This window comes from Streptomyces sp. NPDC049970 (genome assembly GCF_040660235.1).
Classification (GTDB): Bacteria; Actinomycetota; Actinomycetes; order Streptomycetales; family Streptomycetaceae; genus Streptomyces.
The window spans coordinates 112,341-167,998 of record NZ_JBFALP010000003.1 but is presented as its reverse complement, the minus strand read 5'-3'; the positions used below and the strand labels follow the sequence as shown (position 1 = coordinate 167,998).

General features: G+C 70.6%; 52 protein-coding genes (2 of these 52 cut by a window edge). 27 read left to right on the top strand and 25 right to left on the bottom strand.

Annotated features, from left to right (window positions below; genetic code table 11):
- Nucleotides 1-1,746: the 5' portion of a nitrate- and nitrite sensing domain-containing protein gene (locus AB0I83_RS07040; protein WP_363303885.1), read on the bottom strand. It extends 1,086 nt beyond the left edge of the window; the window shows 1,746 of its 2,832 coding nt (coding positions 1-1,746); the start codon lies at nt 1,744-1,746; its stop codon lies beyond the left edge, outside the window.
- Between the two features lie 371 nt (nt 1,747-2,117).
- On the opposite strand from AB0I83_RS07040, the gene AB0I83_RS07035 reads away from it, so the two are divergent.
- On the top strand, nt 2,118-2,903 hold the full coding sequence (locus AB0I83_RS07035) for a hypothetical protein (RefSeq protein ID WP_363303884.1): 786 nt from the start codon (nt 2,118-2,120) through the stop codon (nt 2,901-2,903).
- 89 nt (nt 2,904-2,992) lie between these two features.
- Here the strand turns inward: AB0I83_RS07035 and AB0I83_RS07030 are convergent, their stop codons facing one another.
- Nucleotides 2,993-3,439 (bottom strand): MarR family transcriptional regulator, encoded by a 447-nt coding sequence (locus AB0I83_RS07030; protein ID WP_356841380.1) that lies wholly within the window; start codon nt 3,437-3,439, stop codon nt 2,993-2,995.
- A gap of 295 nt (nt 3,440-3,734) precedes the next feature.
- On the opposite strand from AB0I83_RS07030, the gene AB0I83_RS07025 reads away from it, so the two are divergent.
- A complete protein-coding gene (locus AB0I83_RS07025; protein ID WP_363303883.1) occupies nt 3,735-4,580 on the top strand; it encodes a lysozyme in 846 nt (281 codons plus the stop codon).
- 149 nt (nt 4,581-4,729) lie between these two features.
- Here the strand turns inward: AB0I83_RS07025 and lon are convergent, their stop codons facing one another.
- Nucleotides 4,730-7,165: an endopeptidase La gene (gene lon, locus AB0I83_RS07020; protein WP_356841383.1), complete on the bottom strand. Its 2,436-nt coding sequence runs from the start codon at nt 7,163-7,165 to the stop codon at nt 4,730-4,732.
- 360 nt (nt 7,166-7,525) lie between these two features.
- On the opposite strand from lon, the gene AB0I83_RS07015 reads away from it, so the two are divergent.
- The 5 genes from AB0I83_RS07015 to AB0I83_RS06995 all read left to right on the top strand — a co-directional run bounded on the left by AB0I83_RS07015 (nt 7,526) and on the right by AB0I83_RS06995 (nt 14,593).
- Nucleotides 7,526-8,209, top strand: a complete 684-nt coding sequence (locus tag AB0I83_RS07015; protein WP_363303881.1) for a spermidine synthase — start codon at nt 7,526-7,528, stop codon at nt 8,207-8,209.
- 232 nt (nt 8,210-8,441) lie between these two features.
- Nucleotides 8,442-9,179 (top strand): response regulator transcription factor, encoded by a 738-nt coding sequence (locus tag AB0I83_RS07010; RefSeq protein WP_356534196.1) that lies wholly within the window; start codon nt 8,442-8,444, stop codon nt 9,177-9,179.
- Entirely contained in the window at nt 9,176-10,252 is a 1,077-nt protein-coding gene (locus AB0I83_RS07005) for an ATP-binding protein (protein ID WP_356534198.1), read from the top strand. The genes AB0I83_RS07010 and AB0I83_RS07005 overlap by 4 nt, the downstream gene beginning before the upstream one ends.
- Before the next feature lie 259 nt (nt 10,253-10,511).
- Nucleotides 10,512-14,318, top strand: coding sequence for a multifunctional oxoglutarate decarboxylase/oxoglutarate dehydrogenase thiamine pyrophosphate-binding subunit/dihydrolipoyllysine-residue succinyltransferase subunit (locus AB0I83_RS07000; protein ID WP_363303880.1), 3,807 nt, complete (start codon nt 10,512-10,514; stop codon nt 14,316-14,318).
- A gap of 89 nt (nt 14,319-14,407) precedes the next feature.
- On the top strand, nt 14,408-14,593 hold the full coding sequence (locus AB0I83_RS06995; RefSeq protein WP_053136981.1) for a DUF6104 family protein: 186 nt from the start codon (nt 14,408-14,410) through the stop codon (nt 14,591-14,593).
- Here AB0I83_RS06995 and AB0I83_RS06990 read toward each other — a convergent pair whose 3' ends face one another.
- On the bottom strand, nt 14,594-15,463 hold the full coding sequence (locus tag AB0I83_RS06990; RefSeq protein WP_363303879.1) for a hypothetical protein: 870 nt from the start codon (nt 15,461-15,463) through the stop codon (nt 14,594-14,596). It abuts the gene before it with no gap.
- Between the two features lie 167 nt (nt 15,464-15,630).
- On the opposite strand from AB0I83_RS06990, the gene AB0I83_RS06985 reads away from it, so the two are divergent.
- Both AB0I83_RS06985 and AB0I83_RS06980 read left to right on the top strand, forming a co-directional pair.
- Entirely contained in the window at nt 15,631-16,488 is an 858-nt protein-coding gene (locus AB0I83_RS06985) for a DUF4097 family beta strand repeat-containing protein (protein ID WP_363303878.1), read from the top strand.
- A 1-nt stretch (nt 16,489) separates the two neighbouring features.
- Nucleotides 16,490-17,473, top strand: coding sequence for a helix-turn-helix transcriptional regulator (locus AB0I83_RS06980; protein WP_363303877.1), 984 nt, complete (start codon nt 16,490-16,492; stop codon nt 17,471-17,473).
- A gap of 139 nt (nt 17,474-17,612) precedes the next feature.
- Here the strand turns inward: AB0I83_RS06980 and AB0I83_RS06975 are convergent, their stop codons facing one another.
- Both AB0I83_RS06975 and AB0I83_RS06970 read right to left on the bottom strand, forming a co-directional pair.
- Complete coding sequence (locus tag AB0I83_RS06975) at nt 17,613-18,578, bottom strand: zinc-binding dehydrogenase (protein WP_363303876.1); 966 nt, start codon at nt 18,576-18,578, stop codon at nt 17,613-17,615.
- Nucleotides 18,579-18,801: 223 nt separating this feature from the next.
- Nucleotides 18,802-20,037, bottom strand: coding sequence for an NADP-dependent malic enzyme (locus AB0I83_RS06970; protein ID WP_363303875.1), 1,236 nt, complete (start codon nt 20,035-20,037; stop codon nt 18,802-18,804).
- Nucleotides 20,038-20,558: 521 nt separating this feature from the next.
- Between AB0I83_RS06970 and AB0I83_RS06965 the strand changes: the two genes are divergently transcribed.
- The 3 genes from AB0I83_RS06965 to AB0I83_RS06955 are packed head-to-tail and all read left to right on the top strand — an operon-like array spanning nt 20,559 to nt 23,247.
- Nucleotides 20,559-21,518 (top strand): ABC transporter substrate-binding protein, encoded by a 960-nt coding sequence (locus AB0I83_RS06965; RefSeq protein ID WP_356534216.1) that lies wholly within the window; start codon nt 20,559-20,561, stop codon nt 21,516-21,518.
- Nucleotides 21,519-21,547: 29 nt separating this feature from the next.
- The gene (locus tag AB0I83_RS06960; protein ID WP_356534217.1) at nt 21,548-22,489 is read left to right on the top strand and encodes an amino acid ABC transporter permease; all 942 of its coding nucleotides are present in this window, start codon (nt 21,548-21,550) and stop codon (nt 22,487-22,489) included.
- Complete coding sequence (locus AB0I83_RS06955) at nt 22,486-23,247, top strand: amino acid ABC transporter ATP-binding protein (RefSeq protein WP_356534219.1); 762 nt, start codon at nt 22,486-22,488, stop codon at nt 23,245-23,247. The genes AB0I83_RS06960 and AB0I83_RS06955 overlap by 4 nt, the downstream gene beginning before the upstream one ends.
- Before the next feature lie 101 nt (nt 23,248-23,348).
- Here AB0I83_RS06955 and AB0I83_RS06950 read toward each other — a convergent pair whose 3' ends face one another.
- On the bottom strand, nt 23,349-24,038 hold the full coding sequence (locus AB0I83_RS06950; RefSeq protein WP_356534314.1) for a class I SAM-dependent methyltransferase: 690 nt from the start codon (nt 24,036-24,038) through the stop codon (nt 23,349-23,351).
- Between the two features lie 170 nt (nt 24,039-24,208).
- Between AB0I83_RS06950 and AB0I83_RS06945 the strand changes: the two genes are divergently transcribed.
- Nucleotides 24,209-24,838 (top strand): CGNR zinc finger domain-containing protein, encoded by a 630-nt coding sequence (locus AB0I83_RS06945; protein WP_363303874.1) that lies wholly within the window; start codon nt 24,209-24,211, stop codon nt 24,836-24,838.
- On the opposite strand, the gene sodX is transcribed toward AB0I83_RS06945, so the two are convergent.
- Nucleotides 24,742-25,179 (bottom strand): nickel-type superoxide dismutase maturation protease, encoded by a 438-nt coding sequence (sodX, locus tag AB0I83_RS06940; RefSeq protein ID WP_356534222.1) that lies wholly within the window; start codon nt 25,177-25,179, stop codon nt 24,742-24,744. The genes AB0I83_RS06945 and sodX overlap by 97 nt on opposite strands.
- Before the next feature lie 168 nt (nt 25,180-25,347).
- On the opposite strand from sodX, the gene sodN reads away from it, so the two are divergent.
- Both sodN and AB0I83_RS06930 read left to right on the top strand, forming a co-directional pair.
- The gene (gene sodN / locus AB0I83_RS06935; protein ID WP_356534223.1) at nt 25,348-25,743 is read left to right on the top strand and encodes a superoxide dismutase, Ni; all 396 of its coding nucleotides are present in this window, start codon (nt 25,348-25,350) and stop codon (nt 25,741-25,743) included.
- A 161-nt stretch (nt 25,744-25,904) separates the two neighbouring features.
- Entirely contained in the window at nt 25,905-26,372 is a 468-nt protein-coding gene (locus AB0I83_RS06930; protein ID WP_363303873.1) for an SAM-dependent methyltransferase, read from the top strand.
- Nucleotides 26,373-26,464: 92 nt separating this feature from the next.
- Here AB0I83_RS06930 and AB0I83_RS06925 read toward each other — a convergent pair whose 3' ends face one another.
- The 5 genes from AB0I83_RS06925 to AB0I83_RS06905 form a co-directional block, all read right to left on the bottom strand.
- On the bottom strand, nt 26,465-27,163 hold the full coding sequence (locus tag AB0I83_RS06925; RefSeq protein WP_363303872.1) for an alpha/beta hydrolase: 699 nt from the start codon (nt 27,161-27,163) through the stop codon (nt 26,465-26,467).
- Between the two features lie 48 nt (nt 27,164-27,211).
- Nucleotides 27,212-28,093: an NAD(P)H-binding protein gene (locus AB0I83_RS06920; RefSeq protein WP_363303871.1), complete on the bottom strand. Its 882-nt coding sequence runs from the start codon at nt 28,091-28,093 to the stop codon at nt 27,212-27,214.
- Nucleotides 28,090-28,443, bottom strand: a complete 354-nt coding sequence (locus AB0I83_RS06915; RefSeq protein WP_363303870.1) for a DUF952 domain-containing protein — start codon at nt 28,441-28,443, stop codon at nt 28,090-28,092. Before AB0I83_RS06915 ends, AB0I83_RS06920 begins: the two co-directional genes overlap by 4 nt.
- Nucleotides 28,444-28,452: 9 nt before the next feature.
- Nucleotides 28,453-29,445 carry an NAD-dependent epimerase/dehydratase family protein gene (locus AB0I83_RS06910; protein WP_363304090.1) on the bottom strand — a complete coding sequence of 331 codons (993 nt, stop codon included), beginning with the start codon at nt 29,443-29,445 and terminating at the stop codon, nt 28,453-28,455.
- Nucleotides 29,446-29,557: 112 nt separating this feature from the next.
- Nucleotides 29,558-30,511 (bottom strand): LysR family transcriptional regulator, encoded by a 954-nt coding sequence (locus tag AB0I83_RS06905; RefSeq protein WP_356841408.1) that lies wholly within the window; start codon nt 30,509-30,511, stop codon nt 29,558-29,560.
- 255 nt (nt 30,512-30,766) lie between these two features.
- On the opposite strand from AB0I83_RS06905, the gene snpA reads away from it, so the two are divergent.
- Nucleotides 30,767-31,435 (top strand): snapalysin, encoded by a 669-nt coding sequence (snpA, locus tag AB0I83_RS06900; RefSeq protein WP_363303869.1) that lies wholly within the window; start codon nt 30,767-30,769, stop codon nt 31,433-31,435.
- A 71-nt stretch (nt 31,436-31,506) separates the two neighbouring features.
- On the opposite strand, the gene AB0I83_RS06895 is transcribed toward snpA, so the two are convergent.
- The 5 genes from AB0I83_RS06895 to AB0I83_RS06875 all read right to left on the bottom strand — a co-directional run bounded on the left by AB0I83_RS06895 (nt 31,507) and on the right by AB0I83_RS06875 (nt 37,274).
- Complete coding sequence (locus tag AB0I83_RS06895) at nt 31,507-32,175, bottom strand: DUF6304 family protein (RefSeq protein ID WP_356534246.1); 669 nt, start codon at nt 32,173-32,175, stop codon at nt 31,507-31,509.
- 78 nt (nt 32,176-32,253) lie between these two features.
- Nucleotides 32,254-32,850 (bottom strand): GNAT family N-acetyltransferase, encoded by a 597-nt coding sequence (locus AB0I83_RS06890; protein ID WP_363303868.1) that lies wholly within the window; start codon nt 32,848-32,850, stop codon nt 32,254-32,256.
- 96 nt (nt 32,851-32,946) lie between these two features.
- Nucleotides 32,947-33,990, bottom strand: coding sequence for a family 2 encapsulin nanocompartment cargo protein polyprenyl transferase (locus AB0I83_RS06885; protein WP_363303867.1), 1,044 nt, complete (start codon nt 33,988-33,990; stop codon nt 32,947-32,949).
- Between the two features lie 311 nt (nt 33,991-34,301).
- Complete coding sequence (locus AB0I83_RS06880; protein ID WP_363303866.1) at nt 34,302-35,705, bottom strand: family 2B encapsulin nanocompartment shell protein; 1,404 nt, start codon at nt 35,703-35,705, stop codon at nt 34,302-34,304.
- Between the two features lie 180 nt (nt 35,706-35,885).
- Nucleotides 35,886-37,274, bottom strand: a complete 1,389-nt coding sequence (locus AB0I83_RS06875; RefSeq protein WP_356841413.1) for an FAD-linked oxidase C-terminal domain-containing protein — start codon at nt 37,272-37,274, stop codon at nt 35,886-35,888.
- Between the two features lie 219 nt (nt 37,275-37,493).
- On the opposite strand from AB0I83_RS06875, the gene AB0I83_RS06870 reads away from it, so the two are divergent.
- Together AB0I83_RS06870 and AB0I83_RS06865 are read left to right on the top strand one after the other, a co-directional pair.
- Entirely contained in the window at nt 37,494-38,084 is a 591-nt protein-coding gene (locus tag AB0I83_RS06870; RefSeq protein ID WP_363303864.1) for an N-acetylmuramoyl-L-alanine amidase, read from the top strand.
- Between the two features lie 29 nt (nt 38,085-38,113).
- Nucleotides 38,114-39,007, top strand: a complete 894-nt coding sequence (locus AB0I83_RS06865) for a pyridoxal-phosphate dependent enzyme (protein WP_363303863.1) — start codon at nt 38,114-38,116, stop codon at nt 39,005-39,007.
- Between the two features lie 46 nt (nt 39,008-39,053).
- On the opposite strand, the gene AB0I83_RS06860 is transcribed toward AB0I83_RS06865, so the two are convergent.
- Nucleotides 39,054-40,655 carry a Na+/H+ antiporter gene (locus AB0I83_RS06860; protein WP_363303862.1) on the bottom strand — a complete coding sequence of 534 codons (1,602 nt, stop codon included), beginning with the start codon at nt 40,653-40,655 and terminating at the stop codon, nt 39,054-39,056.
- A gap of 35 nt (nt 40,656-40,690) precedes the next feature.
- Between AB0I83_RS06860 and AB0I83_RS06855 the strand changes: the two genes are divergently transcribed.
- The 3 genes from AB0I83_RS06855 to AB0I83_RS06845 all read left to right on the top strand — a co-directional run bounded on the left by AB0I83_RS06855 (nt 40,691) and on the right by AB0I83_RS06845 (nt 42,563).
- The gene (locus tag AB0I83_RS06855; RefSeq protein ID WP_356534261.1) at nt 40,691-40,951 is read left to right on the top strand and encodes a UBP-type zinc finger domain-containing protein; all 261 of its coding nucleotides are present in this window, start codon (nt 40,691-40,693) and stop codon (nt 40,949-40,951) included.
- Nucleotides 40,952-41,181: 230 nt separating this feature from the next.
- Nucleotides 41,182-41,595 carry an anti-sigma regulatory factor gene (locus AB0I83_RS06850; RefSeq protein WP_003966375.1) on the top strand — a complete coding sequence of 138 codons (414 nt, stop codon included), beginning with the start codon at nt 41,182-41,184 and terminating at the stop codon, nt 41,593-41,595.
- Between the two features lie 23 nt (nt 41,596-41,618).
- Nucleotides 41,619-42,563, top strand: coding sequence for an RNA polymerase sigma factor SigF (locus AB0I83_RS06845; RefSeq protein WP_363304089.1), 945 nt, complete (start codon nt 41,619-41,621; stop codon nt 42,561-42,563).
- An 80-nt stretch (nt 42,564-42,643) separates the two neighbouring features.
- Here AB0I83_RS06845 and AB0I83_RS06840 read toward each other — a convergent pair whose 3' ends face one another.
- The gene (locus AB0I83_RS06840; protein WP_356534262.1) at nt 42,644-43,096 is read right to left on the bottom strand and encodes a hypothetical protein; all 453 of its coding nucleotides are present in this window, start codon (nt 43,094-43,096) and stop codon (nt 42,644-42,646) included.
- 175 nt (nt 43,097-43,271) lie between these two features.
- Between AB0I83_RS06840 and AB0I83_RS06835 the strand changes: the two genes are divergently transcribed.
- Entirely contained in the window at nt 43,272-44,240 is a 969-nt protein-coding gene (locus AB0I83_RS06835; protein ID WP_356534263.1) for a diacylglycerol kinase family protein, read from the top strand.
- A gap of 319 nt (nt 44,241-44,559) precedes the next feature.
- Nucleotides 44,560-44,817 carry a WhiB family transcriptional regulator gene (locus tag AB0I83_RS06830; RefSeq protein WP_003953983.1) on the top strand — a complete coding sequence of 86 codons (258 nt, stop codon included), beginning with the start codon at nt 44,560-44,562 and terminating at the stop codon, nt 44,815-44,817.
- 187 nt (nt 44,818-45,004) lie between these two features.
- On the opposite strand, the gene AB0I83_RS06825 is transcribed toward AB0I83_RS06830, so the two are convergent.
- The gene (locus AB0I83_RS06825; RefSeq protein WP_356534320.1) at nt 45,005-46,471 is read right to left on the bottom strand and encodes a PAS domain-containing sensor histidine kinase; all 1,467 of its coding nucleotides are present in this window, start codon (nt 46,469-46,471) and stop codon (nt 45,005-45,007) included.
- Between the two features lie 524 nt (nt 46,472-46,995).
- On the opposite strand from AB0I83_RS06825, the gene nagB reads away from it, so the two are divergent.
- Nucleotides 46,996-47,781 (top strand): glucosamine-6-phosphate deaminase, encoded by a 786-nt coding sequence (gene nagB / locus AB0I83_RS06820; protein WP_363303860.1) that lies wholly within the window; start codon nt 46,996-46,998, stop codon nt 47,779-47,781.
- A 111-nt stretch (nt 47,782-47,892) separates the two neighbouring features.
- Here the strand turns inward: nagB and AB0I83_RS06815 are convergent, their stop codons facing one another.
- The 4 genes from AB0I83_RS06815 to AB0I83_RS06800 all read right to left on the bottom strand — a co-directional run bounded on the left by AB0I83_RS06815 (nt 47,893) and on the right by AB0I83_RS06800 (nt 52,626).
- On the bottom strand, nt 47,893-49,422 hold the full coding sequence (locus AB0I83_RS06815) for a glycoside hydrolase family 3 protein (RefSeq protein WP_356534267.1): 1,530 nt from the start codon (nt 49,420-49,422) through the stop codon (nt 47,893-47,895).
- A 10-nt stretch (nt 49,423-49,432) separates the two neighbouring features.
- Nucleotides 49,433-50,272, bottom strand: coding sequence for a carbohydrate ABC transporter permease (locus tag AB0I83_RS06810; RefSeq protein ID WP_356534269.1), 840 nt, complete (start codon nt 50,270-50,272; stop codon nt 49,433-49,435).
- Nucleotides 50,269-51,255 (bottom strand): sugar ABC transporter permease, encoded by a 987-nt coding sequence (locus AB0I83_RS06805; protein ID WP_356534271.1) that lies wholly within the window; start codon nt 51,253-51,255, stop codon nt 50,269-50,271. The genes AB0I83_RS06810 and AB0I83_RS06805 overlap by 4 nt, the downstream gene beginning before the upstream one ends.
- An 84-nt stretch (nt 51,256-51,339) precedes the next feature.
- The gene (locus tag AB0I83_RS06800; RefSeq protein WP_356534273.1) at nt 51,340-52,626 is read right to left on the bottom strand and encodes an extracellular solute-binding protein; all 1,287 of its coding nucleotides are present in this window, start codon (nt 52,624-52,626) and stop codon (nt 51,340-51,342) included.
- Nucleotides 52,627-52,909: 283 nt separating this feature from the next.
- Between AB0I83_RS06800 and AB0I83_RS06795 the strand changes: the two genes are divergently transcribed.
- The 3 genes from AB0I83_RS06795 to mctP form a co-directional block, all read left to right on the top strand.
- Entirely contained in the window at nt 52,910-53,674 is a 765-nt protein-coding gene (locus AB0I83_RS06795; protein WP_356534322.1) for a GntR family transcriptional regulator, read from the top strand.
- Between the two features lie 177 nt (nt 53,675-53,851).
- Nucleotides 53,852-54,106, top strand: coding sequence for a DUF3311 domain-containing protein (locus AB0I83_RS06790; RefSeq protein WP_356534274.1), 255 nt, complete (start codon nt 53,852-53,854; stop codon nt 54,104-54,106).
- On the top strand, nt 54,103-55,658 hold the 5' portion of the coding sequence (gene mctP, locus AB0I83_RS06785; RefSeq protein ID WP_363303858.1) for a monocarboxylate uptake permease MctP. It continues 79 nt past the right edge of the window; 1,556 of the gene's 1,635 nt are visible here — the first part of the coding sequence; it begins with the start codon at nt 54,103-54,105; the stop codon falls past the right edge of the window. Before AB0I83_RS06790 ends, mctP begins: the two co-directional genes overlap by 4 nt.

Here is a 55,658-nt window from a genome sequence, read left to right as displayed (position 1 = left end):
GTCGTCGGCGGCGAATCCGGCGATCTGGGCGTGCGGCGGCAACGACTGGATGGTGACCCGCTCGTACCGCTCGATCTCGCTGATCGCGGCGCGCAGCACGTCGACGAGCGGGATCGGGTTCGCGTGGCCCTGGGTGTGGTCGGTGCCCGCCAGGACCAGCATGTTCTCGCTGTGGCGGCGCATGACGGTCGCCATGTGGTCCAGCTTGAAGAGGGTGGCGAGCCGCTCCGGGTCCTGTTCGCGCTCCTCCATGCCCTCGATGACGCCGAGCTGACGCTCGACGAGACCGAGGGTGCGCAGCGAGAGGTTGACGAACGTGTGGTGGACCGTGTTCTTCATCCGCTCCAGCTGGGAGCCGAGTTCGGCGACCCGCACCTGGAGTTCGGCCCGCTGGAGGGTGAGGGCCTCACGGCCGGCGACGAGTTCGCCGCGCTCGGCCTGCAGGCCTTGCAGCCGCCCGGTGACGTCGTGGTGCAGTGCGTGCAGCTTGCCGTGGAGTGTGTTGATGGACCGCACGACCTGGGCGAACTCGTCGTTGCGCCCGGTGTAGCGGACCGGTTCGGCCGTCTCGGGCTCGGCGGCGATGCGCTTGGCGCCGATGCGCAGGACGGCGAGCGGCTGGGTGAGGGTGCGGGCGACCGCGGTGGAGACGCCGACGGCGATCAGCAGGCAGCCGCCCAACAGGGCCAGACGGAGTTCGAGTGCGGTGACGTCGTCGTCGCGCAGCCCCTCCAGCCGCTCGACCTGCGCGGTCCCCAGGGCGGATTCGACGCTGCGCATCCGGTCGATCCGGGCGGAGAGCGCCGCTTCGACCTTCGCGGGGTCGGCCGCCCGGTCCGTCGCGGACAGCTCGGGGCGGTCGGTGAACCGGGTGAGGTACTTCTCGGCACCGGTGACCTGGGATCCGGTGACCGTGGAGGAGAGCCGGTCCCTCGCGGAGGGGCCGGCGGCCTGGTCGAAGTCGGCGAGGGAGCCGAGTTCGCGCACCCGGGACTGCTGGGCGGCGGCGCTCAGCTCGTCGCGCGTGCGGTCGTTCTCGCCGCCGCTCTCGTCCTGGTTCGGGACGGGCAGGCCGGTGAAGGGGTCGATCTGCGGCTCCCGCGGCTCGGTGCCTGGCACCGAGAGCGCGGCCAGGAGGAATCCCCTGGTGGCGGAGGCCTGTTCCACGGCGCCGCCCAGGGCGAGCGGGGCCCGGGTCGCGTCGGCGGCACGCGGCGGGGTCTTCTCGGCCAGTTCGTGGGCGAGGTCGTGGAGCTTGGCGACGACCTCGGAGTACGCCTGGTAGGCGTCCATCGCCGAGCCCTTGCCGGTGAGCGCGGTGCGGCGCAGCGAGGGGATCGTCGAGAGGTCACGGCGCAGTGCCGCCGGAGCGGCCTCCCGGATCTCGTCCACCTGCTGGTCGACGCGGGCCGCGAGACTCGCGGTGCCGTCCGCCTCTTCCTCGTCCCGTCCGGCCGCGATGTGGGCGACGATCCCGTCGCGCTCGTCCGCGAGGGAGTGCGCGAGGGTGATGGCCTGCTGGTTCAGCTCGGCGAGCGTGACCAGCCGCTGGGACTCGTTGAGGTCGGAGGAGGCGCCGAAGGCCGCCGGCGCACCCGCGGCTATGACGGTGACCCCCACGACGGCGACACCGGCGACGAGCCGGTTACGTACCCGCACGGTCCGCTTGGCCGCACCCGCCGCCTGAGGCATGGCCCCGGGCTCCTCGCGCGCGCTGTCCTTGCTCCGAGGCCGCTTCTTCTGCACCGGTGCTCGCAATCTTGACTCGTCCGCCCTTGAAGCAGAGGTGACGCACGGTCACCTCGGATGAGCACCCCGCCCTGGTGTGCCCCGTACGGCTTCTGACCATTCCAGCGCTTTTGAGAGGGGGCCGCGCATCAACCGCTCCGCCACTCGAACGAGTGAACAACACTCCGGAGTTGGCCAACAACTCTCCCCACCGGCGACCCGGGGCATGCCCGGGCCGCCGGGTGGAACTTCCGGCCCGGCTTTGGCAAGATGCCCACCCGCATATGCTCAGGGCATTCGTTTTCGTCACCGTCACCCCTTTGACCTGCTGGTACGAGCCAAAAGCCGGTTCGTGCAGGGTCCGTGAAGGCATCGTGCAGACTGACCCGATGCGCATCGACCTCGTCACCGAGCCCGGCAGCCCCGAACGCCCGAACGAGGACTGGGTGTCGGCCTCGGCCCCTGCGGCCGGCCAGGGCGGCACCCTCGTCCTGCTCGACGGAGTAACGCCCCCGGCGGGGGACGACGGCTGCGTGCACTCCGTCCCCTGGTTCACCGCACGCCTCGGGGGATCCCTCGTCGAACTGTCGGCTTCGCGCAGAGATCTGACGCTTTCCGAGATCCTCGCCGCGTCCATTCACCGCACCGCCGACGCCCACCGTTCGGGGTGTGACCTTTCTCACCCGCGCACGCCTCAGGCGACCGTGGTCCTGGCGCGTTGGGACGACCGACGGGTCGAGCACCTCGTGCTCTCCGACTCGGTCCTGCTCCTCGAAGCGCCCGACGGCACGGTCCGGCCGTCACTCGACGACCGTCTCGACCGGCTGCCACCTGGCACGCTCGCCTCGGAGGAGATCGCTGACGCCCGCGCGCGGAACAAGGAGGGCGGCTTCTTCACGGCCGCCGCCGATCCCGGGGTGGCGTCACGCGCGGTGACCGGCGAGACCCCGAGGGCCGGGGTGCGGGCGATGGCGGCGATGACCGACGGTGCGAGCAGATGGACCGAGATGTTCGGGGAGGGCGACTGGACCGCCGCCCTGGAGATGCTGCGCAAGGCCGGGCCGCAGGGACTGATCGGCCGCGTACGGGAACTGGAGCGGGCCGACACCGAACGCGTCCACCTGCGGCGCGGCAAGAGGCACGACGACGCGACGGCGGTCCTGGTGGAGCTGTAGCCCGCTGTCCATCGGGAGCGGTGCGCGCGCTCGCGGTCAGCCTTCCGTCCGCCCCGGTTCCTGCGGCGGCCGTTCACCGGGGCGACCGCTCAGCTCTCGGCGCGCTCGTTCAAGTGGTGCAGCAGCCGCGCCAGTTCCGCGACCTCGGCGCGGTCCCAGCCGACGAGCTTGCGGGCGTACCGCCCCCGGCGGGCGTCGCGGACCGTGCGGAAGCGCGCGAGGCCCTCGTCGGTGAGGTGGACGAGCGAGGCGCGGCCGTCCGCCGGGTCGGTCTCCCGGGCCACCAGTCCGAGGCCCTCCAGCGCCCGCAGCTGGCGGCTCATGGTCGCCTTGCCGACCCCGAAGTAGGCCGCCAGGTCGGTGGCGCGCTGCCGGCCGGCGGACTCCAGCCGTACGAGGAGCCCGTAGGCCGCCGCCTCCAGATCCGGATGGACCTCGCGCGCCATCTCTCCCGAACTGGCGCGCGCCCGGCGCAGGAAGACCGCCAACTCCCGCTCCAGCGCGAGGAACTCGTGGTCCACACCACTTCCGGCCATCGCGTCGGGCCCATCGCCGCTTCCACTCCCGTGCACGTCAGCACCCCTCACACGCTTTCCGCGAATGAAACTTTCTTCCAACTCCGGCCATCGCCGCAGCTGGGCCAGTATTTCGCAGGCGTAGACCACCGGCAGCGGCCGGACCCCCTTCCGGAGTGCGGGTCTACGTGCGTAGCTTCATGAGCGCCACGCGTGGCATGTCCACACCATGGCGCCGCATGACGCCGCACCGCAGGAGTGTCCCGCACCCGCTCCTGTGCCATGAGCTCCCCCACCGAGCCCTCGGAGGCACGCAATGCTCGTGCACAGATCCACGACCCCCGCAGCCCGCCGCCGGCACCTCGCCCCGGCCGCGGCGCTCCTCGCCGCCCTCGCGCTGCTGCTCGCCCTGCCGGGCGCGGCCGGCGCGGCAGACAGCTCAGCGTTCCCCGAACGGGGTACGGCACGGATGGGCCAGGGCGTGATCGCCCACGACGGCCAAGGCGGGAGCGGAGGCTCCACCGGCACGGCCGCGGTCCAGACCGAGGGTGTGGACGTCAGCGGGCACCAGGGCGACGTCGCCTGGCCGGCGCTGTGGAGCAGCGGCGTGAGGTGGGCCTACGTCAAGGCCACCGAGGGGACGTACTACAAGAACACGTACTTCACGCAGCAGTACACCGGCTCGTACGACGTCGGCATGATCCGGGGCACGTACCACTTCGCCACTCCGGACACGACGAGCGGCGCGGCCCAGGCCAACTACTTCGTGGACAACGGCGGCGGCTGGTCCAGGGACGGCAGGACTCTGCCCGGCGTGCTCGACATCGAGTGGAACCCCTACGGCGCGCAGTGCTACGGGAAGACCCAGGCCGGGATGGTCGGCTGGATCCGGGACTTCGTGAACACCTACAAGGCGCGCACCGGACGTGACCCGGTCATCTACACCGCGACGAGCTGGTGGAAGGACTGCACGGGCAACAACGCCGGCTTCGGCGCCACCAACCCGCTCTGGGTGGCCCGCTACAACACCACCGTCGGCGAACTCCCGGCCGGCTGGGGCTACTACACGATGTGGCAGTACACCTCCTCCGGCCCGACGGTCGGCGACCACAACCACTTCAACGGCGCCCTCGACCGTGTGGTGGCACTCGCGAACGGCTGATCCCCCGCCCGCACCACCGGGCGACCGGCGCCCGTGCCGCCCGCGTACCGAACGGCACGGCACGGCACGCGGAACGGCCCGCCCTCCTGGGAGGGCGGGCCGTCCGTACCGGCCGTGCGCGCGGTGCCACGTCCGTCACGGCATGACACCTACGCCGCGGCCGGGATCCTTGTCCCCGCAAGGGCCGAGGCCGGGGCGAGCGCGATCTCCAGCACCTGGCGGACGTCGGTCACCGGGTGGACCTCAAGGGTGTCGAGGACCTCGGCCGGGACGTCGTCCAGGTCCGCCTCGTTCCGCTTGGGGATCACAACCGTGGTGATGCCGGCCCGGTGTGCCGCGAGCAGCTTCTGCTTCAGGCCGCCGATCGGGAGCACCCGTCCGGTCAGCGACACCTCGCCCGTCATCGCCACGTCCGTCCGCACGAGCCGCCCCGAGAGCAGGGAGGCCAGCGCGGTCGTCATGGTGATACCGGCACTCGGGCCGTCCTTGGGCACCGCGCCCGCCGGGAAGTGGATGTGGGCGCCCCGGTCCTTGAGATCGGCGACCGGGAGCTCCAGCTCCGCACCGTGCGAGCGCAGGAAGCTCAGCGCGATCTGCGCGGACTCCTTCATCACGTCACCGAGCTGACCGGTGAGGGTCAGTCCGGACGCCCCGGTCTCCGGGTCGGCCAGCGACGCCTCGACGAAGAGCACGTCACCGCCCGCTCCGGTCACCGCGAGCCCGGTGGCGACACCGGGGACGGCGGTGCGCCGCTCGGCCGGGTCCTGGGCGGACTCGGGCACATGGTGCGGACGGCCGATCAGGCCCCGCAGATCCTGCTCGGCCACGGTGAAGGGGAGTTCCCGCTCACCCAGTTCGTGCTGGGCGGCGACCTTGCGGAGCAGCCTGGCGACGGACCTCTCCAGGTTCCGCACCCCGGCCTCCCGGGTGTACTCGCCCGCCAGCTTGCGCAGCGCCGACTCGTCGAGGGCGACCTCCCCCTCCTCCAGACCTGCCCGCTCCAGCTGGCGCGGGAGGAGGTGGTCGCGGGCGATGACGACCTTCTCGTCCTCGGTGTAACCATCGAGCCTGACCAGCTCCATGCGGTCGAGCAGGGCCTCGGGGATGGCTTCGAGCACGTTGGCGGTGGCGAGGAACACCACGTCGCTCAGGTCGAGTTCGACCTCCAGGTAGTGGTCGCGGAACGTGTGGTTCTGCGCCGGGTCGAGCACTTCGAGCAGCGCGGCGGCCGGGTCGCCCCGGAAGTCCGAGCCGACCTTGTCGATCTCGTCGAGCAGGATGACCGGGTTCATCGAACCGGCCTCCTTGACCGCCCGGACGATACGCCCCGGAAGCGCGCCGACGTACGTACGCCGGTGGCCCCGGATCTCCGCCTCGTCCCGGACACCGCCGAGCGCGACCCGGACGAACTTGCGTCCCATGGCGTGCGCGACGCTTTCGCCGAGGGACGTCTTGCCGACGCCTGGGGGGCCGACCAGCGCCAGCACGGCACCGCCCCGCCGGCCGCCGACCACACCGAGCCCGCGGTCGGCGCGCCGCTTGCGCACCGCGAGGTACTCGGTGATGCGCTCCTTCACGTCCTGCAGGCCCGCGTGCTCGGCGTCGAGGATCTCCTGGGCGCCCTTGATGTCGTAGGCGTCCTCGGTCCGCTCTGTCCACGGGAGTTCCAGGACGGTGTCCAGCCAGGTGCGGATCCAGGAGCCCTCGGGGCTCTGGTCGGACGCGCGCTCCAGCTTCTCGACCTCCTTGAGGGCGGCCTCCCGGACGTTCCCCGGGAGGTCGGCGGCCTCTACGCGGGCCCGGTAGTCGTCGGACTCGTCGCCTGATCCGGATTCGCCGTTGAGCTCGGAGAGTTCCTTGCGCACCGCGTCGAGCTGGCGCCTCAGCAGGAACTCGCGCTGCTGCTTGTCGACGCCGTCCTGGACGTCCTTGGCGATGGACTCCGCGACGTCCTGCTCGGCGAGGTGCTCGCCGAGCCACTGGACGGCGAGCTTCAGACGGGCGACCGGATCCACGGTCTCCAGCAGCTGGACCTTCTGGGCGGTCGTGAGGAAGGGCGAGTACCCGGAGTTGTCGGCGAGGGCGGAGATGTCCTCGATCTGCTGCACCCGGTCCACGACCTGCCAGGCGCCGCGCTTCTTGAGCCAGCTGGTGGCCAGTGCCTTGTACTCCTTGGCCAGTTCGGCGGCGGAGCCGGGCAGGGGTGCGGGTACGGTCACGTCGATCCGGGTGCCCTCCACCCACAGCGCGCTCCCGGGCCCGCTCGTCCCGGCGCCGATCCGCACACGGTCACGGGCCCGGATGAGCGCACCCGGGTCCCCGTCCGAGAGGCGTCCGACCTGTTCGACGGTGCCCAGGACGCCGGTTCCGGTGTAGTTCCCGTCGACGCGCGGCACCAGCAGCACCTCGGGCTTGCCGCCCGTGGGCCGGGCGACGGCCTGCGCGGCCTCCACCGCGGCACGCACTTCCGTGTCCGAGAGGTCGAGCGGCACCACCATTCCGGGCAGCACGACCTCGTCGTCGAGCGGCAGCACGGGCAGGTCGATCGACGTGGACACTCCGGACGCGTTGGACCCTGCAGTCATGATCTCCCCTTAGGCAGGCAAGTTGAGCTATGTGGACTCAATGCTTGTGAGCCGGTGAATGTTCCCCACGGCCTGTTCGCTCTGGGCGATCACCCCTGCGAACCTGCCCGACCTGCGGCCTCGACCTGCCGGCAGAGGGTGCGTACGAGCCACCGCCCGGCGCCCGCACCTACGGCAGCACCGTCCGAGCCTCAGCCATTCCCCTCGCCCGGACACCGGCCCGCCGGAGGCACACGCCGCGGAGCGGAGCATTCCGCACCCCGGAGGGTGAGTCGGCGGTAAACCGCTGGTCCGAGAGTCCCCGGGCCGGGAAAATGGGCGGCCCCGCACCCACCCGACGACCGGCCGGAGGCACCACCCATGCCCGTCGAAGACACACTCGCCCCCGTCGTCGTCGAGAGGCGCGAGGGGCCGTTCGGCGAAGTCGTCCTCCGCGCACGCGGCGACGACTTCGAGATCATCGCCAACGGATGCTTCCTGATGGACACCTCCGACGGGCGCTCCGAGCGCCTGCTCGTCGACGCCGCGCTCGCGGCCCTGCCCGCGGACCGGCCGGATCCGTCGGTACTGGTCGGAGGACTGGGTGTCGGCTTCTCACTGGTGCGCGCCGCGGCCGAGCCGCGGTGGGGCAGGATCGCGGTCGTCGAACGGGAGCAGGCAGTCGTGGACTGGCACCTCGACGGCCCGCTCGGCCGGATCTCCGGTGCGGCGCTCGCCGACCCCCGGACGGAGATCCTGCGCACGGGCCTCGTCACCCACCTGCGATCGACCACGGAGCGTTACGACGCGCTGTGCCTGGACATCGACAACGGGCCCGACTGGACCGTGACGGAGAGTAACGAAAACCTCTATTCGCCCACCGGTCTCGCGGCCTGCCGAGCCCGTCTGACCCCGGGCGGAGTGCTCGCCGTATGGTCCGCACAGCCGTCCCCCGGCTTCGGGGAAGCTATGCGGAATGCCGGATTCCACGCGGTAAGGACCGAAGAAGTAGCGGTTGCCCGAGGTGTACCGGACGTGGTCCATCTCGCACTCAGGCACGACTGATCCCCCGCCCGGCGCGAACGCACCGGGCCCACCACGGGTCGTACGTCGCGAGACCGGGGATCCACGCCCTTTCCGCGGGTAACACCTTCACGACGGACAACACCCTGCGTAGCCGGGAGGCCTCCTCTGCCTCTACGCTGCTGACCGGCACACGGGATCACCGACGACATCCACAAGCGATAACCGTGCCTCCGGGGGAATGGCCTCCGCGAGAACGGGCAGGGGCGGGGCGATGGAACAGACACACACCACCCAGAACGGCGTCGCGGCCACCCCCGCGGCTCAGCGCCGCGTGCTGGTGGTCGAGGACGACGCGACAATCGTCGACGCCATTTCCGCCCGGCTGCGGGCCGAGGGCTTCCTGGTGCAGACCGCACTGGACGGCCCCGCGGCGGTGGACGCGGCCGAGGCGTGGCAGCCCGACCTGATGGTGCTCGACATCATGCTTCCCGGCTTCGACGGTCTGGAGGTCTGCCGTCGCGTGCAGGCGCAGCGCCCCGTACCGGTGCTGATGCTCACCGCACGCGACGACGAGACCGACATGCTGGTCGGGCTCGGAGTCGGCGCGGACGACTACATGACCAAGCCGTTCTCCATGCGGGAACTGGCGGCTCGGGTCCACGTCCTGCTGCGCCGCGTCGAGCGGGCCGCACTGGCCGCGGTGACACCCCGCAGCGGCATCCTGCGCCTCGGCGAGCTCGAGATCGACCACGCGCAGCGCCGTGTCCGGGTGCGGGCCGACGACGTCCACCTCACCCCGACCGAGTTCGACCTGCTCGTCTGCCTGGCCAACACCCCCCGCGCGGTGCTGTCCCGTGAGCAGCTGCTGGCCGAGGTCTGGGACTGGGCGGACGCCTCCGGGACCCGCACGGTCGACAGCCACATCAAGGCCCTGCGCCGGAAGATCGGCGCCGAGCGGATCCGTACCGTGCACGGCGTCGGCTACGCCCTGGAGACTCCCGCGCCATGACCCGGCCCGGCTCCGGACTGCGGCCCTTCTCGATCAAGGCCAAGCTGGGCGCGCTGGTCGTGATCTCGGTGTTCATCACGACCGGCCTGCTGATCGTCGCTCTTCGGACCCGGACCGAATTCCGGTTCATCACGGTCTTCTCGGTGATCGCCACCCTGCTGATCACCCAGTTCGTGGCGCACGGTCTGACCGCGCCGCTGGACGAGATGCGTGCCGTGGCCCGGTCGATCTCGCACGGCGACTACACGACCCGGGTGAGCGGCGCGGGACGGCGGGACGAGCTCGGCGACCTCGCACAGACGATCAACCGCATGGCGGAGGACCTGGAGGCGGAGGACCGGCACCGCAAGGAGCTGGTGGCGAACGTCTCCCACGAACTGCGCACTCCCATCGCCGCGCTGAGAGCCGTGCTGGAGAACGTGGTGGACGGGGTGTCCGCCGCCGACCCGGAGACGATGCGTACGGCACTGAAGCAGACCGAACGCCTGGGCCGGCTGGTGGAGACGCTGCTCGACCTGTCCCGGCTGAACAACGGCGTGGTCGAACTCAGGGCTCGCCGCTTCGAGGTCTGGCCGTACCTCTCGGGCGTACTGAAGGAGGCGAATCTCGCCGCCTCGCAGCGCCGGCTCTCCTCCGGCTCCGGTAACCACTCGCGTACGGATGTCCATCTGCACCTGGACGTGTCACCGCCCGAGCTGACGGCCCACGCGGACGTGGAGCGGCTGCACCAGGTGATGGCCAATTTGATCGACAACGCCGTCAAGCACAGCCCGCCGCACGGCCGGGTCACGGTACTGGCGCGTCGCGGAGCCCATCCCGAGTCGCTCGAGCTGGAGGTCGTCGACGAGGGGCCGGGCATCCCTGAGGCGGAGCGCCACCGGGTCTTCGAGCGCTTCAACCGCGGCCAGGCGCCGGCCCCGCACGGGCCGGGCAGCGACGGCGGGACGGGACTGGGCCTGGCGATCGCCCGGTGGGCGGTGGATCTGCACGGCGGCCGGATCGGAGTGGCCGAATCCGCCCGCGGCTGCCGGATTCAGGTCACTCTTCCGGGGAACCCGCAACTACGTAGTTGACCCCGTGTTCGAAGCGGAGTGCCCCGTTCTCACCCGTGCCCGGGAAAGAGATACGGTCCAGGGGGCCACAGCACTGGCCTCGCGTACCCGAAGGGCAGCGGAACCTTGCTTGTTTCCCGCCATTTCATGCGCCGAAACCCGGCTTTCGATGTGATGTGCACGACGAAGACCGGCCCGGCCTGCACGTAACGGCTGGGGAGGCGTAGCCTTGATTTCCGCTGTCCATCACCTTGTGAAGCGGAAGAGGGCGGTTGCCGCCGTGTCGTCTCAGTCCCCCAGTAACTCGAGCATCTCGACCGATCAAGAAGCGGGCTCCGGGTCCAACCCGGCTGCCGCTTTCGGCCCTAATGAGTGGCTCGTCGACGAGATCTACCAGCAGTACCTCCAGGACCCCAGTTCGGTCGACCGCGCCTGGTGGGACTTCTTCGCCGACTACAAGCCGGGCGCGTCCGGCACGGCGGACAAGCCCGTCCCCGCACCCGCGGGAGCGGTGACCCCGGCCCCGGCCGCCACCGCTGCGAGCACCGACACCGCTCCGGCACAGGCCGCGCAGCAGGCCCCGGCCGCTCCGGCGGCCGCCCCGGCCGCTGCCGCGCCCGCGCCGAAGGCCGCGGCTCCCGCGAAGGCTCCCGCCGCCCCAGCTAAGGCCGCCCCCGCTCCCGCGGCGGCGAAGGCCGACGCGACGGCCGAGGCGCCGGCGGGCCCCGAGTACGTGACGCTGCGCGGCCCGTCGGCCGCGGTCGCGAAGAACATGAACGCCTCCCTGGAACTGCCGACGGCCACGTCCGTCCGCGCCGTCCCGGTGAAGCTGCTCTTCGACAACCGCATCGTCATCAACAACCACCTGAAGCGCGCCCGCGGCGGGAAGATCTCCTTCACGCACCTCATCGGGTACGCGATGGTGCAGGCCCTCAAGGCCATGCCGTCGATGAACAACTCCTTCGCGGTGAAGGACGGCAAGCCGACCCTGGTCAAGCCGGAGCACATCAACCTCGGCCTCGCCATCGACCTGGTGAAGCCGAACGGCGACCGCCAGCTGGTCGTCGCGGCCATCAAGAAGGCCGAGACGCTCAACTTCTTCGAGTTCTGGCAGGCCTACGAGGACATCGTCCGCCGTGCCCGCGTCGGCAAGCTCGGCATGGACGACTTCTCCGGGGTCACCGCCTCGCTGACCAACCCCGGCGGCATCGGCACCGTCCACTCGGTGCCCCGCCTGATGCCCGGACAGGGCCTCATCATGGGCGTCGGCGCGATGGACTACCCGGCCGAGTTCCAGGGCACCTCGCAGGACACCCTGAACAAGCTGGGCATCTCGAAGGTCATGACGCTGACCTCGACGTACGACCACCGGGTCATCCAGGGTGCGGCGTCCGGCGAGTTCCTGCGCGTCCTGTCCCAACTGCTGCTCGGCGAGAACGACTTCTACGACGAGATCTTCAAGGCGCTGCGCATCCCCTACGAGCCGGTCCGCTGGCTCCGGGACATCGACGCCTCGCACGACGACGACGTCACCAAGGCCGCGCGGGTCTTCGAGCTGATCCACTCCTACCGGGTCCGCGGCCACGTCATGGCCGACACCGACCCGCTGGAGTACCGCCAGCGCAAGCACCCCGACCTGGACATCACCGAGCACGGCCTCACCCTGTGGGACCTGGAGCGCGACTTCGCGGTCGGCGGTTTCGCCGGCAAGACGATGATGAAGCTCCGCGACATCCTCGGCGTGCTGCGTGAGTCGTACTGCCGCACCACCGGCATCGAGTTCATGCACATCCAGGAGCCCAAGGAGCGCAAGTGGCTCCAGGACCGGGTGGAGCGCCCGCGTCCGGCCCCGGAGCGCGAGGAGCAGCTGCGGATCCTGCGCCGCCTCAACGCCGCCGAGGCGTTCGAGACGTTCCTGCAGACCAAGTACGTCGGCCAGAAGCGGTTCTCGCTGGAGGGCGGCGAGTCCGTCATCCCGCTGCTCGACGCGGTCATCGACTCCGCCGCCGAGGCCCGCCTCGACGAGGTCGTCATCGGCATGGCCCACCGCGGCCGGCTGAACGTCCTGGCGAACATCGTCGGCAAGTCGTACGCGCAGATCTTCCGGGAGTTCGAGGGCAACCTCGACCCGCGGTCGATGCACGGCTCCGGCGACGTCAAGTACCACCTGGGCGCCGAGGGCACCTTCACCGGTCTGGACGGCGAGCAGATCAAGGTCTCGCTGGCCGCCAACCCCTCGCACCTGGAGGCGGTCGACCCGGTCCTGGAGGGCATCGCCCGCGCCAAGCAGGACATCATCAACAAGGGCGGCACGGACTTCACGGTCCTGCCCGTCGCGCTCCACGGCGACGCGGCCTTCGCGGGCCAGGGCGTCGTCGCCGAGACGCTCAACATGTCGCAGCTGCGCGGCTACCGCACCGGCGGCACCGTGCACGTGGTGATCAACAACCAGGTCGGCTTCACCGCCGCCCCGGAGTCGTCGCGCTCCTCGATGTACGCCACGGACGTGGCGCGCATGATCGAGGCGCCGATCATCCACGTCAACGGCGACGACCCGGAGGCCGTGGTCCGCGTCGCGCGGCTCGCCTTCGAGTACCGGCAGACGTTCAACAAGGACGTCGTCATCGACCTCATCTGCTACCGCCGCCGCGGTCACAACGAGGGCGACAACCCGGAGTTCACCAACCCGCAGATGTACACCCTGATCGACAAGAAGCGCTCGGTGCGCAAGCTCTACACCGAGTCCCTCATCGGTCGCGGCGACATCACGCTGGAGGAGGCCGAGCAGGCACTCCAGGACTTCCAGGGCCAGCTGGAGAAGGTGTTCGCGGAGGTCCGCGAGGCCACCTCGGCGCCGTCCCAGCCGCATGTCCCGGACGTCCAGGCCGAGTTCCCGGTCGCGGTGGGCACCGCGGTCTCCTCGGAGGTCGTGAAGCTGATCGCCGAGTCCCAGGTCAACATCCCCGACGGGATCACCGTCCACCCCCGCCTGATGCCGCAGATGCAGCGTCGCGCCGCGTCGGTGGAGAACGGCACGATCGACTGGGGCATGGGCGAGACCCTGGCCATCGGTTCACTGCTGATGGAGGGCACCCCGGTCCGGCTCGCCGGCCAGGACACCCGACGCGGCACGTTCGGCCAGCGCCACGCCGTCCTCGTCGACCAGAAGACCGGCGAGGACTACACCCCGCTGCTCTACCTCTCCGACGACCAGGCCCGTTACAACGTCTACGACTCGCTCCTCAGCGAGTACGCGGCGATGGGCTTCGAGTACGGCTACTCGCTGGCCCGCCCGGAGTCCCTGGTGATCTGGGAGGCGCAGTTCGGTGACTTCGTCAACGGCGCCCAGACCGTCGTCGACGAGTTCATCTCCTCGGCCGAGCAGAAGTGGGGCCAGACGTCCGGCGTCACCCTGCTGCTCCCGCACGGCTACGAGGGACAGGGCCCGGACCACTCGTCCGCCCGCCCGGAGCGTTTCCTGCAGATGTGCGCGCAGGACAACATGACGGTCGCGATGCCGACCCTCCCGTCGAACTACTTCCACCTCCTGCGGTGGCAGGTGCACAACCCGCACCACAAGCCGCTGATCGTCTTCACCCCGAAGTCGATGCTCCGCCTGAAGTCGGCCGCCTCGACGGTCGAGGAGTTCACCACCGGCGGTTTCCGCCCGGTGATCGGCGACGAGTCGGTCGGGGCGGAAGCGGTCCGCAAGGTCGTCTTCGTGTCCGGGAAGCTGTACTACGACCTGGACGCCGAGCGCGAGAAGCGTGGCGACACGGAGACCGCGATCATCCGTCTGGAGCGCCTGTACCCGCTGCCGGGTGCGGAGATCCAGGCCGAGATCGCCAAGTACCCGAACGCCGAGAAGTACCTCTGGGCCCAGGAGGAGCCGGCGAACCAGGGTGCGTGGCCGTTCATCGCGCTCAACCTGATCGACCACCTGGACCTGGCCGTCGGTGCCGATGTGCCGCACGGTGAGCGCCTGCGACGCATCTCGCGCCCGCGCGGCTCGTCCCCGGCGGTCGGCTCGGCCAAGCGCCACCAGGCCGAGCAGGCCCAGCTGGTCTCCGAGGTCTTCGAGGCCTGACCACCCGCTGTACGCGCCGGACGGCCCGGCCCCGCGAGATCTTCGCGGGGCCGGGCCGTCCGGCTTTCCTGGCTCGTTATTCTTGTCCCATGTACTTCACGGACCGTGGCATCGAGGAACTGGCGAAGCGGCGCGGCGAGGAGGAGGTCACCTTCGAGTGGCTCGCCGAGCAACTGCGTACGTTCGTCGACCTCAACCCCGACTTCGAGGTCCCCGTAGAGCGCCTCGCGACCTGGCTCGCCCGACTGGACGACGAGGACGACGAGGACGCGTAGTCACCGCCCGGACCTCCCGGCTGCGTCCGCCTCGCTCCTGAACCGGTCGTAGGCGAGACCCAGCGCTCCCTGCACCATGAGCACCAGGCCGGCCGCGATCCAGCCGCCGCTCCGGCGGCGGGCTCCCCACAGGGTGAGGGGCACTCCGGCGGCGACCTGAGCCGTGGCCAGCGCCCGTGCTCGCGGGCCGAGCACCCAGGGGCCGAGGCTCCCGCGCTCCACCGCGTCGAGTTCCACGCGTACGGCGTCGCGCCAGCCGGCCCACTCGATCTGCTCCGCCTGCGGGAGGATCGCGGCGACCGAGCGCAGCCGGTCGGCGGGATCACCGGGGGTCAGACCGGTCGGCAGTTCGACCCCGGTACGGCCGAGCACGGCCAGCAGGCCGCGCAGCCGGGTGTCCGCGTCCGCCTCCGGGTCTGCGCGGGTGAGCCCTTCCAGCACCTGGACGTCGAGGACCGGGTCGAGGCCCAGCCGGGCGGCGAACGTACGCATGGCCTCGTCCTCGCCGACCGGGGTGCCGTCGGCAAGCCAGACGTAGCCGACCGGGCGCCGGAAGCCTGCGGCGAGCGTGCAGCCGGACCGGTCGCCGTCCCACCACAGGGCCAGCGCCGGCCAGGTCGAGCCCACCGCGAGGGCGGCGGCCCAGCCGCCGACGACCCGGTCGACGGGCTCCGTGCCCTGCTCGGCCGCGGGGCTCCCATAACCCGGCGGGCCGTCCTTGCGCCACGGCTTCCCTTCGGGGACGAGCACGCTCCAGCCGTCCCCCGCGGGCACGAGCAGCATGCTCTCCTGCAGGAGACGGGCCACGGGCCGTACGGTCTCGGGGTCGGCCCGGCACAGCAGCAGGGCTCCCACAGATGTCGCGGTCATGCCTCACACGCTAGGGCAATTTGCCCGAATACGAGCGAGCTGAGAGCCTCCCCCCACCCTTCCCATCCCCTCTGCCGATTCTTCTTGACTTCTCCGATCCGCGATATATCGTGTTCTCAAGAAGACGCGATATGTTGCGTCACGCCACCCAGCGGGAGGTCCGACCCATGCCCGAGTCGACGTGGACCGTCGCCGAGCCCCGGAAGCTCACCTTCGACGAACCGGTGACCGCACTCAACGTGCGCATCGTCGACGGGATGATCAACGTCGTCGGCACCGACGAGGCCACCGCGAGGCTGGAGGTGTCCGAGATCGACGGTCCGCCGCTGATCGTGACCCAGCGGGACGGCACCCTGACCGTCGCCTACGAGGACCTGCCCTGGCAGGGCCTCCTCACCTGGCTCGACCGCAGGGCACCGCGGCGCCGCGCGGCGATCTCGCTCGCCGTTCCGGCGGGCGCAGCGGTGGAGGTCGGCGTGATCGGAGCCGAGGCGGTCGTCTCCGGGATCCGGGGGCGCACCGAGCTCCGGGGCATTTCCGGCGCGAGCACCCTGGTGGGGCTCACCGGAGTCGTCCGGGCCGAGACCGTGTCCGGCAGCGTGGAGGCGCAGTCGGTCACCGGCGATCTGCGCTTCCAGTCGGTGTCCGGCGATCTGACGGTCGTCGAAGGCGCGGGCACGTCCGTCCGGGCGGAGTCCGTCACGGGTCACATGGTGCTCGACCTGGACACCTCGCCGAAGCCGACGGACATCAGGCTGACCTCGGTCTCCGGCGAGATCGCCATCCGACTGCCGCACCCGGCGGACGCGAGGGTCGAGGCGAACACCGCGAGCGGGACCGTCTCCAATGCCTTCGAGGACCTGCGGGTGGGTGGCCAGTGGGGCGCGAAGAAGATCACCGGCACCCTGGGCGCCGGCACGGGAAAGCTGAAGGCCACGACGGTCTCGGGCTCGATCGCCCTGCTGCGGCGCCCATCCGCACAGGACAGTGCCCACACCACCGAGCCGACCGGGAAGGTGCTCTGACATGCCCCCCGTATTCGCCCATGGCCGCCTGCGCCTCTACCTCCTGAAGCTGCTGGACGAGGCCCCACGACACGGTTACGAGGTGATCCGGCTCCTGGAGGAGCGCTTCCAGGGGCTGTACGCGCCTTCGGCGGGCACCGTCTATCCCCGGCTGGCCAAGCTCGAGGCCGAGGGCCTGGTCACCCATGCGACCGAGGGGGGCCGCAAGGTCTACTCCATCACCGACGCCGGCCGGGCGGAACTCGCCGGACGCGGTGGGGAGCTCGCCGACCTGGAACTGGAGATCCGCGAGTCGGTCTCCGAACTGGCCGCCGAGATCCGCGACGACGTGCGCGGCGCGGCGGGCCAGCTGCGCAGCGAGATGCGCGCGGCCGCCTCGGAGTCACGGCAGTCCCCCGACGCCGGGCGGAGCGGCTGGGACCCCGGACTCGGGGACAAGGAGGCGTGGCGCACGGCGAAGGAGGAGCTGCGCAAGGCCAAGCAGGAGTGGAAGGAGCAGGCGCGCCGGGCGAAGGACGAGTCCCGCCGGGCCCGTGAGGACGCCGAGCAGGCGCGCCGTCAGGCCAAGGAGGCCCAGGACAGGGCCCGTGAGCAGATGCAGAACGCCGCCCGTCAGGTGCAGGAGCACTTCGCACGGGGCGACTGGCCCAAGGGCGTGCAGGAGGGCCTGGCCGAGATCACAGGCCGCCTCGGCAGCTTCGCCGGCACGGGCACCTGGCCGTTCTACACCAGGCCCGCTCCGGAGGAGCCGAACATCGAGTGGGCCGCCGACACCTCGGCCACGGGCGATCCCGCCCGGGACCTGGACCGCCTGCTGGACCGGTTCCGCGACGACATCCGCGACGCCGCGCGAGACCAGGGTGTCACCGAGGACCAGCTCACCGAGGCCCGGGGCCATCTGGCCACGGCCGCGATACGGATCGAGACCCTGCTGCGGAAGACGGCCGACGCCGACGGGGCATCCGAGGGCCGCGGCACGTCCTGACACCCGGACGACGACACCGTCCGGGGCGCGATCCGGGCCCCGGTCGGCTCCGTCCGGAACCTTGCCCGCCTGAGGTTCCGGACCGCCAGCCCCTCGGGTGTGACCAGTTCTGCCCGCGTGGGCGGGCCTTCCGGCGTGCTCACCCCGTGGTGAGGACGATCTTCCCGAAGAGGTCGCCGGCGGCGAGCCGCTCGAAGCCCTCGCGGGCGCGGTCCAACGGCAGTGCCTCGTCGATGACGGGCCGCACACCGGTGGCCGCGCAGAACGAGAGAAGGTCTTCCAGCTCGTCCTTTGAACCCATGGTGGACCCGACCACCTTGAGCTCCAGGAAGAAGATCCGGGTCAGTTCGGCGTGCGAGGGGCGGTCTCCGCTGGTGGCACCCGAGATGACCACGGTTCCGCCGGGCCGCAGCGACTTGACGGAGTGGGACCACGTCGCGGCACCGACGGTCTCGATGACGGCGTCCACACGCTGCGGCAGCCTCGCGCCCGGCTCGTAGGCCTCCAGTGCCCCCAGCTCGACAGCTCGCCTGCGCTTGGCCTCGTCACGGCTGGTGGCGAACATCCGGAGGCCCGCGGCCTTGCCGAGCACGATCGCGGCGGTCGCCACCCCGCCGCCCGCACCCTGCACGAGGACGGAGTCGCCGGGCCGTACACCGGCGTTGGTGAACAGCATCCGGTAGGCGGTCAGCCAGGCGGTGGGCAGACAGGCGGCCTGTTCGAAGGTGAGTTCCTTCGGCTTGGGCAGCACGTTCCAGCTGGGCACGGTGACCTGCTCGGCGAAGGTGCCCTGGTAGCGCTCGGTGAGGATGGAACGCGGCTCGTCGGGGCCGACCCCGTGCCCGGTCTGGCCGATGACGGAGTGCAGGACGACCTCGTTGCCGTCCTGGTCGACACCCGCTGCGTCACAGCCGAGGATCATTGGGAGCTTGTCCTCCGCGAGGCCCACGCCCCGCAGCGACCAGAGGTCGTGGTGGTTGAGCGACGCGGCCCTGACCGTGACGGTGGTCCACCCGGACCGCCCCTCCGGTGCCGGGCGTTCGCCCAGTTCGAGTCCGTCGAGGGGCCGGTCACGGTCGATGCGGGCTGCGTAGGCGGCGAACATGGCCATGACGATAGGCCGTGACGCGTCGTGACGTAACCGTTCGGTGGTGTGACACACGCCCCAGAACGCGGTCGGCCGGACCGCTGACGCGGCGGCCGGGGGCAGGAGCCGCCCGGAGCCGGAGGCCTCCCGACCCGGCCGGTCCGCGAGGGCGAGCAGCACAGCGGGCCGGGGGCCCGGATCCGCGTGGTGGATCCGTGCCCCCGGCCCGCGCCGCCCGGCATCAGCGCCGGGCCACACCCTCTGCCCTGGCCGCCGCCGCGACCGCGGCGGTGACCGCGGGGGCGACCCGCTCGTCGAACGGCGACGGGATCACGTAATCCGCGGCGAGTTCGTCCCCGACGACGTCCGCCAGCGCGTTCGCGGCGGCGATCTTCATGCCCTCGGTGATCCGGGAGGCCCGCACCTGCAGCGCGCCCGCGAAGATCCCGGGGAACGCCAGCACGTTGTTGATCTGGTTCGGGTAGTCCGACCGCCCGGTCGCCACCACGGCCGCGTACTTGTGCGCGACGTCGGGGTGGACCTCCGGGTTCGGGTTGGCCATCGCGAACACGAACGCGCCGGGCGCCATCGAGGCGACGGCCGGCTCGGGGACCGTACCGCCGGAGACGCCGATGAAGACGTCGGCGCCCGCCAACGCCGTCTCCAGGGAACCGGTGATCCCAGCCCGGTTCGTGAGCTCCGCCAGCTCGCGCTTGACGTCGGTGAGGTCGTCGCGGTCACCGCTGACGATGCCCTTGCGGTCGGCGACGGCGACGTCTCCGATGCCCGCCTCCAGCAGGAACTTGGCGATGGCCACACCGGCCGCACCGGCGCCGGAGATGACGGCACGCAGATCGCCGAGCGTACGACCGGACAGCTTGGCCGCGTTGCGCAGGGCCGCGAGCGTCACCACGGCCGTGCCGTGCTGGTCGTCGTGGAAGACCGGGATGTCGAGACGCTCCTGGAGCTTCCGCTCGATCTCGAAGCACCGGGGCGCCGAGATGTCCTCCAGGTTGACGCCGCCGAAGGACGGCGCGAGGCGCACGACGGTGTCGACGATCTCGTCCGCGTCGGTCGTGGCGAGCGCGATCGGGACCGCGTCGACCCCGCCGAACTGCTTGAAGAGGATCGCCTTGCCCTCCATCACCGGGAGGGAGGCCTCGGGACCGATGTCCCCCAGGCCGAGGACGGCGGTGCCGTCCGTCACGACGGCCACGACCTGCGACTTCCAGGTGTAGTCGTGGACGAGTTCGGGATTCTCGGCGATGGCGCTGCACACCTTCGCGACGCCGGGGGTGTACGCGAGGGACAGGTCGTCCTTGTCGCGGATCGGGACGGTGGCCTGCACGGCCATCTTCCCGCCGCGGTGAAGGGCGAAGGCCGGGTCGAAGGGCTCGTCCGCACCACTGAACCCGTCCGCACCGGCCGCGCCGTGCGTCTTGCTGTCGCTGCGAGGATTGACGATCTCCGCTGCCATTGTGTTGACCCCTTAAGTCTTCATCATTTGAGGGTGGCCACTCCTGGTTGAGGAGGGGTGGGCGGGCACCGCGTACGTTCCCGGCCCGGAGCGGTTGGCCCGCTACGGCTGGGGAGACACGTACGCGCGGGCGCGCCGCACACGCGCCCTGAGCCCCGGATGAGGGGTGTAAAGGTCTTTTTTACCGGACGGACCCGGCCTCGTACGAGTCGGTATCGACTCGGTGACATGACTCATAGCCGAAAATCTGGACAAGTCCACTAAGGGCTACAAAGGTCGTCCGTCGGTTGAGACGCACCGGAGATTCTCCGGAGGAGCGCTCACTTCCCTGCAGAAGGTCCGGCCTTGCGACACGGACCCGTTGACGTTCGGGGGTCTCCCGTTACCCGATTTTGACATGACCGGCCCCCTGATTGGGTGAGTCCGAATGGCAAGATGCCCTAATCACACAAGGTGGCGACACTCGAAGGTGCGTGCGTATCCACCTGACCTGCATTTCTCACCGCCGGAGGATTCCGATCATGACCGCAAGCACCCTCTGTCGTTCGACCGCGAAGTCCCGGATTGCCGCGGTCTGCGCAGTCGCGGTCGCCGGCACTCTGCTGCTGACCGCCTGTGGCGACCAGACCGACAGTGCCTCCAAGAAGGACTCGGGCGCGACGGCGGCCAAGGACGCGCCGCTCGCCGACCTCGTCCCCCAGTCCATCAAGGACAAGGGTGAGATCAAGGTCGGATCCGACATCGCGTACCCGCCGGTCGAGTTCAAGGACAAGTCCGGCAAGACCGTCGGCATCGACCCCGACCTCGCGGACGCGCTCGGCAAGCAGCTCGGCGTGAAGTTCGTCTTCGAGAACGGCACGTTCGACACGCTGCTCACCGGCCTGCGCTCGAAGCGCTACGACCTGGCGATGTCGGCCATGACCGACACCAAGGACCGCCAGGAAGGCGTCGACTCCGAGACCAAGAAGAAGGTCGGCGAGGGCGTCGACTTCATCGACTACTTCACCGCGGGCGTCTCCGTCTACACCAAGAAGGGCGACGACAAGGGCATCAGCACCTGGTCCGACCTCTGCGGCAAGAAGCTCGTCGTCCAGCGCGGCACGGTCTCCCACGACCTCGCCAAGGCGGAGAGCGCCAAGTGCGGCGGCAAGGGCAAGATCTCCATAGAGGCGTTCGACAACGACCTCGAGGCCCAGACCCGCCTGCGCGGCGGTGGCGCCGACGCCGGTTCCTCCGACTTCCCGGTCGCCGCGTACGCGGTGAAGACCTCGGGCGGCGGCAAGGACTTCCAGCTGGTCGGCGAGCAGGTCGAGGCCGCCCCGTACGGCATCGCCGTCGCCAAGGGCAACGACGAGCTCACCAAGGCCATCCAGTCCGCCCTGGAGGCGGTCATCAAGAACGGCGACTACGACAAGATCATCTCCAAGTGGGGCGTCGACGCGGGCGCGGTCACCGAGGCCAAGATCAACGGCGGGTCCTGACCGGAGACCGGCGCTGAAAGGCATCACCTGTGACTGACATCAACAAAGCGGGCCCGGCGGACACCCCGCCCACCCCGTCGGCAGGACCGGAGGCGATCAAGGCCATCCCGGTGCGTCACTACGGCCGGTACGTCTCGGCGGTCGTCACTCTCGGCCTGCTGGCCACGCTCGTCTACGCGTTCGCCCAGGGCGACATCAACTGGGCTGCGATCCCGGACTACTTCTTCGACGCCCAGATCCTCGAGGGCGTCAAGAACACCGTCATCATCACGATCCTCTCCATGACCATCGGTGTGGTGCTGGGCATCGTGCTGGCCGTGATGCGGCTCTCCAAGAACCCGGTGACGACGTCCATCGCGTGGGGCTACATCTGGTTCTTCCGTGGCACCCCGGTCTACGTACAGCTGCTGGTCTGGTTCAACCTCGGCATCGTGTTCGAGTACATCAACCTCGGACCGATCTACAAGGACGAGTGGTCGTCCTTCATGACCCCGTTCCTCTGTGCGCTCCTGGGCCTCGGGCTCAACGAGGCCGCGTACATGGCGGAGATCTGCCGGGCCGGCCTCCAGTCGGTGGACGAGGGGCAGACCGAGGCGGCTCACGCCCTCGGCATGAGCCACGGCAAGACACTGCGGCGGATCGTCGTTCCGCAGGCGATGCGCGTGATCGTGCCGCCGACCGGCAACGAGGTCATCAACATGCTGAAGACCTCGTCGCTCGCGGTGGCCGTCCAGTACACCGAATTGCTGCGTTCCACCCAGAACGTCTCGCAGACCTCGGGTGCCACCGTGGAGATGCTCTTCCTGGCGGCAGCCTGGTACATGGTGCTCACCTCGGTGCTCAGCATCGGCCAGTACTACCTGGAGCGTTACTACGCACGCGGCTCCAGCCGCAGCCTGCCGGACACCCCGTTCCAGAAGATCAGGGCCAACATGCTGTCGCTGGGCCGCCCGAAGGGAGGCGCCGCATGACCGCCATGGTGAAGGCCGAGGGCGTACACAAGTCCTTCGGCCCCGCACACATCCTCAAGGGCATCGACCTCGAGGTCGCCCCCCGCGAGGTGTTCTGCCTGATCGGCCCGTCCGGTTCCGGCAAGTCGACGTTCCTGCGGTGCATCAACCACCTGGAACAGATCAACGCCGGCCGGCTCCACGTCGACGGCGAACTGGTCGGCTACCGGCAGAAGGGCGACAAGCTGTACGAGCTCAAGGACAGCGAAGTCGCCCTGAAGCGCCGTGACATCGGCATGGTGTTCCAGCGCTTCAACCTGTTCCCGCACATGACGGCCATCGAGAACGTCATGGAGGCCCCGATCCAGGTCAAGGGCGAGTCCAAGGCCGTCGCCCGGGCCCGCGCGGAGCGACTGCTGGACCGGGTCGGCCTGTCCGACAAGGCCAGGAGTTACCCGTCCCAGCTCTCGGGCGGTCAGCAGCAGCGCGTGGCGATCGCCCGCGCGCTGGCCATGGAGCCGAAGCTGATGCTCTTCGACGAGCCGACGTCCGCGCTCGACCCGGAGCTGGTCGGGGACGTCCTGGACGTCATGCGGGGACTGGCCGACGAGGGCATGACGATGATCGTCGTCACGCACGAGATGGGCTTCGCCCGCGAGGTCGGCGACGCGCTGGTCTTCATGGACGACGGCGTGGTGGTCGAGTCCGGCCATCCGCGCGACGTCCTGACGAACCCGCAGCACGACCGGACGAAGTCGTTTCTGTCGAAGGTGCTCTAGCAGCGGCGGACATGTCCGCGAGGAGGGCGGTACGGACGGGATCCGTACCGCCCTCCTCGCGCTGTACCCGGCGGCGTAGGCGGACGGGCAGGTACGCGGGCCTACTTCACGGCCAGCACCAGGCTGTCCGACGGTGAGGCCCAGACCGCCCGCGCCTCACCGAAGCCGGCCTCGCGAAGTGTGCGGGCGTGCCAGTCGACGGAGGGCATGTCGCCGTCCGCGTGCTCGCCGTAGATGTCGAACCGCTCGGCGGTGGGTGCCGCGAGAACCGGGTCCTTCGCCATCAGGGCCCACCACTCGCTCCAGTCCACGGCCCCTCCCGCCTTCGCCCGGTCCATGACGGCGTGCCGGTGGGCGCGTTCGGCGGCGTTGATGCGGGGGGTACCGGTGTCGATCATGTGGTCCGCGTTCATGAACACCCCGCCGTCCCTGACCAGGCCGCCGATCTGGCCGTACAGGGTCGCGAGCGGCTCGCTGTGCAGCCAGTGCAGGGCGGTCGCCGTGAGCACGGCGTCGTACGACGCGTGCGGGAGCCGCCCGGTCCAGGCGGCGTCCTTCAGGTCGGCCGCGACGAAGGTGACGCGGTCGTCGCCCTCGAAGGTGCCACGGGCGATGGCGAGCAGTGCGGGGTCCAGATCCACGCCCGTGCTGGTCGCCTTCGGGAACCGCTTGAGGAGCCGGTCCGTGATGGTGCCCGTGCCACAGGCGAGGTCGAGCACCCTCGGTTCGGGGCCCACTACGGCCTCGACCATGTCGAGCATCACCCGGAACCGCTCTTCGCGGTCCGGCATGTACCACTCCTGCTGCCGGTCCCAGCTCTCCTGCCAGGACTGCCAGTCGGTACCCGTCGTCGTCACCAGAACCTCCGTCTGCGCCCATGCACGTCGTAATACCCATGACCCATTGCCACCCATTACACTGGCGGCACACCGACCATAGACCGACGGCGTAAGGACTACAAGTGGAACTGGCCTATTACTCGGACTACGCCGTACGTCTGGTCAACACCGAGGAGCCGGCCCGCGGCAAGGACTGCCTCACGACCGTCGAGTCGGTCCGTGAACTGTTCGGCACCAACACCCAGGCGGCCCGCCGCGCGACCGACGCGGACGTGACACGCTTCCGGTCCGTACGGGCGCGGCTGCGCGCGGTCTTCGAGGCGGCCGACGGCGGCGAGGAGACCCTCGCGGTCGACCTGCTCAACTCACTCCTGCTGGAGTTCCCCGTGAGCCCGCAGATCTCCGGCCACGACACACGGGACGAGGACGGCAAGCCGGACTGGCACATGCACCTCGCGGACCATCCGTCGAACGCCACGGCGGGATTCGCCGCGATCGCCTCGATGGGCCTCGCCTTCCACCTCACCTCGCACGGGGTGGACAGGCTCGGCCTGTGCGAGGCGGCGCCCTGCCGCAACGCCTACCTGGACACCTCCACCAACCGCTCGCGCCGCTACTGCTCGGACCGCTGCGCGACGCGGGCCAACGTCGCCGCCTACCGCGCCCGCAAGCGTCTGGAGACGGACCGCGCCGAGGAGACCCGGCGCACGGCCGACACCGCCCAGGCGAGCAGCCCGAGCGGCGACCGCTGATCCTTCCTCAGCGGCCGGTAGCGGGCACGGGCACGGGCCAGCACGAGCTCCTCGGGGACCGTCCCGTAGTCCGTGCTGTCGCCGCCGGCGAAGGAGTTGTCGCCGAGCACCCACCAGCCGCTGCCGCGCCGCTCAGCAGCACGTTTGACGACCAGCAGGTCCTGCTGGAACGGGTGCCGCAGGATGACCACGTCCCCCGGTCGCACCGTCGCCCCGTGCTGCACGAGCAGCCAGTCCCCGTGGTAGAGCGTGGGCACCATCGACGGCCCCGTCACCTCCACGACCTGGAACGACTTGCGGGACGCCCGCGCGTTCAAGGGTTCCTGCGCCGGTTCCGGCATGTCTGGCACCTCCCGGTCCATCCTCCAGCACACCGCTCCGTGCTTTCGGCCACTGGTCGTATTCGCACCTTGGACTTTTGGCCTAAGCCCCAGGGGGCAGCCGCAAAAAGCGGCCTCCCACGGAGTAATGTCCCACCTGAGAAGACGATCACGAGGAAGGACAGCCCCATGCTTTCGCGCCTGTTTGCTCCCAAGGTGAAGGTCAGCGCCCACTGCGACCTGCCCTGCGGTGTGTACGACCCGGCCCAGGCCCGCATCGAGGCGGAGTCCGTCAAGGCCGTCCAGGAGAAGTACCAGGCCAACGAGGACGCGGACTTCCGCACGCGCGCCGTTCTGATCAAGGAGCAGCGCGCCGAGCTCGCGAAGCACCACGTCTCGGTGCTCTGGAGCGACTACTTCAAGCCCCCGCACTTCGAGAAGTTCCCGGAGCTGCACCAGCTGGTCAACGACACCCTGAAGGCGCTCTCCGCGGCCAAGGGCTCAAACGACCCGGCCACGGGCCAGAAGGCTCTGGACCTGATCGCTCAGGTCGACAAGATCTTCTGGGAGACCAAGAAGGCCTGATCCACGGTCGGGCCGTCCGACCTGAGGTTTCGCAGGTCGTACCGCCTACTGTCCGCACCCGGTCCGAGACCGCCGAGAACGGCGTCCGTCACGGACCGGGTGCGGTCTTCTGTTCCCAACCACCTCTGGGCCGGCGCCGGCCGAAGCGGTAGAACATCACCATGCCAAGCTTCGAGGTCACACCGATAGGCACGGTCCGGAACGACCGGACGGACCTGCAGCACACGGACAACTGGGGCGCCGTCCGCAGCACGATCGCCGTCGACGAGCGCTTCGGCGAGGCGTGCCTGCAAGGGCTTGAGGGCTTCTCCCATGTGGAGGTCCTCTTCGTATTCGACCGGTTCCCCGAACACGACGACTACCGCGAACCCCGCCCCTACCGCGGCCGCTCCGACCTCCCGCCCGTCGGTGTCTTCGCCGGTCGCGGCCCCCGCAGGCCGAACCGCATCGGGGTGACGTGCTGCGCCATCGAGTCCGTCCACGGCCGCGAACTGACGGTGGTCGGCCTGGACGCGGTGTCCGGCACCCCGGTCATCGACCTGAAGCCGACGATGGCGGAGTTCCGCCCGGTGGACATCGAGCAGCCGGAATGGGTCAGCGGTCTGATGTCGGAGTACTTCCGGCCGTAGACGTCCGCGTCGGCAACCCGGTATGCGGCCCGGTCTCGGGGCAGAACCCGACAACCGACCCTGCCCGGAGACCCGCAGAACGGCCCCGGTCCTCAGCCGTTCGCCGCCCGCAGCAGGATGCGGGCCAGCTCGTCCGGTGCGGAGAACATGGGCCAGTGCCCGGTGTCCATCTCGGCGAGGTCCCAGCGCTCGCCGGTGAGCAGCGCCGCCACGTCCTCCGTGGGCTCGGGGCCGTCGAGCAGGCACTTCACGTACGTCGCCGGGAGCCGACCCACCGACCGTTCCATCCGGGCGGGCTCGGTCAGCGACGGTCCCGGGTGCGGGGTCGAGCCGCTGACGATGCGTCCGATCTGTTCGTCGGTGAGTCCCTGGCCCTCGTAGTCGGCCACGGCCATGGGGGCCCAGGAGCCTTCGTTCTCCGCGAGGGTCCTCTCGAAGGCCTGCCGCCCCTGCCACCACCGGTCGGCGAACGACTCACCGTCCGACGGGACGTTGGAGTCCACGAAGACCGCACGGGCCAGCCGGTCACCGATCCGCTCGGCCGCCTGGCCGACGGGGATGCCGGAGTAGCTGTGGCCGACGAGGACGACGTCGCTCAACCCCCGGCGCTCCACCTCGTCGACGACGTCCTGCACATGGGTCCGCTGTCCGGCCGGCTGGTTCTTCCGGTCTCCGAGCCCGGACAGAGTGACCGGCCAGGCTCCGTGACCCGCCGCGTGGAGGTGGGGCACCACGTCGTCCCACGCCCACGCGCCCAGCCACGCGCCCGCCACCAATACGTAGTTCGCCATGCCGCCAACGTAGCGCGGGGGTACGACAACCGCCCCGGCCCGTCGGCGTCACGCGTCCGGGAGGAGGTGGCGGTAGCTCTCCGGGTTCTCCCGGAGGAAGGTGGCGAGGCTCCTGGCGGGACGGCCCGTGAGGGTGGGAACGGCGTCCGAGACGGTGGCCAGCTCACCGGCGGCGATGGCCTCGTACGACGTGACCCAGCCGGCCACCTCCCATTCCTCGGCCCCGTAGCGGGCCCTGGAGGCGTAGGCCTCCTCCCTGGTCTCGGGGACGTACCTGACGGTCCGGCCGGTGCGGCGGGTCAGTTCCACGGCCGCCTCCGCGAGGGTGAACGCCTCGGGCCCCGTGAGGTCGTACGTCACACCGTCGTGGCCGGTGCCGCGCTCCGTCAGGACCGCTGCCGCGGAGTCGGCGATGTCCTCGTGCGCCACGGCCGAGACCCGCCCCTCGCCGCCGGGACCGCGCAGGACCCCGTCGGTGCCCGTCATCGCGGGGAGGGCCGCCAGGTACCAACTGTCGCGGAGGAACGTGTGGCGCACGTCGGCCGTCCGGATATGCGCCTCGGTGTGCCAGTGGTCGCGCGCGAAGGTGAACGTCGCGTCCGGGGCGGCGCCGAGGAACGACACGTACACGATGCGCTCGACGCCCGCCGCGACCGCCGCGTCCACGGCGGTGAGGTGCTCCCCCACCCGTCCGGGGCTCTCGTGGGCGGAGACGAGGAACAGCGTGTGCGCGCCGTCGAGAGCGCGGCGCATCGCCTCGCCGTCGCCGTACGGGGCGGGTGGTGCGGGGCTCGCTCCGGGCAGCCGGGGAAGCCGGGACGGGTCGCGGCCCAGGAGCCGTACGGAGAGACCGGTCCGGGCCAGCCGAGCGGCGACCCGGCCGCCGACCGCTCCGCTCGCGCCGGTCACCGCGATGACGGGGCCGGTCACGGGGCCTCGCCCTCCTCCGGTACCGGGTGCCCGGCCCACGGGCGCACCTCCAGGACCGCGCCCACCGGGATCGGTCCGTAGATGTGCGGGAACTCCTCGCCCCCGGGTGAGACGGACTCGTAGCGCACGGGCGCTCCGAGCCTGTCGCCGTCGATGACGAGGACCACGAGGCCCTCGGGATCGGGCCCGTACAACGCCTCTGCGACCGCGCGGAGCTGACGGGGCAGCGAGCAGTGGATGAACCCCTCCTCCCGCAGGGTCCGTCCGCGGGTGGACATCTCGTACGTCCCCGATCTCCGGGCGGCCTCCCAGAGGGCCTCTTCCGTGAGGTGCAGCAGTTGTTCGGTCATCCGTCCACGCTACGGGCTGTCGGGCTCACCGAGGAGCTTCGCCTCGGTCAGCGCGTCGAGTCCGACGGCCGGCCGGTCCGGCCGCTGCGGGACCGCGCCTCCCAGCTCGCGCATCCAGGCCCAGGTGTCGGCGACCGTCTCGCCGACAGGTCTGCAACGGAGCCCGGTCGCGTGTGCCTTGGTGACGTCGCCCATGTGCAGGAAGTCGTACAGCTCTCCGGCGGGCAGCCAGACCGGGAGGTCCGTCCAGGGTTCGACGCCTGCCGCGAGCAGCACCTCGGGTGCGGTCCAGCGCAGCTCGGCGCGGGAGCCGGTGACCCGCACGCAGGCGTCCAGCAGTTCGCCCATGGTCGTGTGTCCGGGCCGGCTCACCAGGTTGTACGCCCCGCCGAGACCGCTCGCCGCGGCGTCGAGGAGCCACTTGGCCAGGTCGCGGGCGTCGATGTACTGGAGCCCGGCGTCCGGTGGCCCCGGTGCGATCACCGGGCCGCCCCGCGCCGTGCGGCCGAGCCACCACGGCAGCCGGCCGATGTTCTCCCCGGGACCGAGGATCAGGCCGGCCCGGGCCAGCAGCGCCCGTCCGCCGAAGGCGTCGGTCGCGGCGAGCTCCCCGCCTCGCTTGGCCAGGGCGTACGAGACGTCGGGTCCGGCGTCGGGAGACGCGCCGGCGACCAGCGGGCCGTCTTCGGGGAGCCCCGCCGGGGTGGGGTAGTCGTACACGGACCTGCTGGACACGTAGCTGAAGTGCCCGGCCCTGTCCGCGAGCAGCCGGGCCGCGTCCCGGACGGCCGTCGGGGCGCCGCTCCAGGTGTCGACCACCAGGTCCCAGGTGCCCTCGGCCAGGGCCGAGAGGCCGGCCGCACCCGCCGTCCGGTCGCCGGTCAGCGTGCGGACCCCGCTCGGTGCCGGATGGTGGCCGCGGTGGAACACCGTGACCTCCCAACCCCGGGCGAGCGCGGCGTCGGTGACCGCGCGTCCGACGAATTCGGTGCCGCCCAGCATCAGTAGCCTCATGCGGTCACCCTGCCCGTCGGCGACGGTCCCGGAAACGGCGTCTCGCTGTCGGCGGAACCGGGAACCCCCGGGAACCCCCGGGAAAGGGGGACCCGCAGGGTCAGGCCGCGTGCGCCAGCGGGCTTCGGTGGCGCAGCAGCCACCGGTGGTAGACCTCCGCCTGCTGGGCCGCGTCGCGGTAGGCCGCCTCCAGCTCCGCGTACACCGCCTCCGTGTCCGCGCCCGGCCGCGAGACCAGCAGCAGCCGCACCGCCAGCGGATCGCCGCGCAGGGGCCGGATCGCCATGTCGTCGCGCGGGCCGGAGGTCGGCTGGCAGGGGGCGACCGCCTCGCCGAGTACGACGAGGGAGGCGGCGGTGAGGTAGTCGCCGTGCAGCACGGGCGGATCGAGTCCCGCGGCTCCGAGCACCCGGCGCACCCCGTCCCACTCGCCGTCCACCGAGGGGTCGACCATCCACCGGTCGGTCGCGAGGTCGTCGAGGTCCACCACCGGGTGCCCCGCCGCCGGATGGTCCCTGGACAGGGAGATGAACTGCGGTTCGCGTTCGAGGAGTACGCGCTGGACGAGGCCGTCGGGGACGGTGAGCGGGGAGCCCTCCACCTCGTGCACGAACGCGACGTCCAGCCGGCCGGCGGCCACGGCTGCCAGCAGCGCCCGCGCCGAGACGTCCACCTTCAGCGAGATGTCCGTCCCGGGGAGCCGTACCCGCAGCCTGCGCAGCCAGCCGCCGATGACCCGGCTCGCCGTGGAACCGATGCGGAGCCCGGGGCCGCCCGCGCGGGCGGCTTCGGCCTCCGCCATCGCGGCGCCGACCAGGGTGGACATGCCGTCCACGAGGGGGCGGGCGCGACTGAGGAGTGCGCGGCCCAGGAGGGTGGGCCGGCAGCCGGTCCTCTCGCGGCGGAACAGTTCCGCCCCCATGGTCCTCTCGATCCGCTGGAGCTGGGTGGTCAGGGCGGGCTGGCTGACGCCCAGCCGCCGTGCCGCCTGGTGCAGGCTGCCCGTGTCGGCGATGGCGCAGAGCGCCTTGAGGTGTCTCACCTCGAGGTCCATGACGGGGAGCGTATGGCTGTTCACACGTCGAGCACCAGACGTCACAAACCCCACCAAAGGGCCGGATTCAGGGGCTGTTGGGGCGACCCGCACGTGCTGGTTCTGTGCTGTTCCTGTGGGGGCGATAGGGCGGCGCTATCGCCGGTTGACATCATCCGCAGCGGGCCCGGCTGCCCCGACACTCACTCCGTACCCCCCACCCGTTACCCGTCCGGTCGCCGGACGGGGTTCGTCGGACAGGTAGGAGAACCCCCCATGAGTCACTCCAGAACTGCTGTCATGTCGGCTGTGGCCGGTCTCGGACTCGGCGTCGCCGCCGCGCTCGGCACCACCCCCGCGGTCGCCTCCCCGGCTCCTGTCGCCCCCTCCACCAACGCCGAGGCCGGCTACGCCGCGTACGCCGGTTCGAGCGAGAACGCCGCCGCGAACAAGGCCTTCTTCGACGCCGTCATGAAGTCGGTCGCCGAGAAGCGGGCCGCCAACCCGGGCGCCGCGGCCGTCACCGTGGTCTACAGCACCACCAACGCGCCCAGCTTCCGCAGCCAGATAGCCAGCAGCACCAGCATCTGGAACAGCTCGGTCAGCAACGTGAAGCTGCAGGAGGGCTCGAACTCGGACTTCGACTACTACGAGGGCAACGACTCCCGGGGCTCGTACGCGAGCACCAACGGGCACGGCAGCGGGTACATCTTCCTCGACTACGCCCAGAACCAGCAGTACAACTCGACCCGTGTGACCGCGCACGAGACCGGGCACGTGCTGGGGCTTCCCGACCACTACACGGGGCCGTGCAGTGAGCTCATGTCGGGCGGCGGTCCGGGCACGTCCTGCACCAACGCAAGCCCGAACGCCACCGAGCGCTCGCAGGTGAACTCCCTCTGGCAGAACGGCCTCGCGGCCGCGGTCGCCCGCGCCACGTCGTAACACCGGCTCACACCGGTCTGGGGCCGTTCCGCCGCGGCGGAGCGGCCCCTTCGCGTGCTGAGGGGGGCCGGTCAGGCGAGTTCCAGCGGAAAGGCGCCCCGGTGGCCGGTGCCCGCGCCGTGCGCCGGGCGCGGTTCGAACTCCCGGCAGCTCCATATCTCCTGGACGAACCCCGTACGCCGGTCCCAGAGGCCCGCGACGTCGTCTCCGCCCGCCGCGTCGCGGTAGGCGTCCTTCGCGCCGCGGAAGCAGGCAAGCCCGCCGGAGAGTCCGCGGACCGGGGCAGGGAAGTAGTCGGAGAAGGCGCAGGCTATGCAGGTCTGCAGGCGTATGTCCGGCGGCAGGATCCGCTGGATCGTGGCCAGCGCGGCGGCGAAGTCGCCCTCGGCGCGGTTCGACTCGTACACCGCGCCGTCCAGATGCAGGGCGAGGTACAGGTCCGGGTCCGCTCTGCGCAGGGACAGCAGGCAGCCGAGCGTGGCCTGGCGGACCGTTCCGGACACCAGGACCGGGACCGGCAGGTCCCACTCCAGCACGCAGTCGTCGAGCACGCCGTCCGCCAGGTCGAACGCGCCTTCCATGAGCGGCGCTTCGGCGGCGGGGCGCAGACCGTCGAAGCTCTCGCCCTCGAAATCCGTACCCCGGACGCGGATGCGGAGCTGCTGTCCGTCCGTGGTGAGAACGACGGCCTCGGAACCGTGACGGTCCCGGTACCAGCCTGCCCACGACTCATCTGTCATGTGCAGGGACTGTAGTCCGTACCCCGCACCCGCCCCGCGCCACCCTCTCCTTCGGTTCCTGCGGTGGCCGGGTGCCGGTCAGTCGCCTTGCGGATCACGCCACATGGGCCACATCGAGGGTCCGTCGGGGAGGTCCACGGTCTTGCCCGTGAAGCTGAAGCCGAGCCGTTCGTAGAGCCGGCGGCTGCGCTCGCTGCTCGCCTCCAGGTAGGCGGGGAGGCCTTCGCGGTCGCACCGTTCGAGGACTCCCCCCACCAGCGCCTCGCCGATCCCCTCCCCCTGCCGCTCCGGGCTGACGCCGATCATGAGCAGGTACTCATGGGCGCGATCGTGGGGGTGGACGGCGCCGGTCAGCCTCCCGATCAGCTCGGCCCGTTCGTTGTCGGGATCCGCCGTCTCCCTCATCAGCGCGGGGGTGTCGTCGTCCCCCTCCGGAGCCCCCGCGGGCACCGGGAGCCAGAGGGCGACGGCCGTACCGTCCTCCAGCAGGTCGATACGGCCGTGTGCCAGCGTGATGTCCGCGAAGACCCCGAGGAATCTGCCGTGCACCGCTCGCCGGTGCTCCTCGTCGGGGAAGACCCAGCTGCTGACCGGATCGTCGTGGAACGCCTCGTCCAGAATCCGTACGACCTGGTCCCTGTCGCCCAGGTCCGCCTGCCGTATGCGTACGCCCATGACCGGCCCCCGCCCCCTCGCACCCGTGGTGTTGATCCCAACCGACGGACGGAATAATAGAGTTGGAACAGGGACGAGGTCACGGACGGCCGGCGGTCAGTGTGTTCTGCGGGTGACGAACTCCGCGAGGGCCAGCAGGTCCCCGCCGTCCGCCACTCCGGGCACCGCACGGGACAGGTGGTGGACGGCGCGCGCCATCCGGTCGCCCGCCGCGATCTGCGCCCAGTCCCGGCCGCCGGCCCGGTCGACCGCGTCGGCGGCCCGCCTCACCTCGTCCGGTGTGTTCATGGCGCCCCGGTAGAGCGCGCCGAGTTCGGCCGCGGCCGGGGTGCCCGAGGTGAGCGCCGCGACCACCGGCAGCGACTTCTTGTGGGCGGTCAGGTCCGCCCCGACGGGCTTCCCCGTGCGCTCGGCGTCCCCCCAGATGCCGATCAGGTCGTCGATGAGCTGGAAGGCGAGGCCCGCCTCCCTGCCGAAGCCGTCCATGGCGACCACCGCCCGCTCCCCCGCACCGGCGTAGAGCGCGCCCAGGGCGCAGGCGCAGCCGAGCAGGGCACCCGTCTTGGCCGTGGCCATGGTGAGGCACTCGTCCAGCGTGACGTCGTCGGGGCCGCGCTCCTCCAGCGCGCAGTCGGCCTGCTGTCCGGCACACAGCTCGATGATGCAGGTGGCGAGACGCACCGAGGCCTGTGCGGACGCGGGGTGCGGGTCGTCGGCCAGCAGGCGCAGGGCGAGGGCGAGCATGGCGTCCCCCGTGATCACGGCGTCCGGGACACCGAACACCGCCCATGCCGTCGGCCGGTGCCGCCTGGTGGTGTCCTCGTCGATGACGTCGTCGTGGAGCAGTGTGAAGTTGTGGGCGAGCTCGACGGCGACGGCCGCCCGGACAGCGGCCTCGGGGTCGCCTCCGAGGGCGCCGGCTGCGGCCAGTACGAGGGCGGGCCTGATGGCCTTGCCCGCCTGCCCGTCGGCGGGCGTCCCGTCGGCGTTCTGCCAGCCGAAGTGGTACATGGCGACCCGGCGTATGGCTCCGGGCAGCGTCTCGACGGCTGCTCGCAGGTGCGGGTCGACGGTGTTGCGGGTGCGCTCCAGGAGGGCGGCGGCCTTGTGCCCCTCCATCGCGGCATCCGTACTCGTCATGGTCACGGTCACTCCTTCCGGGCGCCACAGGGCACCTGGGGTCTGTCGTTCGGATCAGGCCGGGTCGGGGAGCCGGGTCCGGTGCTGCGCATCGCAATGCGGCGGAGGGAGGCGTTCGGGGTCTCCCCCGCCGGCGCGAGACCGAGAGCTAGGGGAGGGGGCGTCGGCGACCGACGACACGGCCGCGAGGCGCGGCGCCAGGGCACGTGAACCGCGGCCTGATCCAGAAGCGAGGGCCCAGGCCGCGGCTCTCGCCTCACGGGGCGGCTCCTGCGGGGCCCGGGCGGCCTTCCGCCCGGGCCCGGGGAGCGTCACCGCCAGCGGCTGACCTCCACGTTCTCCAGGACCCCGAGGGCGTCGGGGACGAGGATCGCCGCGGAGTAGTAGGCCGTCACGAGGTACGAGATGATCGCCTGCTCGTCGATGCCCATGAAGCGGACCGAGAGACTGGGCTCGATCTCGTCCGGGATGCCGCTCTGCTGGAGCCCGACGACCCCTTGGTCCGCCTCGCCGGTCCTCATGCAGATGATCGAGGTGGTGCGGGCGTCGGTGACCGGGATCTTGTTGCACGGGAAGATCGGGACCCCGCGCCAGGCCGGGACGTGGTGCCCGCCGACCTCCACACTCTCCGGGACGAGCCCGCGCCTGTTGCACTCGCGGCCGAAGGCGGCGATGGCCCGCGGGTGGGCGAGGAACAGGTTGGACCCGCGCCGCCGTGACAGGAGTTCGTCCATGTCGTCGGGGCCGGGCGCCCCGTCGTGGGGCTGGAGCCGCTGCCCGTAGTCGCAGTTGTTGAGCAGTCCGAACTCCCGGTTGTTGACGAGCTCGTGCTCCTGGCGTTCGCGCAACGCCTCGACGGTGAGCCGCAACTGCTGCTCGGTCTGGTTCATCGGCTGGTTGTAGAGGTCGGCCACCCGGCTGTGGACCTTCAGCACGGTCTGGGCGACGCTGAGTTCGTACTCGCGCGGAGCCGACTCGTAGTCGACGAAGGTGTGCGGGACGACGGCCTCCCCCACGTGTCCCGCCGAAAGGTCGATCTCCGCCTCGCCGTACTTGTTGGTGCGCTGGTGCGGGATGGCCAGCAGCCCCGCGAGGTGGTCGCGGAGCGAGTCCGCGCGGGCGGCGAGGTTGAGCACGTCCGAGCGGCGCAGGCTCAGCAAGGTGCAGGCGGTGACGGCGCGGGCCGTGTACTCCCAGGTCGCGTCGCCGTCGACCAGGGCCTGGTCGCCGAAGTAGGCGCCGTCGGCGAGTACGCCCAGAACCGTTTCGTCGCCGTACGGGCCCGTCCCGATCTTCTCCACCTTGCCGTGGGCCAGCAGGTGGACCCGGTCCGCCGCCTCCCCGGCCGCGGCGAGGACATCGCCCGCGGCCACGTCATGCTGTTCGCACCTGCGCGCCAGCTCCGCGAGCACCTCCTCGTCGCCGAAATCGCGCAGGGCGGGGAGTTCACCGAGCTCGGCGGGGATGACCGCGACCCGGTCGCCCGTCTGGACGAAGGTCACCCGGCCGTCCCCGACCGAGTAGCTCAGTCGGCGGTTCACCCGGTAGGTCCCGCCCTGTACCTGCACCCAGGGCAGCATCCGCAGCAGCCACCGCGAGGTGATCTCCTGCATCTGCGGGGCGGACTTGGTCGTTGTCGCGAGGTTCCGCGCAGCCGCTGTGCCGAGACTCTGCTGCGGCGGCTGCGTGTTGCGAACCTCTTCACCAACGGACATCCGAAATCCTCTCGATCATGGACTGACCTGCGAGAGGAAGACTTGCAGCAGGAGGACACCCCGCGCTATTACACAAAAGAGTGTGACTAATCAGGCGTGAGCCGGGGCACTTGGTCTCCGCACCCGCGCCCCGGAGGCCCTCCGTGCCGCCGCCCCGACGCCCGTTCCTCGCCGCAGGACTCAGCCGGCCAGCGGTGCTCCGGACTCCACGACCTTGCCCGGGTTGAGGATGCCGTACGGATCCAGGGCCGCCTTCACCGCGCGCTGCATGGCGAGGTTGACCGCGCCCACCTCGCGGTTCATCCCGCCCATCTTCAGCAGGCCCACGCCGTGTTCGCCGGTGACGGTGCCGCCGAAGGAGATCGCCGCGTCGAGGATGTCCTCGAAGGCGAGCTGGGCGCGGGCCCGGGCCGCCTCGTCGCCGGGTTCGGTGATGATGAGCGGGTGGAGGTTGCCGTCGCCCGCGTGCGCGATGTTGGCGATGAGGACGTCGTGCAGGCGGGAGATCTCCTCGATGCGCTCCAGCATCCGCGGCACCCTGGACCGCGGCACGACCACGTCCTCGGTGAGTACCGGGCCCAGCCGCTCCAGCGCCGGGTAGGCGAGCCGGCGGGCCTGGAAGAGGGCGTCCGCCTCCGCCTGGTCGGTGGAGACCTCGGCCCAGGCCGCTCCGGCCTCGGCGAAACAGGCGCGTACCGCCTCGGCCTCGGCGTCACCCGCCGCGCCCGGGGTGTCCACGCGGCCGAGGAGGATCGCGTCCGCGTCCGCGGAGAGCCCCATGTTCTTCCACTCGTCAACGGCCTTCAGGCAGTGGCGGTCGAGGAGTTCGAGGGCGGAGGGCACGATTCCGGCGGCGGTCACCCGGCTCACCGCGTCACCGGCGGCGACTACCGAGTCGAAGAAGCCGGCCACGGTGCGCTCGGCGGGTCGGGCGCCCCGCAGCTTCACCGTGATCTCCGTGATCACGCCGAGGGTGCCCTCGGAGCCGACGAGGAGTCCGCAGAGGTCGTACCCCGCGACGCCCTTCGCGGTCCGCCGGCCCACCCGCACGACCTCCCCGAGCCCGTTGACCGCCTCCAGGCCCAGGACGTAGTCGCGGGTCACCCCGTACTTGACGCAGCACATCCCGCCCGCGTTGGTGGCGGCGTTGCCGCCGATGGTGGACCAGGGGGAGCTCGCCGGGTCCGGCGGGTACCAGAGGCCCTGCTCGGCACACGCGGCGCGCAGATCGTCGTTGACCACGCCCGGCTGGACGACGGCGAGGCGCTCCACCGGGTCGATGCGCAGGATCCGGTTCATGTCCTCGAAGGAGAGGACCACGGCGCCGTCCACCGCGTTGGCCCCGCCCGACAGACCCGTTCCCGCGCCGCGCGGGACGACCGGGATCCGGTGCTCGGCGCAGTACGCGACGACGGCCCGCACCTCGTCGGTGTCCTGGGGCCGCACGACGGCGAGCGGGTGCCCGGCCGGGGCCCACTCCGCCTCGTCGTGCGCGTACCGGCCCAGACTGTCCGGGTCCGTGATGACCCGGCGCGCCGGAATCCCTTCGGCTGCGTTCGGCTTCGGCACGGCCGTCGACCACCTCTCCCGCACATGCGCCCCGCACTCGCCGCGGAGCCGCACCCTCCATCATGGCGCGCCGCCTCCGGTGGCCGAGAACAGCCCCCGCGGGTCCGGGGAATGTCCGGATCGACTCGCACAGTTGCCGGAGATGTTTGGCGGAGCCTCGTGTTCCGGTACAAGCGCTGTACGCACGCACACCCTCTCCCTGCACCGAAGGAGGCGGCCATGTCTTCACCCATGTCCGCGAGCAGCTTCCTCAAGGCCCTGAAGGACGAAGGACTCACCGTCGTCCAGGTGGGCGACTGGCGTACGCACAACCGCAATCACAAGGGCCCGTGGGGGCCGGTGCACGGAGTGATGCTCCACCACACCGTCACCAAGGGCACCGCCCGCACCGTCGAGATCTGCCGTGACGGCTACGCGGGCCTGCCCGGCCCGCTCTGCCACGGAGTGATCGCCAAGGACGGCCGGGTCCACCTGGTCGGCTACGGCCGCGCCAACCACGCCGGTCTCGGTGACGACGACGTCCTGCGCGCAGTCATCGCGGAGAAGCACCTGCCGTCGGACAACGAGTCCAACACGGACGGGAACCGGCACTTCTACGGCTTCGAGTGCGAGAACCTCGGCGACGGCAAGGACCCCTGGCCGGCCGTACAGCTCGAGGCCGTCGAGAAGGCCGCGGCGGCGGTCTGCCGCTTCCACGGCTGGGGCGCGCCCTCGGTCATCGGACACCGGGAGTGGCAGCCCGGCAAGGTCGACCCGCGGGGTTTCTCGCTGACCGGCATGCGCAACCGGATCCACGACCGGCTGAAGTAGGGCGGGACCGGGCGGCACACAATGAAGGCATGCCCGACGAAGCACTCGACCTCTCCCGGCTGCGGCCGGTACTGCCCTCGCCCCTGCAGCCGGTCGAGGACGAGTGCTTCGCCCGGCACGGCGTGACGCTGCTGCTCAAGCGCGACGACCTGATCCACCCGGACCTCCCCGGCAACAAGTGGCGGAAACTGGCCCCCAACCTGCGTGCCGCCGCCGGCCGTACCGTGCTGACCTTCGGCGGCGCGTACTCCAACCACCTGCGCGCCACGGCCGCCGCCGGACGCCTGCTGGGCTTCCCCACCGTCGGCGTCGTACGGGGCGACGAACTGGCCCGGCGCCCGCTGAACCCCTCGCTCGCCCGCTGTGCGGCCGACGGCATGCGGCTGCACTTCGTGGACCGGGCGACGTACCGCGCGAAGACCTCCCCCGACGTCCTGGAAGGCCTGCTGGGCCTCTTCGGGGAGTGCGCGGTGATCCCGGAGGGCGGCAGCAACGCGCTCGCCGCACAGGGCTGCACGGAGCTCGGCCGCGAACTGCGCGGCCGGGGCGGCACGATCGCGGTGGCCTGCGGCACCGGCGGCACCCTGGCGGGACTGGCGGCCGGGCTCGGACCGGGGCAGCGCGCCCTCGGCGTCCCGGTCCTGCGCGGCGGCTTCCTCGACGCGGCGGTGCGCGGCCTCCAGCGGGAGGCGTTCGGCGGCCCCGCCGGCCGGTGGTCGCTGGACGAGCGCTTCCACTTCGGCGGGTACGCGCGGACGCCCCCGGAGCTGCACGCGTTCGCCGACGCGTTCGAGGAACGGCACGGCCTGCCCGTCGAACGACTGTATGTGGCCAAACTCCTGTACGCGCTGACCGTCCTGGCCGGGGAGGGCGCCTTCGCCCCGGGATCCACGGTCACCGCGGTCGTCACCGGCCGCCCGTGACGGGCGCCCGCGGCACGGGCGAGGAGCCGGCGGGGGCCCGCAGCTCCTACCCGCCGTCCGACTCCCGGTAGGCCGCGGCCTCCTCCAGGTCCAGCCTGCGCAGCAGGGCCCGCAGCATCTCGTCGTCGATCCGCCGCTCGTCCCGCAGGCGTACGAACACCTCCCGCTCGGCGTCGATCATCTCCCGCGCCAGCCGGCGGTAGGTGTCGTCCGCCGACTCGCCGGTGACCGGGTTGGCCGTGCCGAGCCGCTCCCACACGGCGTTGCGGCGCCGCTCCATGACGGTGCGCAGCCGCTCGGTGAGCGGACCGGGCAGCGCGTTGACCGGGTCGGCCAGCAGCCCGTCCAGCCGGTCGTCCGCGGCTGCCGACGCCTCGCTCTGGGCCTGCGCCTCCGCCAGCGTCTCGGCCCGTACGTCGCGGCCCGGGAGCTTCAGCACCCGCACCAGGAGGGGCAGGCTGAGCCCCTGGACGACCAGCGTCCCGATGACGGTGGTGAAGGTCAGGAAGAGCACCAGGCTGCGCGCCGGGAAGGCCTCCCCCTCGTGCGTGAGCAGCGGGACGGAGAAGGCGATGGCGAGCGAGACGACGCCCCTCATCCCGGCCCAGCCGACGATCAGCGGCGACGTCCAGGAAAGCGGTCCCTCGCGTTCCCGGACGCGCTTGGAGAGCCAGAGCGGCAGGTAGCTGGCGGGGTACACCCAGACGAACCGCACCACCACGACGGCGACGAACACCAGCACCGCGTACTGCAGCGCCTCGGTCACGCTGTACGCGCCCAGCTCCCTGAGGACGAAGGGAAGCTGGAGCCCGATCAGCGCGAAGACCGCCGACTCCAGGACGAAGGCGACCATCTTCCAGACCGCGGCCTCCTGGAGCCGGGTGGCGAAGTCGACCTGCCAGGAGCGGTGCCCCAGGTAGAGCGCGACCACGACCACGGCGAGCACCCCGGAGGCGTGCACCCGCTCCGCGGCGGCGTACGCCACGAAGGGGATGAGCAGCGACAGGGTGTTCTGCAGGAGGGCCTCCTTGAGGTGGGTGCGCAGCCAGTGCAGCGGGACCATCAGCAGCAGGCCCGTCCCGACACCTCCGACGGAGGCCAGCAGGAACTCGCCGATCCCCTCGCCCCAGCTCATGCCCTGGCCGACCGCGGCCGCGAGGACCACCTTGAAGGCGGTGATGGCCGTCGCGTCGTTCACCAGGGACTCGCCCTGGAGGATCGTCGTGACCCGGGCGGGCAGACCCACGCGGCGGGCGATGGCCGCGGCGGTGACGGCGTCCGGCGGGGCGACCACGGCTCCGAGCACCAGCGCGGCGGTGAGCGGGAGGTCCGGCACGAGCAGGTAGGCCAGCCAGCCCACCGCGAAGGTCGCGAAGAGGACGTACCCCACGGAGAGCAGCGCCACCGGTCTCAGGTTGGCCCGCAGGTCCAGGTACGAACTGTCCACCGCGGCCGTGTACAGCAAGGGCGGCAGCAGCAGCGGCAGCACGATGTGCGCGTCGAGCGTGTAGGCCGGCACCCCCGGCAGGTAGGAGGCCAGCAGGCCCGCGGCGACCAGCAGCAGGGGGGCGGGCACCGGGGTACGCCGCGCGGCCCCCGCGACCACCGCACTGACCGCGACGAGCGCCACCAGCGGCAACGCGTCCATCTCACCGTCCTCGCATCCGACGTAACGTGGCCATCATGAGTGAGTGCCTCCATGTTCTCGAACTGCCGCGCCCCGAGCCCGCCCCGCTCGACGAGACCTGTCCGGAGTGCCTGGCCGCCGGCACCCATCCCGTGCAGCTGCGGCTCTGCCTCGTCTGCGGGCACGTCGGCTGCTGCGACTCCTCGCCCCTGAAGCACGCGACGGCGCACTTCGAGAGGACCGGGCATCCGGTGATGCGCAGCTTCGATTGCGCCGCCAGTTGGCGCTGGTGCTTCGTGGACGGTTCGATCGTCTGACGTCTGGGTACGTCAAACCGGCGTCCGTTCTTCGCAATTGACCGCCGCAGACCTCTAGCCACCGTGAGTACTCGCATGCCTACCATGCGTGACGATGGGTATGAGGTCCCTGCGACACGGCATCATGGGGCGCGACAGCGTCGCCGAACCACAGAACCGACGACGCACCCCACGGCCCCGGGCATTCGCCCCGGAGCCTCGAACGAGTTTGTGCCACCTTGGAGGTGAGGGTGTCCCAGATCGCAGGCGAGCCCGGGAACCAGGACTTCGTTGAGGTCCGGCTGCCCGCTGCGGGTGCCTACCTGTCGGTGCTGCGTACGGCCACGGCCGGTCTCGCAGCCCGCTTGGACTTCACTCTCGACGAGATCGAGGATCTCCGCATCGCGGTCGACGAGGCCTGCGCGATCCTGCTCCAGCAGGCCGTGCCCGGTTCAGTCCTCAGCTGCGTGTTCCGCCTCGTGGACGACTCCCTCGAGGTGACCGTCTCGGCTCCCACCACGGACGGCCGCGCACCCGAGCGCGACACCTTCGCCTGGACGGTGCTCTCCGCACTGGCCGGCAAGGTCGACTCCACGGTCGCGGACGACCGGACGGTCAGCATCAGCCTCTACAAACAGCGCGGCGCGGGACCCGGGCCGGCGTGAGCGACGGGAACGGGGACGGGCCTGTGCGGGACGAGACGATCCGGTCCGGGGCGGTACGGCCGGCAGCGGTGCCGGAGCAGCAGGCCCGGCCGCATCCGGTGGACGGTGCGGACGGCACGGACGGCACGGACGGGGTTCAGGGCCGTCCGGTCGCGGTGGAGCAGTCGCAGGCGGAGCGGGCGGGCCAGATGAGCGAGCACGGGCACCACGATCCACGTGACCGCAGCGCGGCGCGGGCGCTCTTCATCGAACTGCGGGAACTCCCCGACGGCTCGGTGGAGAAGGCCGAGCTCCGCAACCGGCTGGTGCGTATGCACCTGCCGCTCGTGGAGCATCTGGCCCGCAGATTCCGCAACCGGGGCGAACCGCTGGACGACCTGACCCAGGTCGCCACGATCGGTCTGATCAAGTCGGTGGACCGGTTCGACCCGGACCGCGGCGTCGAGTTCTCGACGTACGCCACCCCTACGGTCGTCGGCGAGATCAAGCGCCACTTCCGTGACAAGGGCTGGGCGGTGCGGGTCCCGCGCCGCCTTCAGGAGCTGCGGCTGTCGCTGACCACGGCCACCGCGGAACTCTCCCAGCAGCACGGCCGCTCCCCCACCGTGCACGAGCTGGCGGAGCGCCTGGGCATCTCCGAGGAGGAGGTCCTGGAGGGGCTGGAATCGGCCAATGCCTACAGCACGCTCTCGCTGGACGTCCCGGACACGGACGACGAGTCCCCGGCGGTCGCGGACACACTGGGTTCCGAGGACGAGGCGCTGGAGGGTGTCGAGTACCGGGAGTCGCTGAAGCCGCTGCTGGAGGACCTCCCGCCGCGCGAGAAGCGGATTCTGCTGCTGCGCTTCTTCGGCAACATGACCCAGTCGCAGATCGCGCAGGAGGTCGGCATCTCCCAGATGCACGTCTCCCGCCTTCTGGCCCGGACCCTGGCTCAGCTGCGCGAGCGGCTGCTCGTCGAGGAGTAGGCAGAGGGAGCTCCGGGCCCGGAGTCACGGGCCGGGCAGTACAAGCCGCGCGGCGGCCCCCAGGGGTCGCCGCGTGCGGTTCAGGCCTCGGGCGTCGTCCGCGGACCCCGGATGCCCAGGGCCCGGGTGGTCGCCGGAGCGAGCAGCAGTACGAGCCCGGTCACCGCGACGACGGCGAGCACGATCCCGGCCGGGATCAGCGCCCCCTGCGACCTCAGCAGGGTCCATGCCACGGGCAGCGCCATGAGCTGGGTGATGAGCGCGGGGCCGCGGCTCCAGCTGCGGCGCAGCAGCAGCCCACGGGCGGCGAGGAGCGGGATCAGGCCGAGCGCGATGAGGGTGAGCCCTCCCGTCTCGGCCTGCTGGGGGCTGTCGGGACGACCGAGCAGGCCCATGACCAGCATGTAGATCCCGCCGGCGACGAGCGCGGCGCCTTCGAGCGCGCTGAGCGCGGCGATGAGGGCGATCCGGGCGGGCTTCTCCTCCCGGCCGGCCGGGGGCGGCGAGGAGGGCGTGTTCGGCTGAGTGCTCACGCCCTTCAGGTTGGCATCCCGGACCGCCGAACGCGAAGCCGGGGCCCGGCCGGCCCGGCGGACCTGGGGGCGGCTCCGGCGTGACCGGACAGCACCGATCACGCTCCGTGACCAGGCGTGAGCCCGCCGGAGCGCGACTTCAGGCCGGTACCGCGCGGTAGGTACCCTGGCGTCCATGCGCGCACTCCTCGTGGTCAACCCAGCTGCCACCACTACCAGCGCGCGGACGCGTGACGTACTGATCCACGCCCTGGCGAGCGAGATGAAGATCGAGGCCGTCACCACGGAGTACCGCGGTCACGCCCGGGACCTGGGGCGGCGGGCGGCGGACTCCGGCGACTTCGACCTGGTGGTCGCCCTGGGCGGGGACGGCACGGTCAACGAGGTGGTCAACGGGCTCCTGCACGACGGCCCCGATCCGGAGGGCCTGCCGAGCCTCGCCGTGGTGCCCGGCGGTTCCACCAATGTCTTCGCCCGCGCGCTCGGCATCCCGAACGACGCCGTGGAGGCGACCGGCGCGATCCTGGACGCCCTCGCCGCTCGCAGCGAGCGCACCGTGGGCCTGGGCCTCGCGGCAGGCACCCCCGGCACGGCGGACGAGGCAGTCCCCGGCCGCTGGTTCACCTTCTGCGCGGGGCTGGGGTTCGACGCGGGCGTCATCGGCCGGGTCGAACAGAAACGCGAGCGGGGCAAGCGGTCGACCCATGCCCTGTACGTGCGCCAGGTGCTCCGGCAGTTCCTGGACGAGCCGCACCGGCGCAACGGGCAGATCACCCTCGAGGTCCCCGGCCGGGACCCGGTCACGGACCTCGCGCTGTCGATAATCTGCAACACCGCACCCTGGACCTACCTGGGGAACCGTCCGATATACGCGTCCCCGAAGGCCTCCTTCGACAGCGCCCTGGACATCCTCGGCCTGAAGCGGCTCTCCACCCCCGCCGTGACGCGCTACGCCACTCAGCTGCTCACTTCGAGCCCCGAGAAAGGTCCACACGGCAAGCACGCCGTCTCCATGCATGACCTCACGGACTTCACCTTGCATTCAAAGGCTCCACTGCCCTTCCAGATGGACGGCGACCACCTTGGACTGCGTACGAGCGTGACGTTCACAGGCGTACGCCGTGCACTGCGTGTGATTGTGTGAGTGGAAGGGGCGAAAGTCCTTTGACTCGAACGTTTGGGCTGGCCCCCACCCCTTAGAAGTACGGCTGTGACCTAGTCGACACCGAGGAATCAAAAAAAACTTTCCAGAAGGGGTTGTATCCGTCGCCGAGGTTTGCGAATCTCTACATGGCGATCGGGACGGCCCGCAACACCGGCCTCCCTGAGAGCAAGAACCCCTCCTCAAAACAACAGGGCCACATCCAGTTCTTCTGGACGTCGGACCTTCGTCTGCGGGGGGATTCGTGAAAGCGTTCACATTCACAAGCACCAGCATGTAATACCAAGGAGAGGTAGCAGCCATGGACTGGCGTCACAACGCCGTTTGTCGTGAGGAAGACCCGGAGCTGTTCTTCCCCATCGGCAACACCGGTCCTGCGCTGCTGCAGATCGAGGAAGCCAAGGCCGTCTGCCGTCGCTGCCCCGTCATGGAGCAGTGCCTGCAGTGGGCGCTCGAGTCCGGTCAGGACTCCGGCGTCTGGGGTGGCCTCAGCGAGGACGAGCGCCGCGCGATGAAGCGCCGCGCCGCTCGCAACCGGGCGCGTAACGCCAGCGCCTGACCGACGCCCCCCGCAAGACGAGCCTCAGCCAGGCGGCGCGTACAGAGCGTACGCACAGCCCCGCCTTCGAGTCGCAGCGCGCAGTACCCCCGAAGCGCATCGCACCGTGAGCACCACGCAGTGGGCCCGGACCGTCACCACGGTCCGGGCCCACTGCTGTGCGGTGCCGGCGGCAACAGCCGCGCCGCTACTTGTCGTTCCGGACGGGGATGTCCAGCACCACCTGGGTGCCGCGCACCGGCGCGGGGACCATGCCGAAGGTGCCGCCCAACTCGCCCTCGACGAGTGTCCGCACGATCTGGAGCCCGAGATTTCCGGCCCGCCGGGGATCGAACCCCTCGGGCAGTCCGCGCCCGTCGTCCCTCACCGTGATCAGCAGCCGGCCCGCGGTCGGCGATCCGCCACGCACCGCGGAGACTTCCACCGTGCCGTGCTCGGCGACGGTGAACGCGTGCTCAAGTGCGTTCTGCAGCACCTCGGTGAGCACCATCGAGAGCGGGGTCGCCACCTCGGCGTCGAGAACTCCGAAGCGTCCGGTCCGACGGCAGGTCACCTTCCCGGGCGAGATCTCGGCGACCATCGCGATCACTCGGTCCGCGATCTCGTCGAACTCGACCCGCTCGTCCAGATTCTGGGACAGCGTCTCATGCACGATGGCGATCGAACCGACCCGCCGCACCGCCTCGTCGAGCGCCTCGCGACCCTGCTCCGAATCCATCCGGCGCGCCTGGAGCCGCAACAGGGCGGCCACCGTCTGGAGGTTGTTCTTCACCCGGTGGTGGATCTCCCGGATGGTGGCGTCCTTCGTGATCAGCTCCCGCTCGCGGCGCCGGAGTTCGGTGACGTCACGGAGGAGCACCAGCGAACCGATGCGCACCCCCTTGGGCTTCAGGGGGATGGCCCGGAGCTGGATGACCCCGCCCGCCCCCTCGACCTCGAACTCCCGAGGGGCGTAACCGCTCGCCACCTTGACCAGCGCCTCGTCGACCGGGCCGCGCGAGGGGGCGAGTTCGGCGGTCGTCGCGCCCAGGTGGTGCCCGACGAGGTCGGAGGCCAGGCCGAGCCGGTGGTAGGCGGAGAGGCCGTTCGGGCTGGCGTACTGGACGACGCCGTCGGCGTCGAGCCTGATCAGCCCGTCCCCGACCCGCGGCGAGGCGTCCATGTCGACCTGCTGGCCGGGGAACGGGAAGGACCCGGCTGCGATCATCTGGGCCAGGTCGGAGGCGGACTGGAGATAGGTCAGCTCGAGTCTGGACGGCGTGCGCACGGTGAGCAGATTGGTGTTGCGCGCGATCACCCCGAGGATCCGACCCTCTCTCCGTACGGGGATCGACTCGACCCGGACGGGCACCTCCTCGCGCCACTCCGGATCGCCCTCGCGCACGATGCGGCCCTCGTCCAGGGCCGCGTCCAGCAGGGGCCGTCGGCCCCGCGGCACCAGGTGGCCGACCATGTCGTCCTGGTAGGAGGTGGGGCCGGTGTTGGGCCGCATCTGCGCGACGGACACATAGCGGGTCCCGTCGCGGGTCGGCACCCAGAGGACGAGGTCGGCGAAGGACAGGTCGGAGAGCAGCTGCCACTCCGAGACCAGCAGATGGAGCCACTCGAGGTCGGTGTCACTCAGGGCTGTGTGCTGGCGGACGAGGTCGTTCATGGAGGGCACACCGGCGAGCGTACCCGGGGAGATGACGAGGTTCCGAACCGATACGCCCGCCGATGCGTGACACTGGGAGAGGACGGGTCCGGCCGAAGAATGTCCGCGCCCACCGATGGACACGGTCTATTGGTCTAGTCCACAATGCACGGTGTACGGACGCCACGCACGAGGCGTGATCCGTACGCGAAAGACCTCCGCCCTCCCCGCACAGGGGGGCGGACCGAGGCACCCGGCGCTCTCTGCCCTGACTGCGCCGGTGCCTCGCATGGCCGGAGGCACCGCACACCGCCGGCCAGGAAGCTCCGGGCTGCGGTGCCGGACGGGCTGAGGGTCCCGTCCTGGCGCCGCGGCCCGCGGGTGTTTCCGGGGACGTTCCGCCCGCGGGGCCGGATGTCCGCCGACAGGGCGACAGCCGTCGGCGCAGCCATGGACGGTTCACCTCCGGGTCGCCGCGTTCTGCTAGATTGGTACGAGATTGGTCTATACCACATGACGCCACTCTCCAGATCGGCAGGCAAAGCGTGGAAGTTGTCATCGTCCCGGACGCCACGGCAGGCGGCGAACTCATCGCGGAGGCCGTCGGAGCCCTGCTGAGCCGCAAGCCCGACGCACTTCTCGGCGTTGCCACCGGCTCGACCCCGCTGCCCGTCTACCAGGCCCTGGCGGCGAAGGTCCGCTCAGGCGCCGTGGACGCCTCTCGGGCCCGCATCTGCCAGCTCGACGAGTACGTCGGGCTGCCCGCGGGCCACCCCGAGTCCTACCGCTCGGTCGTGCTGCGCGAGGTCGTCGAGCCGCTCGGCCTGTCCGAGCAGGCCTTCATGGGCCCGGACGGCACCGCCTCGGACGTACAGGCAGCCTGCGAGGCGTACGACAGGGCACTCGGTGAGGCGGGCGGTGTGGACCTCCAGCTGCTCGGCATCGGCACCGACGGGCACATCGGCTTCAACGAGCCGTGCTCCTCGCTCGCCTCGCGTACCCGCATCAAGACGCTGACCGAGCAGACCCGGATCGACAACGCGCGCTTCTTCGGCGACGACATCGACCAGGTCCCCCACCACGTCATCACCCAGGGCATCGGAACCATCCTGGAGTCCCGCCACCCGATCCTGCTGGCCACGGGCGAGGGCAAGGCCGACGCGGTGGCCCTGACGGTCGAGGGCCCGATCGCCTCCGTCGTGCCGGCCTCGGCGCTGCAACTGCACCCGCACGCCACCGTGGTGGTCGACGAGGCCGCCGCGTCCAAGCTGAAGCTGGCGGACTACTTCCGCGCCACGTACGCGGCCAAGCCGCGGTGGCAGGGGCTGTAGGGCTTCCCGTACGCGTGAGGGCCGGGCCACCTGTCGAAGGTGGCCCGGCCCTCACGCGTCGTCCGCCGGGGAGCCGGGGTCCTCCGTTCGGATCCCGCGCGCCCAGCATGGTCAGAAGGAGAGGCCCTGGCCGGCCCTGGCGCCCGTGATCGTCTCCGCCGCCGCGATTCCGCACACCCGTGCGGCGCCGTGCGTGGCGATGTGCAGCGCACCCCTGGGCGGCGCCTCGGGCAGGCCCATCTCGACCACGACGGTGTCCGGGCGCGCCGCCACGAGCGCGTCCAGCGCTTTGCCCATCCACGCGTGCCGGTGGGCGTCGCGGACCACGGCGACGACGGGACGCTCCCCCGCCGCCCTCAGCACCTCGGCCGCCGGGGAGCCGTGCTCGCTGCCGTAGGTGTCCGTCGCGGTGCCCGGCAGTATCCGGGTCAGCTCGGCAGCGACACCCCACGGGGTCTCGTCGCCGACCGCGATGTTCGCGACCGGGGTGAAGGCGGCGACGTACGCCGGTTCGCGCAGCGGCTCGGCGGTGCCCGTGACCGTCAAGGCGCGGCGGGCCGCGATCAGCCCGATGCCGGGCGCGGTCCCCTCCTGCACGTCCGCGCCCGGCCCCGAGGCAGCCCCCCTGGCCCCCTGCGTCCAGGACGCGAGGGCCCGTACACGTGCGGCCGCGTCGGCCAGCCGCTCCTCGGGCAGTTCGCCCGCCCGTACCGCCGCCACGAGTGCGTCGCGCAGCCGCAGCACGGTGTCCTCGTCGGCCAGCCCGCCGCCGACACAGATGGCGTCGGCCCCGGCCGCTATGGCGAGGACGGAACCGCGCTCGATGCCGTACGTTCCGGCGATGGCGTCCATCTCCATGCCGTCGGTGACGATCAGCCCGTCGTAGCCCAGTTCCTGGCGCAGCAGTCCGGTGAGGATCTGCGGACTCAGGGTCGCGGGCCGCGTCGGGTCGAGTGCGGGAAGCAGGATATGGGCACTCATGACGGATCGGGAACCCGCCGCGATGGCCGCCCGGAAGGGGACCAGCTCACGGGCGTGCAGGGTGTCCAGGTCGACGTCGATGCGGGGCAGCGCGTGGTGCGAGTCGACCGCGGTGTCGCCGTGCCCGGGGAAGTGCTTGGTGCAGGCGGCGACACCGGCGGCCTGGAGGCCCTCGACGTACGCGGCGGTGTGCCGGGCGACGAGTCCGGTGTCGGCGCCGAAGGAGCGTACGCCGATGACCGGGTTCCCCGGGTTGGAGTTGACGTCGGCGGAGGGCGCCCAGTTGAGGTTGACCCCGCACTCGGCCAGCCGGCGGCCGAGCTCGCGCGCGACGGCCCGGGTGAGGTCCACGTCGTCCACGGCGCCGAGGGCCAGGTTGCCGGGGAACGACGAGCCGTTGCGGACCTCGAGCCGGGTGACGTCGCCGCCCTCCTCGTCGATCGCGACGAGTACGTCGTCCCGCTCGGCCCGCAGCCGGGAGGTGAGCGCGGCGAGCTGCTCGGGCGACTGGATGTTCCGGCCGAACAGCCCGACGGAGGCCAGGCCTTCGCCGACCCTGCGCAGCAGCCAGTCGGGGGCGCTCGTGCCGGTGAATCCGGGCTGGAGGACGGCGAGCGCGTCGCGTGTGACGGTGTCCGTGGTGGATACGAGGGTGGTCATGGCAGCCGTGTTATCCCTTCACTGCGCCATCGGTCAGACCGCTGACGGCCTTGCGCTGCAGGAAGACGAAGAGGACGAGGATCGGGATCGCGAAGATGGAGGAGGCTGCCATGGTGGCGCCCCAGTCGTCGCCGAACTGGCTCTGGAACTGGGAGAGCCACAGGGGCAGGGTCTGCGCCTCGGACTGCTTGTTGAGCACCAGCACCAGCGGGAACTCGTTCCACGCGGTGATGAAGCCGAACAGCGAGGTGGACATCAGTCCGGGTGCCAGCAGCGGCAGGATCACCTTCACGAAGGCCTGGGGACGGGTGCAGCCGTCGACCATGGCCGACTCCTCCAGCTCCTTGGGCACGGCCGCGACGAAGCCGCGCAGCGTCAGGAGGGTGAAGGGCAGCACCATGACCATGTAGAAGAGCGTCAGCGGGATCAGGCTGTTGAGCATGTCCGCGTCGCGCACGATGAAGTAGATCGCGATGACCATGACTTCCCAGGGTGCCATCTGGGCGACCATGAAGCCGATGACGAATCCGCGCCGGCCCTTGAAGCGCATCCGGGCGAGCGCGAACGACCCGGCGAGTGCCAGGACGAGCGAGAACGACACGGCGAGGACCGTGACCGTGAGCGAGTTCCGGACCATGGTCCAGAAGTTCTCGGCGTCGACGGCGGTCCTGAAGTGGTCGAACGTGAAGTCGGTCGGGAACCAGACCGGGTTCTCGGCGACGATGTCCGGCGTCGGCTTGAAGGCCGTCGCGAACATCCAGTACACCGGGAAGACGAAGCCGATGACGAGCAGGACGGCCGTCGCGTTGGGCCAGATGCGGCTGAACCTGAACGTGGCCGAGCGCTTCACAGCTCGTCCTCCTCTTGCTTGGAGACGATCCTCAGGTAGTACGAGGTGAGGGCCAGCAGGATCAGGATGGTGAGCAGCGCGATGGCCGAGCCCATGCCGTAGTGCTGGTTGCCGATGCCCTCGATGTACGCGTACACGGGGAGGATCTCGGTGAGCCGGTCCGGGCCGCCCTCGTTGATGGCGAAGACCTGGGTGAAGGCCTTGAAGACCCAGATGACCTCGAGGAACGTCGTGGCGAGGAGGAACGGCTTGAGGAACGGCATGGTGACCGAGGTGAAGCTCTTCCAGGGGCCCGCTCCGTCCAGCGACGCGGCCTCGTAGAGCTCCTTGGGGATGGTCGTCGTGGCGGCGTACAGGTTGATCGCGACGAACGGGATCGACTGCCAGACGATCAGCACGGTGATGACGAAGAAGGTGGAGAACTGGCTGCCGGTCCAGTTGAACTCCGCCATGGAGTGGAAGCCGACCTTGTCCAGCACCCAGTTGATGACGCCGAACCGGGAGGCGAAGAGCCACTGGTAGACGGTGGTCGCCGCGATGACGGGCATCGCCCAGGCGAGGACCAGGCCGACGAGCAGGGTGACCCGCATGCGCTTGCCGAGACGGGCGAGCAGCAGGCCGACCAGGGTGCCGAGCAGCATGATCAGGACGACGTTGGTGCCGGCGAAGAGGACGGACCGGCCGGTGACGTTCCAGAAGTCCTCGCTGCCGAGGATCTCCTTGTAGTTGTCGATCCCGTTCCACTCGTCGAGGTGCTGGATCAGCTGCCTCATGTTGAGGTTCTGGAACGAGAGCATGGTGTTCTTGACCACGGGCCAGCCGAGGAACACCAGGGTCACGGCCACCGGGAGGAGCAGCAGCAGGTAAGGGGCGAGCGCGGCCGGTCTGCCGCCTGCCGGGGGTCTGCCGGGTCCGGGGCCGGCACCGGCCCGCTTCGCAACCTCCGTGGGTCCGGAGGGCGGCCGTTCGGTCTGCACGGTCATGCTCGCCATCTCTTTCTCGGCACCATGGGACACACAGCCGGGGGCGGACTCCGTGGTGGAGTCCGGCCCCCGGCGTTCTCGGCCTTACTGCTTCTGCGCGAGGCGCTTGTTGAACTCCGCCTCGACCTGCTTGGCGGCCTCGGCGTTCGACTTGCCGTTCAGGACCGCCGTCATGAAGGTCTTGACCGGGTTCGGCGCGTTCTCGACCGCGGCCCACTCGGGGATCAGCGGCGTGGTGCCACCGACCTTGGCGGACGGGGCGGCGGCCTCGGCGACCGGGTTGCCGGCCAGGTTCGTGTTCAGCGACTCCTTGTTCGGGATGACGCCGTTCAGCTTGGCGAGCTGGCCCTCGAACTGGTCGGAGAGCGCGAGCTTCAGGAACTCCTTGGCGAGGTCCTGCTTCGCGCTGCCCTCGGCCACGGCGAGGTTGGAGCCGCCGAGGAAGACGCCCTCGGGCTTGTCGGCGGTCTCACCCGGGATGGTGAAGTAGCCGATCTCCTTCTCGATGGCCGGGTTGGCCGCTATCGCCGTGCCGGCCTCCCAGCCCATGCCGATGAAGGCGCCGGTCTTGCCCTTGGCGAAGACGTCGGCCTGCTGCGGGGTGGCCTCGTCCTTGTCCTTGGGGGCCTTGGAGTAGGCCTGGTACTTCTTGTACAGGTCCATCGCCTCGCCGATCTTCGGGTCGGCGAGGTTGGAGACCCACTTGTCCCCGTCCTTCTTGACGAGGTCGGCACCCTTGCCGATGGTGAGCCCGTCGAAGAAGTACCAGTTCTGGCCGGGCAGGTAGAGCGGCTCGGCCTTGCCCTTGGCCTTGATCTTGTCGAGCGCGGCGAAGAACTCGTCGCGGGTCTTGGGGGTCTCGGTGACGCCCGCCTCGGCGAAGACCGACTTGTTGTAGAGGACCACGCGGTTGGCGAAGTACCACGGGGCGGCGAACTGCTTGCCGTCCACGACCGCGGCCTCGTTCAGGTTGGCGGCCCAGTCGCCGCCGATCTCCGTCTTGAGGTCACCGAGCTCGGCGAGCCCGCCGGTCTTGGCGTACGCCGCGGTCTGGGTGTTGCCGATCTCGAAGACGTCCGGCGGGTTCTCCTCGGAGAGGGCGGTCGTCAGCTTCTGCTGGATACCGTTCCACTGCTGGACCTCGAACTTGACCTTCGCGCCGGTCTTCTTCTCGAACGCGGCGGTAAGGTCCTTCTGCCACTGCTCCGGCGTAGAGCCGTCCATGGCCCAGACGGTGAGAGTCTGTCCCTTGTAGCTGTCGGGACCGGACTTCTTGCCGCTGCTGTCGCTGCCGCCGTCGTCGGAGCCACATGCCGCCATGCTGACCATCATGCCCGCGACGCCGATCGCCGCGATGAGCTTGCGCTTCACGCCAAACCCTCCTCAGGGTGCTGCAACCCCCCGCCCACCGCGAAGACACCGACGAGTAGTACTGCTGGGGCTGGGACCTGGTCTTTAATGGTTTAGACCAGTACCGGGAGCTTGGCCTAGACCTTTAGGGGTGTCAAGGGTGTATAAGAAGTGCACTCGCGTCCGTTATAGGACCGACACCTAAGGGAGGGCGACGAGCCGTGACCGGACCGTGCCACCATGTGAGCCGCGACAGACGGAGGAGCCGGTGACGGCAGCAACGCAGCAGTCGGGAAGGCGGGCCATGGGTGCCGACGGGGGCAACAGTACGAGCGAGACCGGTGCGGGCACGCGTACGGCGCGCGTCCCGAAGTACTACCGGCTCAAGCGCCATCTCCTCGACATGACGGACACCATGCCGCCCGGCACCCCCGTGCCGCCCGAGAGGACGCTCGCCGCCGAGTTCGACACCTCTCGCACCACCGTCCGCCAGGCCCTCCAGGAGCTGGTCGTCGAGGGCCGGCTGGAGCGCATCCAGGGCAAGGGCACCTTCGTCGCCAAACCGAAGGTCTCCCAGGCCCTGCAACTCACCTCGTACACCGAGGACATGCGCGCGCAGGGCCTCGAACCGGCCTCCCAGCTGCTGGACATCGGCTACGTCACGGCGGACGACACGCTCGCCGGACTGCTGGACATCACAGCGGGCGGCCGGGTGCTCCGGATCGAGCGGCTCAGGCTCGCAAGCGGCGAGCCGATGGCCATCGAGACCACGCACCTCTCGGCCAAGCGCTTTCCCGCGCTGCGCCGTTCGCTGGTGAAGTACACGTCCCTCTACACCGCGCTGGCCGAGGTGTACGGCGTCCGGCTCGCCGAGGCCGAGGAGACCATCGAGACCTCGCTCGCCACCCCCCGCGAGGCCGGGCTGCTGGGCACGGACGTCGGCCTGCCGATGCTCATGCTGTCCCGTCACTCGATCGACGGACACGGTGAACCGGTGGAGTGGGTGCGCTCGGTCTACCGGGGCGACAGGTACAAGTTCGTGGCCCGCCTCAAGCGACCCACCGACTGACACGGCCCCTTCCCGCAGTTCCGGTCCTCCCGCGTACGCGCGGGAGGACCGGTTCGTTCCGGACGACACCGGACCGTTGCACGACCGCAATGCGGACGGGGGGTGACGGTGGGCGGAACCCTCGCCTAGATTTCCTGCGCATCACAACAGGTGATCAGAGAGGGTACGGAGCTGCCGATGTCAGAAAATACCGAGGCGAAACCACCGACAGTGACACCCACGAGGGTGGTCATCGCGCTCTGTCTGGCCGCGCCGTTCGTGGCGATGCTCTGGGTGGGCTCCTACGCGAAGGTCGACCCGACCTTCATCGGGATCCCGTTCTTCTACTGGTACCAGATGCTCTGGGTGCTCATCTCGACCGCACTCACCATGATCGCCTACAAGCTGTGGCAGCGTGACCAGCGCTCCCGCAAGGGGGGTGCTTCCTCGTGAAGGACGGCGTGAACGGCGTCGCACTCGCCGTGTTCATCTTCTTCTTCGTCGCCGTGACCGTGGTCGGGTTCATGGCCGCGCGCTGGCGCAAGGCCGAGAACGAGGCCAGCCTCGACGAATGGGGCCTGGGCGGAAGGTCGTTCGGCACCTGGGTCACCTGGTTCCTGCTCGGCGGCGACCTGTACACCGCGTACACCTTCGTCGCGGTCCCCGCGGCGATCTACGCGGCCGGCGCGGCCGGCTTCTTCGCCGTCCCGTACACGATCCTGGTCTACCCCCTCATCTTCACCTTCCTGCCTCGCCTGTGGTCGGTGTCGCACAAGCACGGGTACGTCACCACCTCGGACTTCGTCCGCGGCCGCTTCGGCTCGAAGGGGCTCTCGCTGGCGGTCGCCGTCACCGGCATCCTCGCCACGATGCCGTACATCGCGCTTCAACTGGTCGGCATCCAGGCCGTGCTGGACGTCATGGGCGTCGGCGGCGGCGAGAACACCCACTGGTTCATCAAGGACCTGCCGCTGCTGATCGCGTTCGCCGTGCTCGCCGCGTACACGTACTCCTCCGGACTCCGGGCGCCCGCGCTCATCGCGTTCGTCAAGGACGGCCTGATCTACCTGGTCATCGCGGTAGCCATCATCTACATCCCGATCAAGCTCGGCGGCTTCGACACCATCTTCGCCAAGGCGGGCGAGGCGTTCGCCGAGACCAACGAGGCGACCGGCAAACCGCGCGGGGCGCTCGTCCCCGGGGAGATGGGGCAGTGGGGTTACGCCACGCTGGCACTGGGCTCGGCGCTGGCGCTCTTCATGTACCCGCACTCGATCACGGCGACGCTCTCCAGCCGCAGCCGTGAGGTGATCCGCCGCAACACCACGATCCTGCCGCTGTACTCGCTGATGCTGGGTCTGCTGGCGCTGCTCGGATTCATGGCGATCGCGGCCGGGATCAAGGTGGACAACGGACAGCTGGCCATCCCCCAGCTGTTCGAGAACATGTTCCCCGACTGGTTCGCGGGTGTGGCCTTCGCCGCGATCGGGATCGGCGCCCTGGTGCCGGCCGCGATCATGTCGATCGCCGCGGCGAACCTCTTCACCCGGAACATCTACAAGGACTTCCTCAAGCCGGACGCGACCCCGGCCCAGGAGACCAAGGTCTCCAAGCTGGTCTCGCTGCTGGTCAAGGTCGGCGCGCTCGCCTTCGTCCTCACCATGGACAAGACCGTGGCGATCAACTTCCAGCTGCTCGGCGGGATCTGGATCCTCCAGACCATGCCCGCACTCGTGGGCGGCCTGTTCACCCGCTGGTTCCACCGCTGGGCCCTGATCGCGGGCTGGGCGGTCGGCATGATCTACGGCACGGTGGCCGCGTACGGTGTGGCCAGCCCGACCCAGAAGCACTTCGGCGGGTCCTCGAAGGAGATCCCCGGCATCGGCGAGATCGGCTACATCGGTCTCACCGCGATCGTGCTGAACATCGTCGTCGTGGTCGTGCTGACCTTCGTCCTCAACGCGCTGAAGGCCCCGGTCGGCCTGGACGAGACCTCGCCGTCCGA

Excerpts from the sequence above, each read along its gene's own strand:
- AB0I83_RS06885 (WP_363303867.1), bottom strand. The coding sequence starts at position 33,990 with ATGACGAGTACGGATGCCGCGATGGAGGGGCACAAGGCCGCCGCCCTC.
- AB0I83_RS07010 (WP_356534196.1), top strand. The coding sequence starts at position 8,442 with ATGGAACAGACACACACCACCCAGAACGGCGTCGCGGCCACCCCCGCG.
- AB0I83_RS06795 (WP_356534322.1), top strand. The coding sequence starts at position 52,910 with ATGGGTGCCGACGGGGGCAACAGTACGAGCGAGACCGGTGCGGGCACG.
- AB0I83_RS06805 (WP_356534271.1), bottom strand. The coding sequence starts at position 51,255 with ATGACCGTGCAGACCGAACGGCCGCCCTCCGGACCCACGGAGGTTGCG.
- AB0I83_RS06980 (WP_363303877.1), top strand. The coding sequence starts at position 16,490 with ATGCCCCCCGTATTCGCCCATGGCCGCCTGCGCCTCTACCTCCTGAAG.
- AB0I83_RS06880 (WP_363303866.1), bottom strand. The coding sequence starts at position 35,705 with ATGTCCGTTGGTGAAGAGGTTCGCAACACGCAGCCGCCGCAGCAGAGT.
- AB0I83_RS06870 (WP_363303864.1), top strand. The coding sequence starts at position 37,494 with ATGTCTTCACCCATGTCCGCGAGCAGCTTCCTCAAGGCCCTGAAGGAC.
- AB0I83_RS06915 (WP_363303870.1), bottom strand. The coding sequence starts at position 28,443 with ATGACCGAACAACTGCTGCACCTCACGGAAGAGGCCCTCTGGGAGGCC.
- AB0I83_RS06965 (WP_356534216.1), top strand. The coding sequence starts at position 20,559 with ATGACCGCAAGCACCCTCTGTCGTTCGACCGCGAAGTCCCGGATTGCC.
- AB0I83_RS06865 (WP_363303863.1), top strand. The coding sequence starts at position 38,114 with ATGCCCGACGAAGCACTCGACCTCTCCCGGCTGCGGCCGGTACTGCCC.
- AB0I83_RS06855 (WP_356534261.1), top strand. The coding sequence starts at position 40,691 with ATGAGTGAGTGCCTCCATGTTCTCGAACTGCCGCGCCCCGAGCCCGCC.
- AB0I83_RS06975 (WP_363303876.1), bottom strand. The coding sequence starts at position 18,578 with ATGTTCGCCGCCTACGCAGCCCGCATCGACCGTGACCGGCCCCTCGAC.
- sodN (WP_356534223.1), top strand. The coding sequence starts at position 25,348 with ATGCTTTCGCGCCTGTTTGCTCCCAAGGTGAAGGTCAGCGCCCACTGC.
- AB0I83_RS06905 (WP_356841408.1), bottom strand. The coding sequence starts at position 30,511 with ATGGACCTCGAGGTGAGACACCTCAAGGCGCTCTGCGCCATCGCCGAC.
- AB0I83_RS06925 (WP_363303872.1), bottom strand. The coding sequence starts at position 27,163 with ATGGCGAACTACGTATTGGTGGCGGGCGCGTGGCTGGGCGCGTGGGCG.
- AB0I83_RS06990 (WP_363303879.1), bottom strand. The coding sequence starts at position 15,463 with ATGACCGCGACATCTGTGGGAGCCCTGCTGCTGTGCCGGGCCGACCCC.
- AB0I83_RS07005 (WP_356534198.1), top strand. The coding sequence starts at position 9,176 with ATGACCCGGCCCGGCTCCGGACTGCGGCCCTTCTCGATCAAGGCCAAG.
- snpA (WP_363303869.1), top strand. The coding sequence starts at position 30,767 with ATGAGTCACTCCAGAACTGCTGTCATGTCGGCTGTGGCCGGTCTCGGA.
- AB0I83_RS07030 (WP_356841380.1), bottom strand. The coding sequence starts at position 3,439 with ATGGCCGGAAGTGGTGTGGACCACGAGTTCCTCGCGCTGGAGCGGGAG.
- AB0I83_RS06930 (WP_363303873.1), top strand. The coding sequence starts at position 25,905 with ATGCCAAGCTTCGAGGTCACACCGATAGGCACGGTCCGGAACGACCGG.
- AB0I83_RS06970 (WP_363303875.1), bottom strand. The coding sequence starts at position 20,037 with ATGGCAGCGGAGATCGTCAATCCTCGCAGCGACAGCAAGACGCACGGC.
- AB0I83_RS06910 (WP_363304090.1), bottom strand. The coding sequence starts at position 29,445 with ATGCTGGGCGGCACCGAATTCGTCGGACGCGCGGTCACCGACGCCGCG.
- AB0I83_RS06790 (WP_356534274.1), top strand. The coding sequence starts at position 53,852 with ATGTCAGAAAATACCGAGGCGAAACCACCGACAGTGACACCCACGAGG.
- AB0I83_RS07035 (WP_363303884.1), top strand. The coding sequence starts at position 2,118 with ATGCGCATCGACCTCGTCACCGAGCCCGGCAGCCCCGAACGCCCGAAC.
- AB0I83_RS06895 (WP_356534246.1), bottom strand. The coding sequence starts at position 32,175 with ATGACAGATGAGTCGTGGGCAGGCTGGTACCGGGACCGTCACGGTTCC.
- sodX (WP_356534222.1), bottom strand. The coding sequence starts at position 25,179 with ATGCCGGAACCGGCGCAGGAACCCTTGAACGCGCGGGCGTCCCGCAAG.
- AB0I83_RS06860 (WP_363303862.1), bottom strand. The coding sequence starts at position 40,655 with ATGGACGCGTTGCCGCTGGTGGCGCTCGTCGCGGTCAGTGCGGTGGTC.
- AB0I83_RS06815 (WP_356534267.1), bottom strand. The coding sequence starts at position 49,422 with ATGACCACCCTCGTATCCACCACGGACACCGTCACACGCGACGCGCTC.
- AB0I83_RS06830 (WP_003953983.1), top strand. The coding sequence starts at position 44,560 with ATGGACTGGCGTCACAACGCCGTTTGTCGTGAGGAAGACCCGGAGCTG.
- AB0I83_RS06955 (WP_356534219.1), top strand. The coding sequence starts at position 22,486 with ATGACCGCCATGGTGAAGGCCGAGGGCGTACACAAGTCCTTCGGCCCC.
- AB0I83_RS07015 (WP_363303881.1), top strand. The coding sequence starts at position 7,526 with ATGCCCGTCGAAGACACACTCGCCCCCGTCGTCGTCGAGAGGCGCGAG.
- AB0I83_RS06825 (WP_356534320.1), bottom strand. The coding sequence starts at position 46,471 with ATGAACGACCTCGTCCGCCAGCACACAGCCCTGAGTGACACCGACCTC.
- AB0I83_RS06835 (WP_356534263.1), top strand. The coding sequence starts at position 43,272 with ATGCGCGCACTCCTCGTGGTCAACCCAGCTGCCACCACTACCAGCGCG.
- AB0I83_RS06890 (WP_363303868.1), bottom strand. The coding sequence starts at position 32,850 with ATGGGCGTACGCATACGGCAGGCGGACCTGGGCGACAGGGACCAGGTC.
- AB0I83_RS06995 (WP_053136981.1), top strand. The coding sequence starts at position 14,408 with ATGTACTTCACGGACCGTGGCATCGAGGAACTGGCGAAGCGGCGCGGC.
- AB0I83_RS06985 (WP_363303878.1), top strand. The coding sequence starts at position 15,631 with ATGCCCGAGTCGACGTGGACCGTCGCCGAGCCCCGGAAGCTCACCTTC.
- AB0I83_RS07025 (WP_363303883.1), top strand. The coding sequence starts at position 3,735 with ATGCTCGTGCACAGATCCACGACCCCCGCAGCCCGCCGCCGGCACCTC.
- lon (WP_356841383.1), bottom strand. The coding sequence starts at position 7,165 with ATGACTGCAGGGTCCAACGCGTCCGGAGTGTCCACGTCGATCGACCTG.
- AB0I83_RS06950 (WP_356534314.1), bottom strand. The coding sequence starts at position 24,038 with ATGCCGGACCGCGAAGAGCGGTTCCGGGTGATGCTCGACATGGTCGAG.